Origin of the sequence: Pseudorhizobium marinum, assembly GCF_000705355.1 — a bacterium.
In the GTDB taxonomy this organism is placed as follows: domain Bacteria; phylum Pseudomonadota; class Alphaproteobacteria; order Rhizobiales; family Rhizobiaceae; genus Neorhizobium; species Neorhizobium pelagicum.
Window position 1 is genome coordinate 1 of the sequence record NZ_JMQK01000014.1, and the last position, 57671, is coordinate 57671.

The window sequence follows — 57671 nt, forward strand, 5'->3', positions numbered from 1 at the left end:
GATCATCCGGTATGGCCTTGATGGCGATTTCTGCCGAGGCCAGTTCATGGGTCGAGCCCTTCATCGACGTGTACATGGGCTGCCTTTCTGCGCTTACCTGCCGGCTGTCGACACTCGCGCCGTTGTTCAGGTTCTGGATCCTAGAGGGGAGCTGACCGGTTCCTGGGCCTGATCCAGGAGACGATGATCGACACCCAGATCAGGCACAGGATCATGAAGATGACGAAGGCGATCGGTCGGTTGATGAAGTCCACGAGATTGCCCTGCGACTTGATCAGCGTGGAGATCAGGTTCTTCTCCAGGATCGGCCCGATGACGATGCCAAGGACGCAAGGCGCGATCGGCACGCCGTTTTCCTCCATCAGATAACCGACCACACCAAAGATAAGCATGATCGTCACGCCGTAGACGGCGTTGTTGGAGGCGAAGGCACCGACGATGCAGAAGATCAGGATCAGCGGCATCAGCACCGCTTTCGACACCAGCAGGATATTCTTGGAGAACTTGATCAGGCCCCACCCCAGCGGGATCATGATCAGGTTTGCCAGGATGAAGATCAGGAAGACGGCATAGATCGTCTGCGGGTTGAAGATGAACAGTGTCGGCCCGGGGTTCAGGCCCTTGACATAGAGCACGCCGATGACGATCGCTGTCATCGTGTCGCCGGGAATGCCGAAGACGAGTGCCGGTACCCAGGCACTGGCGAGGGAGGCGTTATTGGCCGCGGATGCTTCCACCACGCCCTCGACGTGGCCGGTCCCGTATTTTTCCGGTGTCTTGGAGAAGCGGCGGCTGATGGCATAACTGACGTAGGCTGCAACATCGGCGCCTGCGCCGGGGAGAATTCCGATCGCGGTTCCTGTGATATTGCCGCGAATGGACTGCCGCCAATAGGTCTTGAGCATGCCGCCCCAGTCCCTGAAGATGTTGCCGACAGTCTTGGGTGCCTGGTCCCAGTTCCTGCCGCCGCTCAAGATCGTCCGGATGACTTCGGAAATGGCGAAGATGCCGATCATGACCGGTATGAAGTCGATACCCGCCAGCATCTCGGTCGAGCCGAAGGTAAGACGGGGAACGCCGGCCGGATTGTTGAGGCCGACGGAGGCGACCGTCAGGCCGATGAACAGACTCAGCAGTCCTTTCACCGGGCTCGATGCGCCCATGAAGACGGCACATGTCAGTCCCAGAAGGGCAATCCAGAAGTACTCCTGGGAGGAAAACTTGATCGCGAATTCGGCAAGAGACGGAGCAGCCAGGATCAGGACAATCGTTCCGAAGAGGCCGCCGAGCGCCGAGAAGAGGACGCAGGCGCCGAGGCCGAGCTCGGCCTGGCCCTTTTGCGTCAGCTTATAGGTATCATCGACGTAGGCCGCCGAGGCGGGTGTTCCGGGAATGCGCAGCAGAGCACCGGGGATATCTCCCGCAAAGATGGCCATCGCCGAACATGCGACGATGGCGCCCACGGCAGCGACCGGCTCCATGAAAAAGGTCAAAGGGACCAGCATGGCGGTGGCCATGGTTGCCGTCAGCCCCGGCACGGCTCCGACGAAGAGGCCGAACATCGACGCGGCGAGGATCGTCAGCAAGACATTCCAGTTCGCCACCAGACCGGCCGCTTGAATCATGACGTCCATGTCAGTCTCCTACCACGGCAGCCGCGGGACGATGCCAAACGGCAAGGGCACGAGAAGCATTGTTCTGAAAATGAAGTCGCACGCGAAGGCGGCGACGGTCGCGATGATGACGGCCCTGGCCGGGTGAACCTTGAGGATCAGGAACATCACGAAGGTGATGATGAACGCTGTCGGAATGAACCCAAGGATACGGTCGAAAAGGATGTAGAAGACGACCAGAGCCAGCATGGCGGCAACGCCGGCCAGCGCACGCGGGCTCTTGACCTCGTCCGCAAGGAACACCCATGGCTCACCGCCATTTCGGATGCCTGAGTAGAGAAGGCGGGCGGAACAGCCGATCAATCCGACTGCCACCATGAGAGGGAAGGTGGCTGCACCGTAGTCCTGACCTGGAATGGCGGGCAGTCCATGAGAATACCAGGCGAGAGATACTCCCAACAGCAGGAAGATCGCCCCGATCGTGGCGTCATTGAATCGCATTGCGCTGGACCTTGGCTGATTGCGGGCATTGGACAGGCCGGTCCTGCGACAGGCCTGTCCGGTTCTGTGACAAGCCGGCTACTGGGCCAGACCGATGGCCTTCATCGTTTCACCAAAGTTCACGTCGTTCGTCGCCATGAAGTTCCCGAACTCTTCGCCGGGCAGAAACGTCGCGCCAAATCCCTGTGCGCCCATGAACGTGTGGTAGTCCTCGCTCTTGAAGACGGTGTCGAGAGCGGCAATCAGGCGGTCACGAATGTCGTCAGGCAAGCCTTGCGGAGCCACCACGCCGCGCCAGGCGCCGAACTCCCAGTCCGAGCCCGTTTCTTCCTTGAGCGTCGGCACGTCCGGGAATAGCTGAGAGCGTTCGCTGCTCATATAGGCGAGCGACTTGACCCTGCCCGCCTCGATCAAGGCACGGGCTTCGACGAGCGAGGACGGAACGATTTCCGTGCCACCGGCGAGAAGCTCCTGAAGACCGCTGGCCGCACCATCGCTCGGCACCCAGGTCACGAGCGATGCGTCGATGCCCTCGGCGTTGAGCAGGCCGGCGATCGCCACATGCCAGCTCGATCCCTGGCCGCTGCCGGTGGCACGAAACGTGGCCGGCGGTGACGTCTTGATGGCCTCCAGCAGCTCGCCGAGATTCTGGTATTCGGAATCGGCCGACACCTGCACACCGGCAGGGTCCTGGTTCATCAGGGCAAGCGGCGTGTAGACCTTGTAGTCCAGGTCCGTCAGCCCCAGCCAGTGCATCAGGTTCACTTCGGTGGTTGCCAGACCAAGGGTGTAGCCGTCGGGTTCGGCGTCCGCGATGGCGGAATGGCCAACGACGCCCGAGCCGCCCGTCCGGTTGACGACATTGACCGGCTGCCCCAGTTCCTTTTCCAGACCGACTGCAATCACGCGTGCCACGGCGTCGGTTCCACCGCCGGCGCCCCAGGCGAGATACAGCGTGATCGGGCGGTCGGGGTAGTCAGCCCATGCGGGGACGGCTGTCGTCGACAGCAGAATGGCGGCAATCAGACCTTTTGCGATTTTCATGTTCTTCCTCCCAGTTACAGATAAATCGATGGTGTCAGTGGTTCCTCATTGTGTTCAGTGGTCGTCTCCTCCTCTCAAACGACTGGCCGACCAGTCTTGAAGCTTGTCCGCTACAGCCCCCCCGCCACGGTGATGACGGTACCGGTCACAAAGCCGGATCCCGGGGACGCGAGCCAGAGGGCGGCCTGCGCAATATCCTCCGGCTCGGCAATACGGCCCATTGGGGTCAAGGCCGCGATTTTCGCCGGGCGCTGCGGGTTTCCCCCCTCGGCGTGGATGCGGGTGTTGGTCGTGCCGACGCGGATGGCATTTACCCGGATGCCGTCTGCCGCCAGTTCCTTGCCGGCGCCGACCGTGATCGATTCGACCGCCCCCTTGGATGCGGCGTAGTGGACATATTCATTCGGGCTGCCGAGCATGGCCGCCAGCGAGGACATGTTGATGATCGTTCCGCCCTTGCCGCCGTTGCGGACCGACATTCGTCTGGCCGCCTCCTGGATGCAGTAGACAACGCCATAGGTGTTGACTGCAAAGGTCCGCTCCAGTTCCTCCGGCAGAAGGTCCTCCATCCTGCAGGCCCTGCCGATGATGCCGGCATTGTTCACCAGACAGGACAGGGGACCAAGCGCTTCGTCACAGGCCAGAAAGACGCGCCTCACGTCACCCCGATCCCCCACGTTGCCGGGAACTGCGATGGCTGTGGCGCCCGCGGCCTCGCAGTCTGAAACGACGCGGGCGGCGGCCCCGTGGTCGCTCAGGTAGTTGATGCAGAGGTCGTAACCCTCGGCCGCGAGAAGCCTTGCGGTGGCCGCCCCGATGCCGTGGCTGGCGCCGGTAACGAGTGCGACAGGTCTGCCGCGATCGACGGTTTTCGGTTGGCTGGCGGCGCTGCCCATCACATCACGCTTTCAAGGATGTCGGCGTAATCCTGATGGGTCAGATCGCGCGGATTGGTCTGGTGGCTGTGATCGGCCAGCGCCCGCTCGCAGGTCCAGGCAAAAACGTCGCGCGTCACACCAAGGTCGGACAATTTGGCCGGGACGCCGAGCCTCAGGTTCAGCACGTCGAGTGCAGCCGCCAGCGACGTGTCTTCGATTCCGGCAACGGACTCCAGTCGCCTGATCTTGTCGGCGGCGGCAGGCACCGACGCATTCACCCGCAGCACCGGCGGCATCAGGATTGCGTTCAGCGTCCCATGGTGAAGCTTCAGGTCCTTCAGGCCGCCGAGGGCATGGCTGAGCGCGTGGACGGCGCCAAGCCCCTTCTGAAACGTCAACCCACCCTGCAGGGCGCCCATCATCACCTCGGAGCGGGCTTCAAGGTCGGATCCGTTCGAGAACGCCTTTGGCAGCGCGTTCCAGAGCCGTGCAAAACCATCCACGGCAATGGCTTCGGCTGGCGGATTGAACCGCGGCGAGAGATAGGTCTCGATGCAGTGCGACAGGGCATCGAGGCCCGTTGCCGCAGTCAGGAAAGGGGGCAGCCCGAGGGTGAGTTGCGGATCGCAGATGGCGCGGCGCGGGATCAGGAACGGACTGATGAAGCCGAGTTTGCGTCCGTCCTGCAAGGTGATCAGGGCTGCCCGCCCAACTTCGGAGCCGGTGCCGGCGGTGGTTGGCACGGCAACCAAGGGGGCGACAGCGCTGGTGATCTTCGCAGTTCCGCCAAGGATTGCCGCATATTGTTCCAGGTCGCCGCTGTGCGTCGCCAGGAGCGCCACGCCCTTGGCCAGATCGATGGGCGAACCGCCGCCGATCGCCACGACGCCATCGCAATCGTGCTGGCGATAGAGATCCAGCGCCTGCCTGACGGCAGCTTCGGTCGGATTGGTCGGAACATCCAGAAATGCCGGGGCTGCACGCAGGAATTGCAGGGCCTGATTGTCCAGCAGACCGACAGCCTTGATGCCATGGTCGCTGATGAGAAGCGGATTGGACACGCCAAGATCGCGCAAGGTCTCTGCCAGCGAGGCGATGGCGCCTGCACCGAAATGGATGGTGGTCAGGTAGTTGATGATGTTCATTTCCGCTCCGGCAGGAAGAGGGTTTGGGGAGAGCAAGCGTGCGGGAGAGCCGGGCCGATCATCGGGTCTGCCCTGCGGGCCGCTGGCACGCGCTTGCGGGATTGATGGAGAAACAACGCGGGGTTATGGCCTTTCGCGCGCAGCCATCCGGGTTCATCGGCACGCCCAACAGGGGCACGTCCTACAGGTACTCTTGAGATTGACCGTCATTGATGCCTCCCAGCATAGTTACATCGCCGGCGGCTCGTCCTCCAACGAAGCCCACCAGCGCGCCCACAATGTGGGCGACGTGTCCACATTTATGGTCGCCGAGGCCGCGCATTTTGTCAACCGCCCTTGAGAGGCAAGCGTCTCGCCGAGAGCCCCGCGGGAGCTTAAATGGCGATTGCGCATCATCGCAATTGAGGCCCATGCTTGAGCAATGGTATGACGGCATCGAGGATGACGGGCTGGCGCAGTTGCACGCCTTCCACGACACATTTGGTGATTTGGGTTCAAGCCGATAGCTTTGATGCCGGATGCCACTGACAACAAAATGAAACCTTCACCGGATGCGGTTGGAGAGGATGAGCGATCGGCGATGAACAAGCACAACCCCGTGGGCAACGGAAACCCCCTTGCACAGTCGGTGCAGGGGACGGCGTCGTTCTCGAAATTCATGATCGTCCTGCAGGCCATTGCCGACAGTCCCGGCAAGCTCGACATCGCGAAGCTGACCGGGGTGACAGGCTTCCCTCGCGCCACGACGCATCGGATTGTGTCGGGATTGATTGCCGAAGGCCTCGTCAATCAGGACGACAACGGCACCTATCTCCTCGGTTTCCGGCTGATCCAGTTTGCCTCGCGAAGCTGGGAAAGTTCCGATCTTCGCACCACTGCCCGTCCTTTCATCGAGGCGCTGCGCAATGCCACGAGCGAAACAGTCCATCTGGCTGTACCCAGCGGCAACGGCATGGCCTATATCGACAAGCTTGAGAGTCCCAATGCCGTGCGCATGACCACCAGGATCGGCGCCCGCGTGGAGTTTCATTCGACGTCTGTTGGCAAGGCCTATCTCGCGGCGCTTCCGGAGGAACGGGCACGGCAGATCATTTCGACTCTGGAGCTGCCGCGCTTCACCCGGTATACCTTCACCGATCCCGCAGCCTTTGCCGAGGAAATCCGCAAGACGCGCGAGCGCGGCTACTCCTACGATCACGAAGAGAATGAGCTCGATATCCGCTGCTTCGGAAGCATGATCTACGACCGATCGGGGGAACCGGTCGCCGGAGTGAGCATCAGCATTCCTCTGTATCGCTACAACGAAGAGGATCACGCCAATTATGCTCGGCTGATCCGGGAAACGGCTGCTGCAATCTCCAATGGACTGGCCATGGTCGTGAAATAACAGGCGGAGGCATCGGCAAGGGGCATCATCAGCAAACCCCTGTCTAGCGGACCTGTCACCGCGCGCTTGGCGCGACACTGGCCATCATCACCTTCCTCATGGCGTGGGACCAGTTCGTTTGAACCTTCCTGGTGGTCACGCCGGAAGATAGGCTGACAGTACCTGTCGACCTCACTCAGGTGAATGATGCCTTTGGCGTCGTCTGTGCCCGGCTGATGTTTGTCGCGCTGCCAGCGGCCATGCCGGTTGCGGTCGCCTGTCTGGTCTTTCAGAAAAAGGTGACGGAGGCCGTGACGATCGCCGCGGGCGTCAAGGGATGGTGACGGCAACAGCCTGTCCAGCCTGCGTGTTCCACCAACTGTCTTGTTGCAGCTGGCAACGTCGGGCGAGAAGCCTGCCAGCGGTCGCGTCGTGAGATCCGTTCGCTCATGCAAAATCGCCATAATCAATGGGCCCACGCTCCCGCGGCCGGCGAAAAATTACGGGACCGCTGCAACGTGGACGCCACGACCAGCGCCTGCCGCCTGCTCCCCGCGTTTGCTAGCCGATCGTCCCGAACGCGGGAGTCAGGCGTCCGCGCGGCCGGCAGTGAAGGCTTAAAACGTGGTCGCCGCCTCTGGCGGTGCGCCAGCAGGCACCCTATCTCGGTTGTGTCGGGAGGATGGTTTCATGGCAGATAGCAACGGTCGGGGTAGCATCCCCGTTCTCGAATATGTTGACGCTGTCCGGTCCGCACTGGATCTTGTCACGGCCGGTCCCGATGTCACCTCGCGCCTGGACCACGACGTGATCCTGCCCATCCTGTCGCTGCTCTACGAGAAGGGCATGGAAGATCCGCAGCAGCTTGCTGATGCAGCCTTTCTGCTTGCGAGCAGCAAGCTGTTTACCGGGATGCTCTGAGGAGAGCGCCGCTGCCGCTGAAATCAGGTCCGGCCCAGTATCCAGGACGCACAGCCTGCCGGCTGACCTATGCGCACCATCGCCCCCAGGCCAAGCTCTGAGCAGCGCCCTTGGCGCTGTCTCGCGCCTGCGACGCAGGCCACCGGTCAGATGTCAGGCTGGTTCGACAGGCGATCGAGGTCTTGCTAAATTGCCCTTGCCGCTGGCTTCAGGATCGGGGCATAGCGCCCGCAAGCCTCCTGCTCACGGCTGAGTGCCGACGCGTGATGGCCAATCCGGTACTTGCCAGCACCCGATCTCCCTGAGCAATAATCGGTACAGCAATCGGAATGGAGTTTTTCAGCTCCACATGGGGCTGTCAAAGACGATATTGCGCAGCGGCGTTCGTTGACAGCGCAGATAGAGCGTCGCATCGACACAGGTCCGCGACCCTGCGGCGCGGCTGGGCTTTCCGCCGTGTGGCAGCACGCTGCAGCAGCAGATCGTCCGCCGCCGCCGCAGGACCGTTGGTCGATCCCGCGCGCTTTCTGGCACGCCCCTTTTTGCCCCGCATTGACGCCCCATTCGGGCCGAAGCGCCGCTTTTTAACAATCCGTTAATGATAGCTGGGGCTAATGTTCAGATCGGGCGGGTTTCGTATTGATTTGCCACGTCTTTTCCCAAGGTAGAAGAGAAGGGCGGTGTCGTGTCGGCTGCGAGAACCTGGATGTTGCGTGTTTGCACAGGAGTGATCATCGGATCGGTCGGGACGGGATGCAGTTCCACCGGGACCGTCACACGGCCTCCATCTCCCTCGTTGGTGGCCGACGAAGGGGCGCTTGCCCTGCCGCCGCCAGGCGGTCCGGCTATCGTCGGCGTGGTCGAGCGTTCGCGCGGCAATGGTCTCGAGCAGACCATTTCTCTCGCCACCAACGCACGCGTCAGTGGCCAGAATCATCTGAAGATCGAGTTCTACGGCGCCGATGTGTCCTCTGGTCCGTCAGCAGCGTTCAGGACAATCAACGAGCGGGAGATCCTGCGGGAAGCGGCGGCGGCGATCCCGGGCGTACGGCTTTCGCGGCGCAGCGCCTTTCTGCAGAACACCTATGGCCCCTTCGCCTATGCCGCGGGACGCAGCGCCTTTGGCGACACCTGCATCTATGCCTGGCAGCAAATTCGTGCCGGAACGACCTCGCAGGGGATCGGGCGCAACTTCGGCATGATCCAGGTCCGGTGGCGGCTTTGTGATGCCTTCGCCGGCGAGCTGCAGCTTTTGAGCGCCGTCTACGGCTACACGATCACCGGCACCTTTGACGGACCGGCATGGAATCCATTCGGCGAACCCAATCGTGCCGACAGCCGCCTGGGCAAGACGGGTTACCCGATCTATCCCGCAGAAGGCGCGGCCCTGGGTGGCCTGTCGATGGGCTACGCCGGCGGGATTGATCTGCGGCGCACCGCGGCCATGACAAGTCATCCGTCGCGCCGCCCAGCCAGGCCGTCGCAGCCGGCGCCAAAGGGCCCAGCGCAAGCGAAGGGGCCAAGCGTGCCGAGTCCCGATCAGGTCGCAAGACAAGCAGCCGCTGATCCTTCGGCGTCCGCACAACCGAACGAGACAGTGAAGCGCCCCGCAGTCACGGTGCCTTCGCCAGAGACGATCTCAACGTCCCGACCATGATGGCGGGCGTCAACAAAAGGCGTATTTCCGGTCGCACCTGCGGCCGGCTCCTTGGCGCCGAAGGATGTCGATGCACAAAGCGCGTAGCGTATTTTTATGGGCAATCGTGGCGATCCTCGAGATCGCCCTGATTACCCTGCCCGTCAGCCTCCAGGCTCAGTTGATTGCGGGTATCAGCGTCGTGACGCTGATGGGCACGATCAAGATCCTCAATGCGCAGGGGACATGGCGCCTCGTTTCGCTGGCGCTTGGAACCGGGATCGTGCTGCGCTACGTCTACTGGCGCACCACCGAAACACTGCCACCGATCGACCAGATCCAGGATTTCGTTCCCGGAATGATCCTCTATCTGGCAGAAATGTACAACGTGCTGATGCTCGCGCTCAGCCTGTTCATCGTGGCAATGCCCCTGCCGCCGCGCCCGTCGCGGACGGATGCGACCGAAGACCTGCCGGATGTCGATGTCTTCATCCCGACCTACAACGAGGATGCAAACCTGCTGGCCAACACGCTGGCCGCTGCCAAGGCCATGGATTATCCGGGCGAGAAGCTGCATATCTGGCTGCTCGACGACGGCGGAACCGTGCAAAAACGCAGCTCGGCAGATGTCGCATCGGCCGAAGCCGCGCGCGAGCGGCATCATCAGCTTGCACAACTTTGCCAGATCCTGGGCGCCAACTATCTCACCCGCGAGCGCAACGAGCACGCCAAGGCCGGCAACCTGAATAACGGCCTAGCGCATTCCAGCGGCGAACTCGTCGCCGTGTTCGACGCTGACCACGCACCCGCTCGCGACTTCCTCCGCGAGACGGTCGGCTATTTCTCCGAGGACCCGAAGCTGTTCCTCGTCCAGACACCGCACTTCTTCATCAATCCGGACCCGCTGGAACGCAATCTGCGCACATTCGATACCATGCCGAGCGAGAACGAGATGTTCTACGGCGTCATCCAGCGAGGCCTCGACAAGTGGAATGCGGCCTTCTTCTGCGGGTCGGCGGCGGTGCTGAGCCGGCGGGCGCTGGAGCAGACGGGTGGCTTTTCCGGCCTCAGCATCACTGAGGATTGCGAGACGGCGCTGGCGCTTCACAGTGCAGGCTGGAACAGCGTCTATGTCGACAAGCCGCTGATTGCCGGGCTGCAGCCCGCCACCTTTGCCAGCTTCATCGGCCAACGCAGCCGTTGGGCGCAGGGCATGATGCAGATTTTGCGCTTCCGCTTCCCGCTCTTCAAGCGCGGCCTGACCCTGCCGCAGCGGCTCTGCTACATGTCCTCGACGCTCTTCTGGCTGTTTCCCTTCACCCGCGCCACCTTTTTGTTTGCGCCATTGTTCTACCTGCTCTTCGACCTGCAGATCTTTGTCGCCTCGGGGGGCGATTTCCTGGCCTATACGCTGTCTTATCTGATCGTGAACCTGATGATGCAGAACTACCTGTACGGCTCCTTCCGCTGGCCGTGGATCTCCGAACTTTACGAATATGTACAGACGGTCCATCTGCTACCGGCAGTCATCTCGGTGATGATTAATCCGCGCAAGCCGACCTTCAAGGTGACGGCAAAGGATGAGTCGATCGCGGTCAGCCGTCTTTCCGAAATCAGTCGCCCCTTCTTCGTCATCTTCGCGATCCTGGTGATCGTGACGGGCTTTGGCATCTATCGGATCTACACGGAGCCCTACAAGGCCGACATCACCCTCGTTGTCACCGGCTGGAACATCCTCAACCTCATCTTGGCCGGCTGCGCCCTCGGGGTGGTGGCAGAGCGCGGCGAACGCGCAGCCTCGCGCCGGGTCAGGCTGCAGCGGCGCTGTGAGGTCGTGGTCGACGATCGGCCGCTTGCGGCCTCCATCGAGGATGTCTCGGTGGGTGGCGCGCAGGTTCACATCTTTTCCAGGCAGGTCCATGGCCTGACCAGAGGCAAGACCGCGCTGTTGCGCTTTCAGCCGCATGGGATGACACGCATGGAGACCCTGCCGATCACCATCCGCAGCGTCGAGCCCTCGGGGGACCTCACGGTGATCGGGGTTCAGTATCAGCCGGCGGGCCCCCTGGACCACCGGTGGATTGCCGACCTGATCTTTGCCAATTCCCGGCAATGGTCGCAGTTTCAGGAATCGCGACGCAAGAACCCCGGCATCGTCAAAGGCAGCCTGATGTTCCTCAGCATGGCGCTTTACCAGACAAGTCGCGGCCTTGCATACTTCGTGCGTCGGCAAGGCGGCAACAGGCCAGTGAAGCAGGGAGGCGACCGATGATGAACCGCCTTGCCACCTGTGCTGCGGCGGTTGTCTGCAGCCTCAGCCTCTGCGGCACCCTGTCTGCGCAGCCGGCACCCTTCGACATGTCTCCGGAGCGTCCGGCAAGCCCGCAGGCGCTGCCCCGGCTGCCCCGGCCAATCCCCGTGCCCCCGGACGTCTCCGCGACACCGGGCGCGCGCCAGGAGGAAGTCCCTGCGCAGGTTCCACCCGCGCCGCAACAGCCGGCAACGGACACGACACAGAGCGAGCCTGGGCGGCGCCCGGAGCCGCAGCCCGCGGCCACCGCGCCGTCTCTCGCAGAACCGGCCGGCGCCCGTCGCTACGTCATTCCGTCCGAAACCCTGGCGCTGAGCGGGGAATACGGGCGCAGGGCCTGGGCCGTCTACCTCACCGCCGAGCAGGCGCAGGCTGCCCTGTCCTTCACGCTTGGCTATCAGAGCGCCATCGTCGTTGCTCCCGAATCGTCGCGCCTTGAGCTCTTCATCAACAACAGGCTCATTGGCCTGGAGAACATCAGCGCACCGAACGGCACGAAATCCATTCGCTGGTCGATCCCGCCCGGGCTGTTGCGCCCCGGAAACAACGATGTGGAACTGGTCGCGAACCAAAGGCACCGCACCGACTGTGACATCCGCTCGACCTACGATCTGTGGACGCAGATCGATAGCACACAGACCTATCTCCAGCTCGCACCGAATCTGGCGCCGGTGAGCTCCGCCTTCGAAGCGGTCAACGCCCTGGGCCCCGACGCGGACGGGCGCACCCATTTCCAGATGGTGGTTCCTTCGATCGGCCCCATGGAGGAACTGGCGCCGCTGCTGCGGCTATCTCAGGGACTTGCGATCATGAGCGGCATGCCCAACCCGCGGTTTTCTTTTCAGCAGGCGATGCCGCAGCAGATCGGGGCGCCGGGGCAGATCACCGTGGCGGTTGGAACGGCAGCCGAACTGGCTGGCGTCCTGCCGGCTTTGCCGCCCGGTGCCGAAACCGGTCCCGTCAGCGGCATGACGCAGGCGCCCGGCAGCGCCGGACCCGTCATGGTGATCAGCGGGCCGACCTGGTCGGCGGTTGCAAGCGCCGTCGAGTCGTTCATTGCCCCTTTGGCGCACGCCCCCACGCTCCGGCGCGAATCGATGTCGACCGATCGGTGGCAACGACCCAATGCACCGTTCGTCTTCGGTGGCGAGCGCCTTGGTTTTGGTCGCCTCGGAATTCCCACTGTCGAGTTTTCCGGGCGGCGTCTGCGCACCGGCTTCGACATTGCCGTTCCCTCCGACTTTTACGCCGGAGCCTACGGCGAGGCGGTGCTTCTGCTCGATGCGGCCTACAGCCCGTCGGTGGCGGCCGGCAGCCACATCGACGTTTATGTCAACGGCAATATTGCCTCGACAGTGCCCATCACCGAGGAGGGCGGCGGCCTGTTGCGACAGGCGCCGATCCGCATGACGATGCGGCACCTACGCGCCGGGATCAATCGGATAGAGGTGGAAGCGGTGCTTCTTTCCAGGGCCGACGAGGCATGCGCGCCGGGAAGCAATGCCTCGACGGAACCCCGCTTCGCGCTCTTTGATAGCTCGGTCTTTGCCATACCAGGGTACGCACGGATCGGCCAGACGCCGAATCTCGCCGCACTGTCGGGGACCGGTTTTCCCTACAGCCGGCAGCACCAGCCGGCGGCCTTTTTCATGGACAGGATCGACGCCGATATGCTTTCGGCTGCCGCGAACTTCCTGGGCAAGGCAGCGCAGGTTTCGGGCGCCCCCATCGCCATCGAACCCGTCTCAGCGGCCAATGCGGTGGGTGGGCGCAACGCGATCTACATCGGCTCGGCCGGGCAACTTCCCGTCAATGTCCTGACTCAGTTGAACCTGGATCCGGATCTTGCCGCCGGATGGAATCCGGCCAACGGCGAAGGCCCGACCACCGGCAGCACAGTCCAGTCGATAGAGGCCTGGCGCGGTCGCCTGCAGGGCGGTTTCCTGAGCCAGACGGTCACGTCATTTCGGCAATGGCTGCAGGAAAGGCTTGATCTTTCGGAAGGCGCCTTGCGGTTTCTCCCCGCAAGCGAGACAGCCTTCCAGCCGGATGCGGACGACGACCTGCTGATTGCACAGGGGCCCGGTCCCAATGGCAACGGTCTCTGGACGGCGCTGATTGCGCCCAGTCCCCAGGAGCTGCGGCTTGCCACAGCTGAGATGGCGCGCCAGGATGTGTGGCAGCAGGTCGAGGGGCGGGTGTTCAGCTACGCGCGCGCCACAGACACGGTAGCGGTTCAGGAGGCGCGGCAACTGTCCTTCCTGCCGCCGGTCGACACCTCGCTGCAGAACTACAGATTGATCGCCAGCAACTGGCTGTCGAGCAACCTTCTGTCCTATGCACTGGCGATCGTCGTTGCATCCTGCCTGCTCGGTGTCACGACAGCGACCGTGCTACGATGGCTGGGGAGGCGCAGATGATTGCAAAACCGTTGATCTCGATGCTGACGCTGTTGGGGCTGCTCGCCGCGACCGGGCCTGCGGCGGCGCAGCAAGGTTCGATCGGGCCATCGCTCTGGCAGGACTATACATCCAGGTTTCTGGATGCGAGCGGCCGGATCGTCGATAACGCCAATGGCGGGATCAGTCACAGCGAGGGCCAGGGCTACGGCCTGCTGCTTGCCTTCTTCGCCAACAGCCCGTCGGATTTCGAGCAGATCTGGTCTTTCACCAAGACGGAGTTGATGATCCGTGACGACGGGCTGACCGCCTGGAAGTGGGACCCCGGCGCCCAACCGCACGTCACCGACGTCAACAACGCCTCCGATGGCGATCTCCTCATCGCCTATGCGCTGGCGATGGCCGGGGCGGCCTGGGAGCGGGAGGATTACCTTGCAAGCGCCGCGGCCCTTGCGCACGCCATCCTCGACAACGTCGTGGTCGAAAGCGGCGGGCGGGTGCTGCTGTTGCCGGCGGCCGAAGGCTTCGACGCAGGCGAGCGTACGGATGGTCCGGTCATCAATCCTTCCTACTGGATCTTTGAATCCTTCCCGATCATGGCGATCCTCGCGCCGTCCGATCGCTGGTCGAGACTTCAGCAAGACGGTCTCGCCCTCATCGCCCAGATGCAGTTCGGACCAAGACAGCTGCCGGCCGAATGGGTCAGCCTTGCCAGGCAGCCAAAGCCGGCGGAAGGGTTTGCGGCCGAGTTCGGCTACAACGCGATCCGCATTCCGCTCTATCTGCTGCGCGCGTCACTGGAGCATATCGAGCTGGCGAAGCGCATGCTGCAGGCAATGACGATCAACGGCACGCCCGCCATCATCGATCTTCCCAGCGGCCAGGCGAAGGAGAGGCTGGAGGATCCGGGTTATCAGTTCGTTAACCATATTCTGGCCTGTGTTGGCGAAGGCAGGGCGGTACCCGTGGCTGCCCGCGAGCTGACGTCGCAGTTGTACTATCCGGCCACACTCCATCTGCTAGGCCTGGCATATATCGTGGAGAAACATCCGTCGTGTCTCTGAAACTGCCCATGCTGATGGTCTCCGCTGCCGTATCTGCAGGTCTGTTCATGACGCAGTCGAACGAGACCGGCATTGTGTCCTCCTGGCTGGCGACAGCTGACACCGGCAGCATCAGCAAGCCGACCGATATCCGACGGGTCGCAGACGAGGGAACCGACGGGGCGGGTCTGGACGGACTGGCACGCGACATCCGGGCCCTGCAGCAGACACCGGCGAAGACAGAGCGCCTGGTCCAGGCCGGCTCCATTGTTCCCTTCCAGCTGTCGCAGATGGAGCAGGACGAGGCAGCCGACGCAGGCGCAGCCGAAACGCAAGCCGAGCCGGCACCGGCTCAGGTGGACGAGACGGCGCTTCGATACTTTGCCGCACAGGGCGACACGGCGCGGCTGGCCGCGGAAATCGCACGCCTGCGGCAGCTCTATCCGAACTGGACACCGCCTGCCGACCCGCTTGCCGTTCCCCAAAACGTCGATCGACAGCTGGAAGGCATGTGGGCGCTTTATGCACAGGGCCGGTACGCGCAGGTAAGGAAGGCGATCGCCGAGCGGCAGGCCGCCGAACCCGCCTGGGAGCCGCCGGCCGATCTTCTGGAGCGACTGGACATCGCCGAAGCGCGCAGCCGCCTTGTCAACGCCTCGCAGCTGAAGCAATATCAGACCGTTATCGACCTCGGCGCCACAAATCCACTGCTTCTCAACTGCAGCGAGGTTGATGTCTTGTGGCGCGTGGCCGAGGCTTTCGCCAGTACCGACCGTGCACAGCGTGCAGTGGATGCCTATCGCTATATCCTGACGACCTGCACCGATCCGGCGGAGCGGCTGGCAACATTGCAGAAGGCTGCCGCGGCATTGCCCTACGATCGCGTCCAGCCGCTTCTCGCGCTTGCAAAACAGACCGAAAGCGGCGCCGGTGAATTCGACAGCATCCGCGACGATCTCGCCCGTCGCTTCGTGGCCCAGGCCAATGAGGACCCGTCGCTGACAGTTGCGCCCGACGACGTCGATCGGCTGAAGGCATCGGCCCGTGGCGACGGTCCGGCCTCCGACGCCCTGCTCCTGGGGTGGTATTATCTCCGGCGTGACGACGCCGATGAGGCAGCGGTCTGGTTTCGGCGCGCGCGCGAGCGCGACGATACCGCCGATGCATCCCAAGGCCTGGCGCTGACGCTGCTGCAGCAGGGCAAGCCAGCCGAGGCGGAAGCGGTGCTCTACCCCTGGCGTGAGGCTTCAGAAGACGCGACGGCAACCTATCTGGCTGCAACGGCAAATTTCCTGGCGATCGATCCGCCCGCGACGATCGACGAGGCAATATTGACGCGGATGGCACAGGCGGTGATTGCCGAGCGCTATGCACCTTCGGCGCAGCAGTTCGGCTGGTATGCCCGCGCCTTCGATCAACCGCAGACGGCGGTGCAATGGTTTGAAACGGCGCTTGAATGGGCGCCGGAGGACGAAGCGTCCGCCTACGGGCTTGCGCTGACGCGGCTCCAGTTGAACGATAGGGCAGGCTTTGCCAAGCTGCAGCAGCAATGGGCAGCGCAGTCGCCGCGCATCGCCGATCTGGCAACCACGCCCGCTGATGGACGCCCGTCGCGACCTCCAACCGCCATTCGGCCCGGTGAGCCGGCGGCTCGTCCACGAGGGGCTGCCGTCGCAATGCAGGCAGCGCCGGCCGCCACCGCAGCACCGGTCGCGGCGGTGGTACACTCTGCGCGGCCTGCCTCCTGCGCCAACCGCCTCGATCCTGCCCGTCTGTCGGCGCCGGCAGCGCTTCAACGCGGTTGGTGTCTCATGGACTTGAACCGCCCGCTCGAAGCCGCCGAAAGTTTTGACGCCGCACTCTCCAGCGGCAACCGCAACATCCGCGAAGACGCCGCCTACGGACAGAGCCTCGCCTATCTCAGGGTCGGACTGACCGATCGTGCGGCCGTCGCGGCAACCCAGGCGCCCATGAGTTCTACTCGGGCGCGTGAACTGCAGGCCTCCATCCTTGCCGACCGCGCCGTCCAGGCGTTTCAGTCCGACCGATATCGCGAGGCGCTGCTCTATCTCGACCAGCGGGCGCAGGTGCAGCAGGAGCCGGTCGACCTTTTGGTGCTGCGCGCCTATAGCTACATGAACCTCAGCAGACCGCACGACGCCTTGCGCCTGTTTGAAGCCGCCGCCACCACGGGCAACCGCGATGCGCGCCGTGGCCTTGCCGATGCCAAGGCAGCCGTCGGTCTGAATTGATGGCGTGAACGGCGGCTGGAAGCGTGCACAGTGCAAGGCCCTGTAGCGCGACCGCGCAGGGCCGAGCCTTTGTGGCGCGGTTCTCGATGCCGCGCGCGATTCCTCATGGCGCAGCCCGGAAGAAAGCTGCAAATCAGGCTCAGGCTGCAACCATGCGTGCGGGGTACAACGGCGACCCGATTTTGGAAGCAGCAGTGGCTCGTTACGTTTCGGGCGACATCACTTCTGAAGAAATGCGATAAGAAGGCTGGTCGGCTTGAAACGTGATTGACAGCTGGAAATTGATGCAGCCAGTAGGCACTCAGGTGGCGTCCTCTGTGGCGTTCGGCCTTACCCAAGATTTAATGCGATGCGCCTTCAAGGCATTCAGAGATTTCAGACTCCATCACCGTAAAGCTTACTCGATTCGATTGACCCGGCGTCCCGATTTTCTAGAGGCTTCACCGAACGAAGACGCGATCTTCATCATGAATGCCTTGCTAAAACGGCCGAGAATATTCTGATCAGGCTCGATGTACCAGGATCGTTCGGCAACATCGTAATTATATTCGTCGATCATCACCCAGCAGCGCTTCAAGTCGCTCAACCCGGCTCGACGAGCTTCTGTTTCAGGAACTTCGATCGCGGCCCGATCTGGCTGCGGAGGCTGCGTCGTCACGGCAAGCAGAGCAAGATGCGTGAGGCCGTCTGTGGCCCCGCGGACCGCGACGACGACGCAGGTCGGGCGCGATTTGCGGCCTTCCGTCTCTCCACGCTCGTTCTGCCAGGCCCAGAGATACGGGTAGGCGATAATTTGACCGGGAAGAAAATCACGGTTCATCGCCATAGCCTTCGCCACGCGACAGTCGATCGATCTCCGCCTCAAACAGGTCTAAATGTTGCAAAGGCATTTCAGACGCACGATGAGCTGCGCGAGTATCACCGCCGGTGCGTAGACGCTCGTAATGATCGTAGCTCATCAGGACAAAGCGCGGCTTCCTGTGCTTGGTTAGGACCACTGGCTCGCGGCTGGCAGCGTCGGTGACGTCGCCCACTTGTTTGTTAAGATCACCTGTCGTGAACTGGCGCATATCCGAGCCTCCATTGCAAATTTCCATATTATCAATATTTTCTGGATTTACAATGCTCGCCCACGCCAGCGCCGAAATGTGTGATGGCCCACGCTTCATTGACGTACCAGGAAGCTCAGCCGGGAAAACAACCGTGGTCAACCCGGTCCAAAACCCCGATATCGCTTTTACATTCAAAATAATTTCGCCAGTAATACTTTCCCGATCCATCCTCGAGGTGAGGTCGTTGGTTCGTAGCCCATCAAGAGCAGTTGGGTACTTTGCCTTCATCCCGTCAGGTCTTAGCCAGCGTGGAGAGGTCACGCAGTCCGTCCACCACTCGGACGATCTCGCCGGTACCAACAGGGCCGTCATCGGCGTCGGGCCTTATCTCATAGAGGATCACATAGGGCCCTTCGACCAACATCCGAGCCGTTCGGAATACTTCCGGGTGACGCTCGCCCAAACGCGGGTGCTCGATCAGCAATTCCGCCCCACGGCGAAAATTGGCGAAGCCCCGCTTCGCGGCTGCTCTTTCCCCATTTCGATGTAGACGCTCTTGACGTCGGCGCGCGCCTTCGGTGTCCAAAAAAGCTTAACGGGCGTGGGGAGCGCAGATGCTATTTCCTGGCATGCTTCATCCGACACCGTATCAAGATCCACTTCGACCGCGGGACAACTAGCGTTGCCTTCTTCCCACATCGCACGTAGCTTGACGACATCTTCGCGCTTTTGCATCCATTTGGCCGACCGGCCACGCATGGCTTCGCGAACAACTTCGCTTGCGCTAGCAAAAGCGCCACTGTTCACAGCGTCACGCAATCCCTCGGCGTGTTCGGTGTCATCGAAACGCTGACCTTTTCAACATTTGGCATAGATGACCTCCAAAGGAGTGGTAGCAATTTTTACCACCAAAGGCTCCGAGTGGTAAGATCGTTGCTGGGTTTCCTCTCCGAGAGTCACTTGACAATGATATCATGTACATTAAGTTGATATCATTGCCGTCGGCTAAATGAGGTCGTGAGGATGCCAGCAGTCACCATTCGGAATCTTTCTGATGAAACCCACCGCGCATTGCGTGTGAGAGCAGCTCATCATGGCCGGAGCACTGAGGCGGAAATTCGTGACATCCTCGAGGCCGCTGTTCGCCCGTCTCAGCGCGTAAAGCTCGGGTCGTTGCTCGTGGAGATCGGTCGAGAAGCCGACCTGTCTGAGAGCGAGGTCGAAGCTTTGCAAGAGCGCCACAGGACGCCGGCTGAACCGATGACCTTCGAATGATCTTAATAGACACCAACGTGATATCAGAGCCGTGGAAGCCGGCTCCTGCTGCAGAGGTTGTGGCCTGGTTAGACGACCAGGCAATCGAAACGCTCTTCATCTCTGCTATATCAGTTGCGGAGCTTCGGTTTGGCATCGAATCAATGCCCATCGGGCGGCGTCGAACCATCCTCCGCAGCCGCCTTGAGGATGAGGTGCTACCGCATTTTCTTGAGCGTATTCTGCCCTTCACCCTAAGCACCTCGGGGCTTTACTCTAAACTGATGGTAGGCGCGCGAGTATCCGGTAAAGCGATCGGTATAGCCGATGGATTAATTGCGGCCACAGCTGCGGAGAGAGGTCTAGTTGTGGCAACGAGAGGCACAAGCCCGTTCAAGGCAGCTGGATTGAAAGTTATCAATCCGTGGAATGGTCCGCACATAGACTAAGACGCCGTCGGTTCAAATCCCGCCAAGAGCAAGAGGCTACGGGGCATGAGCTGTAACGTGTTCAGAAACGCCTCGAGTGCAGCCTGAGCGGACGTCTGACATCTGCTGGCCTTCGGTGACAAGCACGGATGGAGCGGCCTTCGGCTTGGTTCCAGGGGGCTTGGCTATTGTAGGCGCTTGGGGTCGACAGTTCCGGCAGCGAAAACGAAGAGTTTCATCCAATGGTTGCGGAACAATGCTGGCTTCAATGCGAGCCAGGCCAGCCTGATAGATTTGCGGAAGGGTATTATGAATTCAGTCTGAAGTCGGCGGAAACCAGGAGCCTGACTTGAAAAGAGTGCGTGGAACTGCAGTATTGTCCGGAAAGCTCCAAGGCTGGGTCATTCCCGCCAGGCTCCGCCGTCGTCTTTCGCGGCCAGTCTGTGTCGCCTATCGTATCAGCGCATGGGGCCGAGACATCCCGCGTTGACCTTGTACAAGCTGCCGTAGACAGCGGCTTTCATTTCTACCTTGGGCTGGTGGAAGGCATGCCCGCAGCAGCGCCTCTGTTTCGATAAAGGGAATCAACATTGACATTGCAAGTTCCGGATTTTCCGGACGGCGGAGACCTCTACATTGATCATCTGAGGTTCGACGCCGTCCTGGTCACAACAGCATCAGTCTGGAAAATCTTCATCGAAGCGCGCGAAAATTTCGGCGGTGATGTCAACTGCAATGCGTTTGTCGAGTTGTGCTATTCAAAACGTCGAATGGCCATGAAGCACAACAACCCTGAGGCTGCACAGCTATGGAAAGCGGTTCATGGCTTCGGTCTTTCCTACTCCATTTCGTTTGTCAGTGCCGTGGACGTCGACGGAGTATTGTTCCGGGAGAACAATGACATTCCCGCATCGCTATTTCCAGCGGACAACGATCTGGTACGAGTGTCGTTCGTTCCCTGAATCAACATCCAAAGTATGGGCGTTTTGTACCAGAGCCGGAAGCTGCTGGTCACCTTGAATAGGGAGGGATTATCCGAATTGTCCTGCCTCCTGCTGCGGAACCTGGGCGAGATGACGATACGGTCGATCGTGGAAGCCCCCGCAAGCCTGAGCCCCTGAGTGCAATTCTAAAGCGATTTCCGAAGGTAGCTATTGGCGGCCGCCTCCGAGACACCTGCGTCGTGGACGGCGACACGTTCCGAGCGGACGGCACAAAAATCCCGATCGCTGACATTGACCGCCGGATCCGCCCGCCGCGCCGCCCCGCGGGGCCAAATGCCCCGTCGTCCACATCGCAAGTGGAAATCTCCCATTGTCATCACACCTAAATTTGGTTTAGCTGATTTGAGGCTTCAACTATCGGCATCAACCTGGAGGAGGTGGCCGTCGAGGTTGGGTCCGCGCAAGACCAAGGTTGAGTGGCAAAGGGGAGGAACCATGTCCACGAAGATAATCGCTGCTTCGGCAGCCGCAGCCAGCATGTCGCTTTTTTGGGCGTCAAGCGCGCTTGCCGTCACCGAACTGCAGTGGTGGCACGCCATGACTGGCGCCAACAACGAGGTCGTCGATACGCTGGCGAAGGAATTCAACGAGACGCAGAGCGACTACAAGATCGTCCCGGTCTTCAAGGGGACCTACCCGGAAACGCTCAATGCCGGCATTGCCGCCTTCCGCGCCAAGCAGACGCCGGCGATCATCCAGGTCTTCGACGTCGGCACCGGCGTGATGATGAGCGCCGAGGGCGCCGTCATGCCGGTCGCGGAGGTGCTCCAGAAGGGTGGCTATACATTCGACAAGGCCAACTACCTGGCCGGCATCGTCGCATACTACTCCAAGCCCGACGGCACCATGCTGTCATTCCCGTACAACTCTTCCTCGCCGATCCTTTACTACAACAAGGACATCTTCCAGAAGGCAGGCCTCGACGCTGAAAACCCGCCCAAGACATGGCCGGAAGTCTGGGAAGCGGCCCGCAAGATCAAGACCAGCGGCGCTGCCGAATGCGGCTATACCTCGACCTGGCTGACCTGGATCCAGACGGAGAATTTCGCCGCCTGGAACAATCTGTCCTACGCCAACAACGAGAATGGTCTCGCCGACACCGATGTCGAGCTGCAGTTCAATTCCCCGCAGTTCGTCGAGCACTTCCAGTCGATTGCAGACCTCGCCAAGGACGGTGTCTTCCGCTACGGCGGCCGCACCTCTGAAGCCAAGAACCTCTTCCTCTCCGGCGAATGCGCCATCCTGACCGAATCCTCGGGCGGGCTGGGCGACATCGTCAAGAGCGGCATGAACTACGGCATCGGCCAGCTGCCCTATTACGAGGGCGACGGCCGTCCGCAAAACACCATTCCCGGCGGCGCCAGCCTCTGGGTCTTCGGCGGCAAGAGCGACGAAGAATACAAGGGTATCGCCGAGTTCTTCAACTTCCTGTCGCAGACGCAAATCCAGGCCCGCCTGCATCAGGTGTCGGGCTATCTGCCGGTCACCATGGAAGCCTACAACGCGACCAAGGAGTCGGGTTTCTACGAAAAGAACCCGGGGCGCGAGACGCCGATCCAGCAGATGATGGGCAAGGAGCCGACCGAAAACTCCAAGGGCGTACGCCTCGTCAACCTGCCGCAGGTTCGTGACATCCTGAACGAGGAGTTCGAAGCCATGCTGGCCGGCCAGCAGGATGCCAAGGCGGCACTCGACAAGGCCGTCGAACGCGGCAATGCCGCCATCCAGCAGGCACTCGGCAACTAAGAAAATGCACTCGCAATGCCGCCCGGATCACGATCCGGGCGGTCTTCTCATCTGGCGGGGGCATATGCTTTGCAAAACGTCGTCTTTCCCAACAAGATCCTTCCCTATTTCCTGGTCGCCCCACAGATCGTCCTGACGGTGATCTTCTTTTTCTGGCCGGCAAGCCAGGCGCTCTACCAGTCGGCCATGCGCGAGGATCCCTTCGGGCTGCGCAGCGCCTTTGTCGGCCTTTCCAACTTCCAGGCGATCTTCACCGATCCGAACTACCTGCACGCGCTGCAGGTGACGCTCGTCTTCAGCGTGGCAACGGCCGCGGTGGCCATGGGGACCGCCCTGTTCCTGGCAACGGCTGCCGATCGCGTTGTCCGCGGGCGCGGCTTCTACCGCACCTTCCTGATCATTCCCTATGCGGTGGCGCCGGCCGTGGCCGGCATGCTGTGGCTGTTCATGTTCAACCCGGCGATGGGAACATTCGCCTATCTGCTGCGCCGCAACGGCATCCTGTGGGATCCGCTGCTCGACGGCAACCAGGCGATGACGCTGGTGGTGGCGGCCGCCGCCTGGAAGCAGATCAGCTACAATTTCCTGTTCTTCGTCGCCGGCCTGCAGGCAATCCCCAAGTCGCTTCTGGAGGCTGCAGCCATTGACGGGGCGAGGGGTGCGCGTCGGTTCTGGACGATCGTCTTCCCGCTGCTGGCGCCGACGACCTTCTTCCTGCTCGTCGTCAACACGGTCTATGCCTTCTTCGACACCTTCGGCATCATCCATGCCGTCACCGGCGGCGGTCCGGCCAAGGCGACCGAAACGCTGGTCTACAAGGTCTACAACGACGGCTTCGTGAACCTCAATCTCGGGTCCTCCGCGGCGCAGTCGGTGGTGCTGATGATCATCGTCATTGCGCTGACCGCCTTCCAGTTCCGCTTCGTGGAGAAGAAGGTGCACTATGGTTGAGGTCCGGTCATGATTGAAAATCGCCCGATAGCGACACTGCTCGGCCACCTCGTGCTGGTGCTCGGCATCATCGTCGTGGCCTTCCCGATCTACTATACCTTCATCGCCTCGACGATGTCGTCGATCGACATTATCCGGCCTCCCATGTCGCTGCTGCCCGGAGACCAGTTCCTCGAGAACTATTCCGGCGCACTTTCCGGCGGCGTCGAGCAGGTCGTCGGCGTCAGCCTGGAGCGGCTTCTCTTCAACACCTTCGTGGTCGCCATGGCGATTGCAATCGGCAAGATCATCATCTCCTTCCTGTCGGCCTTCGCCATCGTGTTCTTCCGCTTCCCATTCAGGATGGGCTTCTTCTGGATGATCTTCATCACGCTGATGCTGCCGGTGGAGGTCCGCATCCTGCCGACCTACAAGGTGATCGTCGATCTCGGCCTGCTCGACAGCTATGCCGGCCTGACCCTGCCGCTGATGGCCTCGGCGACGGCAACCTTCCTGTTTCGCCAGTTCTTCCTGACCATCCCGGGAGAAATGGTGGAAGCCGCCCGTCTCGACAATGCCGGCCCCTTCCGCTTCATGAAGGATATCCTCCTGCCGCTTTCGAAGACCAATATCGCCGCGCTCTTCGTGATCCTCTTCATCTACGGCTGGACCCAGTACCTCTGGCCGCTGCTCGTCACCAATGACGCGAAGATGAACACGATCATCATCGGACTGCGGCGCATGGTCGATTTCACCGACGCGTCCACGCCGTGGAACTACGTCATGGTTACCGCGATCCTCGCCATCATCCCGCCCGTTCTGGTCGTCGTGCTGATGCAGCGCTGGTTCGTCAAAGGTCTTGTGGAGACTGAAAAATAATGGCCGAAATCGAACTCAAGAATGTCCGCAAGGTCTACGGCGGCAATATCGAAGCGATCAAGGGCGTGTCGCTCACCATCGCCGACGGCGAGATGATCGTCCTCGTCGGCCCCTCCGGGTGCGGGAAATCGACCCTGCTGCGCATGATCGCCGGCCTCGAAGGGATCTCCTCCGGAGACATCGCGATCGGTGGCCGCGTCATCAACACTCTGGAGCCTGCCGAGCGCGACATCGCCATGGTCTTCCAGAACTATGCGCTCTATCCGCATATGACCGTCCGCCAGAACCTGTCCTACGGCCTGAAGAACCGCAACACGCCGAAAGACGAGATCGACCGGCGCGTCCTGGAAGCTGCGACGGCCCTGGAGATCGAGCCGTTCCTCGACCGCAAGCCGCGCCAACTGTCCGGCGGCCAGCGGCAACGCGTGGCCATGGGCCGGGCGATCGTGCGCAAGCCGGCGGCCTTCCTCTTCGACGAGCCGTTGTCGAACCTTGACGCCAAGCTCAGGGTACAGATGCGTGTCGAGATCCGCAGACTGCAACGGTCGCTCGCCACCACCAGCGTCTACGTCACCCATGACCAGATGGAGGCCATGACGCTGGCTGACCGGCTGGTGGTGCTCAACGGCGGCCGCATAGAGCAGGTCGGCACGCCCATCGAGCTTTACGAGCGGCCCGCCTCAACCTTTGTCGCGACCTTCATCGGCTCGCCGTCGATGAACCTCCTCAAGCGCAAGGCGGTTGAAGGCAGCGGCTGGGTGCTTGCCACGAGCTCCGGCGTGGCAGCCGGTGTCGACACCGTGGGCATCCGGCCGGAAGATATCGTGATTGCCGAGGACAATTCGCCTGCGGATTTTTCCGGGCAGGTGCAGGTGGATGCGGTGGAACTGGTCGGAGCCGAAAGCTACGTCCACGCCTCGCTCGCCGATGGCAGTCCCATCGTCTTGCGGGTGTCCGGCCGCACGCGGCTTGGCATCGGCGAGACCATCCGCATCGCCGCTGCCCAGGCCAACATCCATATGTTCGACGAGACCGGCAAGCGACTGCCCTGACCGGCCGGTCGGTCGCAGCCGGTGCGACAGCGGCAAAGGCCCCCGGCGGCTCCCCGCGCGGGCCTTTGCCATGCCAGCTGCGGGGGACGCCCGGCGTTGCGCAGATCAACGATGGTCCACCAGACCCACCCCCACGCCCTCGCTTCGCCAGATCGCTTATGAACGCATCGAAGACCTGCTCAACTGGGGCAGGCCGAGGCCCTGCCAGATTATCTCACAGCGGGAACTGGTGGAAATCACCGGAGTGACGCTAGGCGGTTCGCGAGGCGATCCCGCGCTTTGAGGCAGAAGGCCTCTGCAGACCATACCGCAGCGGGGGCTGATGGGGCCAAGCCTCGATGTCACCTTTATTCGCGAAGCCTATCAGATGCGCCGGCTGGTCGAGATCAACGCGGTGCCGGACCTGCTTGGGAGGCTTGGTGAAGGCGACGTGTCCGAATGGATCGACTGGCACATCGGTGCCGGTGCGATGCTGCCGCACGAGGACGGGTCTGACCTGTCGGAGTTCTTGCGCGATGTCCAGCCTTTCGACTGAAAGATGCACGCCCGGATGGTCAACGCTTTGGACAACAGTCTCATCTCGAACGTGTACCGCGTCACCGCCATCAAGATCCGAATGTCGGCGCAGTCGCGGGTGCGCGTGACGAGGCAAAATGCCACCCGGGTTATCAAGGAGCATCTGGATTTTCTACAGCCGCTGCTCGAGCAGCAACCCGAGGCCGCCACCAGGGCTTTGGCCTTTCACATCGAACAGTCCCTCACTCTGGCGCTGGGCGGAACCCTTGGGCGCTGAGCGCAAGCCTTTCTTCTGGAGGACACGAAGCGTCCCGGTCCACCCGCAGGTCCGCTCCGGGCCGCTACAGTCGGGATCAACTCCCGGACCGATCGCCTTGCCCGGCGATGGGTGGCGAGGCAGAAACCGCGTGCGTTCGGCATCGCCCGCCGCACTGCGGCATCGATCTCGCCATGCGCGGCAGGGCGCCTTCATGCAATTGCGCACCCTGAGCTGGTGCCGGCGGCAGGGACGCAGGCATCCGTGGAGTGCGCCGCAATGCTCCTCCCGAAAGCCATCAAGGCTGACAGCGTCGATCGCCTAGCCCAAGGTCTCGTTCTCATAGCGGCGGTGCCGGATGCCGTCTCTCGTATCGCAGTTGTTGCTGGTGCAGCAGGATGATGCGGTCTCTGCTGCGCGTCAGGCCTGACGGGACCGGACATGACAAGGACGTGGCCCTAACGGTGAAGCCGGGCAGGCCACTTCCACACGGGGGCTTAGGTCGCAGAGACCCCTGGTGAATCTGGGTGGCGCCCGCTTCCACCAGGCTTTGCCCGGCATGCCCCGGAGCGGACACGCGCCTCGCCAAGGCGTCGCTGGTGGCGACGAAAGTACACAGGCGCCGCTTCCATTCTGCAGGAGATAGATCATATTTGGTTAGCCGACACCCGAATTACCCCGGCAACCGACTGGAATCTGCAATGCAATCGACCATTGTCATCATCAATCTCATCGGCGCGGTCGCCCTGTTGCTCTTCGGCCTCGCCCAGGTGAAGGATGGCGTCACCCGTGCCTTCGGCACCAGGCTGCGGACCGGGCTTGCCTCCGGCACACAAAGCGGCCTGCGTTCCTTTGCTGCCGGCTTCCTTGCCACCATCGCCCTGCAGAGCTCCACGGCGACCGCCTTGACCGTTGCATCCTTTGTCGAACGCGACCTGATCCGCGCCCGCATGGCGCAGATCGTGCTGCTCGGCGCCAATGTCGGGACGGCCGTCACTGCCTTTGTCGTCGCGACCGGAATCGAATGGCTGTCGCCGCTCTTGATCATCGCCGGTGTCGCGCTTCAGAAGGGGGGCTCGACGGCACGCAGGGGCGGCGGCACGGCGCTGATCGGCATCGGATTGATGCTCCTGTCGCTCTACCTCCTCTCGGCTGCCACCGAGCCGATGCGCGCGTCGCCCGCGCTCGCCGCCTTCATCAAGCTGCTTGACGGCGCCTGGCCTGTGGCATTTGCGCTGACAGCGGGCCTTGCCATCATCTCCTCGTCGAGCCTTGCGGTTGTCGTGCTGGTTCTCTCGCTTGCCGGGACCGGCATCCTGTCGACCGCGCTGATCATCGTGCTGATCCTGGGCGCCAATCTCGGCGGGGCCGTTGCGCCCGTGCTGGCAACGCTGTCTGCCCCTGCTTCGGCGCGGCGGATCACCACCGGCAACCTCGTCGTTCGCGCCGTCGGCTGCCTGATCGCGCTGCCGCTGGTCGACTACGGGGCGCAGGGGCTGTCATTGCTACCACTGGCTCCGGAAGGCTTGCCGGTCGATGCCCATCTCGCCTTCAACATCGCCCTTGCGCTTGTGGCCTGGCCCTTCTCCGGCCTTTTGTCGGATGCCATGAAACGCGCCATCCCGACACAGGAAGATCCCGACACCGGTCCGAAATATCTGGATCCGGAGGCGCTTTCGACCCCGGTGGTGGCGCTGGCCAATGCCACGCGAGAGGTTCTCGCCGTCGGCGACCTGGTCGAACGAATGCTGGTGCGGGTCGAAAGCGCATTCCGGAACAATGACCTGGCGCCGTTGTCCGAGATTGAGGCGCTGGAAAAGCGGGTCGACCGCCTGCAGCAGGACGTCAAGGTCTATCTGTCAAAGCTTGGCTGGCAACCGGGAGCCGGCGACGACACCCGCCGCTCGAGTGCCATTATCGACTACGCCATCAATCTGGAACATGTGGGCGACATCATCGAGAAGGGCCTTGGCGAGCAGGTTCGCAAGAAAGTGTCAAGCAATCTGAAATTCTCCGAGGCCGGCTATCAGGAGCTCAAGAACCTCTTTGACCTGACCATCGAGAACCTGCGCACGGCGCAGACCATCATCGTGACCGGTGACCTCAACCTGGCGCTGCGCCTGATGGAGATAAAGGTCGATGTGCGAAAGGCGGAGAAGCTCTCCGCCGAGCGGCATCTGGAGCGTCTTCGCGACGGCCGCATCGAGAGCCTGCAGACGAGTTCGCTGCACCTTGACATCCTGCGCGACCTGAAGCGCATCAATGCGCATCTTGTCTCGGTCGCACACCCGATCCTCGATGACAGTGGACTGCTGCGCGAGAGCCGTCTGCGTCACGGGGCGCCGAAGGTTTGACTTGGGAATGCGACGCTCGCCAGGACTGCTTGTCCTCGCCCTTCGGCGGGACCAAGAGAGGCAATTTCGCCCACCGGTGCCATCAGCGTCCGGCGTGCCTCCTGCAATCATCCGATGCCTGGATGATCCGTGACCTAGCATGTTCAGCGCGAGCGCGAGCATTCATGCACGGCTCCCGCCCTTGACGATGGACACGACGATCAATCGACCCGACCGATACGAAGACGACGTGTGGGCGTTGTCTCGGTTGCGGCGTCCTTGGGCGCAGGACGAGGGCGCTCCGCTTCGATCACGCGCCATTCGCGCTCAAGCCTCTCGAAGACGTTCTGGGGTATTGTCTCAGCCATGTCCCTGCTCTCCTCTGTCGAGCAAGCCAAAGCACGTCGGCCTGTAGCGCACAACGCTACCTTATAGGTAAGCCTACGCAGTAAGGTTAATGCGCCTTGCGCCCTGATCTTTGATCGCGGCTCAATGACGGGGAAACGGACAGGCGGCGACAGCGGCTGTATTTCGCCAAGATCACCCCGGGTGGCTTTAAAAAACCGCCCGACCAGCCAGGCTGGTCGGGCAAGGTGAGCATTCCTGAACTTCACGTCTCTCACAAAGCGAAACCGGCGGACTATCCGCAAAAATGGTTAGGATAGAATTAGCGCCGCGGCTCAAAGGCGGTGAGTGTCATGACACCCAGGAGAGCGGGCCGGCAGGGTCGGCGACCGGAAATGGCCCGGCGGCAGGCCAGCCGGTGGAGCCTATTGCCCTACACGCCCTGGCTGTTGGCTTTGCTGCCCTCGCGGTCGGCATCGTCCAACGCCGCACCCGCAGCCCGTCAATCGGGTGCCACATCGGCGCGCCTTGTCCTGTTGAGCAACTTGAACCTTGCCGTAGCCTGCCTTGAACGCTACTGAAATGATCAGAGGCAGCAGTCAAGGAGGATGACATGGCCACTGGTATCGTAAAGTTCTTCGCTGAGGACAAGGGCTTTGGCTTCATCACGCCGGACACCGGCGGTCCTGACGTCTTCGTTCATGTCTCGGCGATCGGATCCGCCGGATCGCTTCGGGAGGGCCAGAAGGTCAGCTATGACGTCGGACAGGACCGCAAGACCGGCAAGTCGAAGGCGGAAAACGTCACGCTGATCTAGGGCATCGCGCCTGTTCCTGCCGGTCGACCTGAAGGGGACGAGACGGCGCGTCCACCGCACCCTTTGGCTGCGCGCGAGCGGGCCCCTGTTGCATTCAGGTGCCTTGCGCCGACCCTGCTGTGGCCCGGATAAACGGTTTACCAATTTGTTCTAGCATCGCGGTTTCTTCGGGTGTGTCCCGGCGGGCAATTGAGGCGGCGCAGGTTTTTTTCATGAGAACGCTTTCTGACAACAGCAGCATCTTCGAGCTGGCGCCGGTTGCCATGTGGCTTGAAGACTTCAGTGACGTTCAGGCCCTATTCAAGCAATGGCGCAGTGAAGGCGTAACAGACCTGCGATCCTACCTGAAAGAGGATCTTGCCCGGGTGGCGATGTGCTCCCAGCGCATCCGCGTGCTGGCGGTAAACCAGAAGACACTCGAGCTGTTTGCGGCGGACGATCTGGAGCATCTGATCCTGAACCTCGGCCGCATCTTCCGCGACGACATGCTGGACACCCACATCACCGAGCTGACGCACCTATGGGAGGGCCGGGGAGCGTTTTGCAGCAGTGCGGCCAATTACGCCCTCGATGGTCGGCGACTGGATATCCAGCTGCGGGGAGCCGTCCTTCCAGGCTACGAAAACTCCTGGGAACGGGTGCTGGTGACGACGGAGGACGTCACGGCGCGTGAGGATGCCAGGCGGCAGGAGCAGGCCAATCATCGCCATGCCAGGGCGATGTTCGAACACTCTCCGGTGTCTCTCTGGATGGAGGACTTCAGTGCCATTAAGACGTTGCTTGATGACGTGCGCCATCGCGGGATCATCGACTTTCGCGTTTTCCTGGATGTGCATCCCGAGTTCGTTCAGCAATGCATGAGCGAGATCCGCGTCATCGATGTGAACCGGGCGACGCTGGAGCTGTTTGCCGCTCCCGATCGCCCGACGCTGTTGCGCCAGCTTGGCGACATCTTCCGCGATGGGATGGCGCATCCGTTTCGCGAACAGCTGATCGATCTATGGCATGGCAACCTGTTTCATCAGCGTGAAGTCCTCAACTATGCCCTCGACGGCTCCGAACGCCACGTGCTTCTGCAGTTCTCGGTGTTTCCCGGCCATGAGCACGACTGGTCGCTGGTTCAGGTCGCCCTGACCGACATCACGGCGCGCAAGAAGGCCGAGGCATACCTGGAGTACCTGGGCAAGCACGATGTGCTGACACGTCTGCACAACCGGGCCTTCTACATGGAAGAGCTCAACCGGCTGGAGAGGAAGTCCTTGCGGCCGGTCTCGGCGATCGTCGTCGACCTCAACGGCTTGAAGGAAGCCAACGACGAACTTGGCCATGACGCGGGCGACGCACTTCTAAGACGCCTTGGGGAGGTCCTCAACGGTGTGGTATCAGCCCCAAATCATGCCGCCCGTATCGGTGGAGACGAGTTCGCACTGCTCATGCCTGGCGCAGACCGCCTCGCCGCTGCCGCAATGGTCGAAGCCATCCAGGAACTCCTCAAGATCAACAATCAGTTCTATTCCAACGCGCCCATCAGCATCTCCGTTGGTGTCGCCACCAGCGAGGATGGGGAAACGATCGAAGCGCTGATGAAACGGGCGGATCAGTCGATGTACGCTCAGAAAAGGGCCTTCTATGCAGCATCGGGGCTGACGCAACGGGGCGCTGGAGGACGTCGAGAGACGTGATCGTACAGGGCGGATGGTCTTGCGCCTCTCCAGGCCCGCAATGCCCCAGATCGCCACGTCCTGCTGCGATCTGCAGCCGTTCGATCTGCGATAAACGTCAGCCGTTGAAGGACGGACAGCCGAAGACGCGGATGAAGCGCACCTGTGGCAGGTCCGGATCCACGTCGAGCACGACGGGCAACCCGGCGCATGAGCCCTGCGGGGCGCGCGTTCGTCTTGATGCTGAGGACCGCCGTTTTCCTGCCCCCCGGCAAAGTTGGTGATCGGCAGAACCGGCCCTGCATCCTTTTGAGGCTTTTGGCGTTCTCGTTGGGCACGCGCACAGGGCGGCAGGAAACAGCGCGCAGGAGCGATTGATGACAGGGAAAGATGCCAGCAGCGTCAACGGCAAGCCCCAACGGCCACGACGCGCAACGCCGGCAAGGGATCACGAGAGGGTTAGCGCCGGTGGTGACGCCGGTCGCGGGGATCTGGTGGCGGCGCGGCGGGAGCTCGCCGATTTACAGAAGCAGGTCGCCGAGATGAACGCACAGGTCGCCGTCATCCGGCAGCAGGTCATCGATCGGTCGGCTGCAGCGTCTAGCGCCGCAAGCCTGTCGCGGATCGCCACGTCGATTGCCATCACCGTTCTGGTAGGCAAGGTCGTGCGGCGGCTGCGGCTCGGGCTGCTTGGCGCTGCTGCGGCGCCCCTGCTGGCAGCGCAGATCAACCATCGACTGTGGCCGATGCGATGACAGGACCTGGAGGGCGGTCGCCGGAGCCGCTGCGAGCGCCGCGCACTCCTGGCCGCGGCCGGGGTTGAGGCGCTTCTGAGCCATCAGCGACTGCGGCTGCAGGGCGCTGGACGGGTTCAAACCAGCCATCCTCGCACTTAAGAAGAACCCCGGTACCGGAGCAGTGGCGCAATCCATGCTCAAGGCGATGAAGGCGGAACGCTCACGGCAACCCATGCTGTCGCCGGCGAGCAGATCGGGCCTGGGATCCGACAGGATGAAAAAAGACCAGGCGACTGGCGTCTATCAAGAAGGACGGGTGGACGAGCTTCCTCAAAGGGACTTCGCCCATATCCGTGAAGAGGCCTTGTCCGGCGGCAAGAGTCGCTATGCCCTCTTCCAGATCGCCGAAATAGCGGCGCACCTGGGCAGTGCCCCATTCCTTGCGTGTGTATCGGATTATGCCGCGTAAATGAGCTTCGGCCTCGCTTGTGAGAACGCAGGCCGTCAAGCGTGATCCTCGCCGAGTTGTTCATCGAGAATTTCGCCGATGTCTTGGTCGACACCTTCTCCGATAGCCCATCATTGATGCGATTTCTAAGGAGCTCCCTAAGCTCCCGCATTGCCTGATCGGCCTCAGCGTCGCCGGGAAACAAGCGTTCGAGAGCGTATTGCTTGATGGTCTTGCCCTGCAATGCCGCCAGCGCCTCAAGGCTTTGGTGCTGTTGGTCCGGCATATCGATTGTTAGGCGGCTGATGGAAACCTCCAAAGTTACAAACCACATCATCACAGATGTGGGTAGCAGACCAACCCTACACTTTTCCCGCTTTACTCCGTTCTTGTCGCGGCGCTTGATCCCGTTCCTGGGCCTGCCTCCAAGGCAACCCGCTTCGATATTCAGTTCAGGCGGTTCTTCGAACCCCCTGAACTGCTTTAGCAGTGAAATTTGCCCTTGAAGCAAGCGGCGACGATGCGGCGCTCATCGCCGGTCTGGCGAACACGGAGGAGCCACTGGTCGCAGGAACGAGGAACGCCCGGCTCGGAAACACCAATTACTGAACCGCGCGTTCCTGATGCGTCTAGAAGATGACGCTAGCTGTGAATGAAGAAGAGGGCGGAAGGTTCCGGAAGGAGCGGTTGCGGTTCGCTTGCTCGGCGACGCTGCGGCTCCCCTGCTGGCCGCGCGTGTCAGCAAAACGTTAAGCCCGTTCGGCAATTTTTACTCCTGCATTAGTTTTGTCTGATAGGACATGCCCGTCGAATCCGAGCTGTAGGCCTGCACATGGCAACGGCCTTGGGCGACGACGACGATGACAACCACAGCAGTGAAAGCGGTGGAGCGTGCATGATGCACACAGTGACAGACGCCATCTATAGCGATGTGCCGCGCAACCCGCGTGGGCAGCCAAACGCCATGCTTCGGGCTCTCTACCGAGCGCATCTGGCCGATCCGCGAAGGCAAACGACGCGTCAGGGGCTATGGATTGCGGTCCTGGTCTATCTGCTGTTTTCGATCAGCGATCTCCTGCTGATCCCCGATGTCGCCTCCATCACGGTCACAATCCGGTTCATCATTTCCGCCATCATGTTGGCGGCCATGGAATGGCAGGTACGCCGCGGCGGCAGTGCCGACGCGATTGACGCCACGGCAGCACTGGCCCTTGTCCTTGCCTATGGTGGCTGGGTTTCAAGCGCCCTTTTGACCGCTCAGACCGAGATCATGTCATACTACATGGTGTTCGGCGCCATCTTCATGATGAGCATCGGCCTGTTCTTCAATTTTTCGTTCCGCCTGTCCTTGATGGCATCGGCGGTCATCGTCTTCCTGTTTTTTTCCGCCTTGCTGTCGTTTCCGCAGGAAGGGCAGGTCTACAAGCTCACGTTCGGGATCTTCTGCCTCTCCTGCTTCATCTTCACCTCCTACGTGAACTGGAAGCTGAACCACGAGCGCTACCACGTCTTTCTCAACGCCCTGGCGGCGAAGGCCCGACAGGAGGAAGCGGCCGAGCGAGGGGAAGAATTGCTGAGACTGTCCAATACCGATCCCCTGACCGGTCTTGCCAACCGCCGTGCCATCGACGCGACATTGCGTGACTACTGGCGCAAGTGGCAGAGTGCTGCGACCCCCTTCGCGGTCTTCCTGATCGATGTCGACTTCTTCAAGAGATACAATGACCACCATGGCCATCTCGATGGTGATCGTTGTCTGGTGCGCGTGGCCGGTGCACTACGGGACCTTTCCACGCGCCATGGCGCCGCCCTTGGCCGCTACGGCGGCGAGGAGTTTATCGTCGTTGTCGGCCTGAACCGGGATGAGGACGTCGCAGCGTTTGCCGAAGTCATTCGCGGCGCTGTTGAAGGTCTTGCGCTGCGCCACGAACAGCGGCGGGACGGCACGGCGACGGTCACAGTCAGTGTCGGCGCAGCCCTGACCAAGGACGACAGCGCCCCGAGAGTGGAGAAGGTCATCCACCAGGCTGACCGGGCGCTCTACAGCGCAAAGGCGGCCGGACGAAATTGCGTCAAGCTCTTTGACCCCGATGATCCAAACAACAGCGATGACAGCGAGAACATCGCGGCCTTGTTGAAGATCGCGATCGCACAGGATCTGGTGTCGATGGTCTATCAGCCGGTACTGGACCTATCCGGCGGCCAGCCCGCTGCCGTGGAAGCGCTCATGCGCCTTCGCATGTTGGATGGGGCGCCGATCTCGCCGTCTACCTTCATCCCGGTTGCCGAGCGCACCGGTGCGATCATCGAACTCGGGCAGTGGGCAATCCGCAGGGCCTGCGAGGAAATCCTGGTCCGGGACCAGGCTTTGGTCGTCAGCGTCAATGTCTCGCCGCTGCAGTTGCAGATGCCGGGATTTGCGGCCTGGGTGGCGCTGACGCTGAGCGAGTTTGGCATTGGCGGCGACCGCCTGGCGTTCGAGATCACCGAAGGCCAGGACATGGAGATCCAGTCAAGCCTGTTGCGCTGCATCAGCGACCTCAAGAGCCTTGGCATCAAGATCTGGCTCGACGACTTCGGGACGGGCTTTGCCGGCCTGTCCTGGCTGCGGCTGATCGACTTCGACTGCGTCAAGATCGACAAGTCGTTCCTCCACGGGTCGGGGACATCGAAGGGAGCGGTGATGCTGGCCGACATCGTCAGGCTTGCACGCAATATCGGGGCAAGGATTCTCGTCGAAGGGATCGAGACTGAAGAGCATCTGACCCTGATGCACCGATTGCAGGTCGATCTGGGTCAGGGGTACTATCTGGGCCGGCCCGCCCCCGTCGGCACGATGCGCGCGAGAATGTCCGGATACCCCGCGGCGGCCGGCTGATCCTCTTGCCATCCACTACACGTCGTTGCCCCATTTCCTCGTTCGTGGCCCCGATGGGGTTTGCTTTTTCACGCTGAGAGGAAAACTGCCGGCTGCATCCGTTCCGTATCATAACCAAATCGCTGACTGGTATTGCCGGAAACGGCAGTGCCTGGACGGCTCCCCCGATCGCTATGCCTTTGAAGGCATCGCTTCGCGCTCTTCCGGCGCGTGGGTCACATAGGCAATGACCGCATCGGCAATCATCTGCTTGTGCCGCGCATACAGATCCGGTTCTGAAAGATCGCGGTGGAAGATGGTGCCGAAGGTGTGCCGGTTGGAGACCCGAAAGAAACAGAAGGCGCTAACGAGCATGTGCAGGTCGACGGCGTCGACCTCGCGGCGAAACACCCCTTCGCGGCGACCCCGCTCCAGGATGTCGCTGATCGTCCTGACGATCGACAGATTAAGGTCGCCGATCTCCGTCGATCGCTTCATGTGATTGGCGTGGTGAATGTTTTCGATGCTCACCAGCCGCACAAATTCGGGGTTGTTCTCATCGTGGTCGAAGGTGCTGGAGATCAAAGTCCGCAACGCCGCGACAGGGGGCATGTCGGCCAATTCCAGATCTGCCTCGAGCGACCGGATTTTCCGGTAGGCCTTTTCCAGCACCGCCAGGTAGAGGCCTTCCTTGCTGCCGAAATAGTAGTAGATCATCCGCTTGGAGGTACGGGTCTTTTCCGCGATGGCGTCGACGCGCCCACCCGACAGCCCGTATTGCGAAAACTCCTGCGTCGCGACGGCAAGGATGTCGTCCTTGGTCTTTTCCGGGTCGTTCTTGCGGCTTTCACGCTCCACAGGTGTTCTCACAGTCACTTGTCCGCCGTCGGTCTGCAGAGCCGATGCCGGCTCGCGCTTCAATGGTTACGTCATAAGAGGCTTGCGAAGCGGTTTCAATGGTCGGCAGAATTGACACGAACTAGTTCGTACATTAAAGCTGCCGACGCGGTGTCGAATGCCGCCGGTTGTTCGGGAGGAGCGCCGCCTGCCAAGGATCCCCAGCGCTCCTGGCCTCGGCGAATACGAAATGAAGTCACAGAATATATCCTTTTGCGCCGGACTCATCGGCAAGGGAATTCAGGCATCACTGACGCCGGCGATGCATATCGCGGAAGGACGTGCGCAAGGACTCGACTACGGTTACGACCTTCTGGACCTCGACCAGATGAAGGTCGGTGTGGATCAGCTTCCCGATGTGATCGCCGATGCCGAAGCGAGAGGCTTCGGTGGATTGAACGTAACCCATCCGTGCAAGCAGGCGGTCCTTGGTCTCCTCGACACCCTGACGGAGGAAGCAATGGTTCTGGGTGCCGTCAACACCATCGTTCTTCGCGACGGCAGGCGGCACGGGCACAATACCGACTGGTGGGGGTTCGCCGAAAGCTTTCGGCTGGGATTGCCGCACGCTGATCTCGGTTCTGTCGTTCAGCTCGGCGCAGGCGGGGCAGGTGCGGCGACAGCCTTTGCCATTCTCCGCGCCGGCGCCGCCAGGCTGACGATCTTCGATCAGGACCATGCCCGCGCCTCCGGGCTGGCAGAGACGATGCAAAGACATTTTGCGCACGCCGTCGTCGAGGCCGGAGACGATTTGCCGATGGCCATGGCGAGAGCCTCGGGTCTGATCCATGCGACCCCGACGGGCATGGTCAAATATCCCGGACTGCCCCTGCCGGCCAGTCTGCTCCATTCGGCTCTGTGGGTCGCCGAGATCGTCTACTTCCCGCTGCTCACGAAACTGCTGTCAGAGGCCGGGCATCGCGGGTGCAGGGTGCTCGATGGCGGTGGCATGGCAGTCTACCAGGCCGTGAAGGCCTTCGAACTCTTCACCGGCATCAAGCCGGATTCCGACCGGATGCGACGGCATTTTTCCGAACTGAGCCAGGTTCCACCGCAGACTGCGCTTGCCGCGGGAGCCGCCTCATGAAGACCTCGATCGCCACCGTTTCGATCAGCGGCGAGCTTCCGGAAAAACTGGAAGCAATCGCCAAGGCGGGTTTCGACGGCGTCGAGATCTTCGAGAACGATTTTCTCGCCTTCGACGGCAGTCCGCGCGATGTCGGCCGCATGGTTCGCGATCACGGGCTGGAGATCACGCTGTTCCAGCCGTTCCGGGATTTCGAAGGCATGCCGGAGCCGCACCGCTCGCGGACCTTCGATCGTGCCGAACGCAAGTTCGACATCATGCAGGAACTCGGGACGGACCTGGTTCTCGTCTGCTCCAACGTCTCGCCCGTCTCACTTGGCGGCATCGATCGTGCTGCTGCAGACTTTCACGAACTGGGGGAGAGGGCGGCAAGGCGTGGCCTGAAGGTCGGATACGAGGCGCTGGCCTGGGGCAAGCACATCTTCGATCATCGCGATGCCTGGGAGATCGTCCGCCGCGCCGACCATGCCAATATCGGCCTCATCCTCGACAGCTTCCATACGCTTGCCCGCAAGATCGACATTGGGTCCATCCGCTCGGTGCCGAAGGACAAGATCTTCATCGTACAACTGGCCGATGCGCCCTTGATCGACATGGATCTGCTCTACTGGAGCCGGCACTTCCGCAACATGCCGGGCGAGGGGGATCTGCCGGTCGCCGACTTCGTCGCGGCCGTCGCGGCGACGGGCTATGATGGCTATTTCTCGCTGGAGATCTTCAACGATCAGTTCCGTGGCGGCTCGCCGAAAGCCATCGCCGCCGACGGATATCGTTCGCTGGTCTATCTGGGCGACCAGGTGCGACGAAAGCCGCAGTCTGCAAGCCTGACGGTACCGTCCATGCCTGACCGCGCGACGGTTGCCGGCGTCTCCTTCATCGAATTCTCGGTCGGCAAGGCCGATGCCGAGCCGCTGATCGTGATGCTGCAGTCGCTCGGCTTTCGAAGGACGGCCAAGCACAAGACGAAGAATGTCAGCGTCTACCAGCAGGGCAATGTCCGCATTCTTGTCAACCGGCAAGAGATTGGCTTTGCCAGCACTGCCTACGCCGTTCACGGTGCCTCGGCCTATGCCATGGCCATTCAGGTGGAAGACGCAACGGCTGCCATGGCACGCGCGGTGGCGCTCGGAGCCGAGCCCTTCAGTCAGCCCGTCGGCCCGGGTGAGCTTGACGTTCCCGCCATCCGCGGCGTCGGCGGCGCGCTGATCTATCTGGTTGACGCCAAGTCCAGCCTGGGGCGCATCTGGGAGATAGACTTCCAGCCCGCCGAAGACGACGCTGCGCCGCAATCGGCCGCACTTCTGGCCGTCGATCATGTGGCACAGACGGTGGCCTACGAGGAGATGTTAACCTGGCTCCTGTTCTACACGTCGATCTTCAAGACCGAAAAGTCGCCGATGGTCGACATCATCGACCCCTCGGGTGTGGTGCGCAGCCAAGTCATCCAAAATGGTGAGGGAACCCTTCGCATCACGATGAACGGCGCGGAAAACCGGCGCACGCTTGCCGGCCATTTCATCGCCGAAACCTTCGGGTCCGGGATCCAGCATATCGCCTTCCGCACCGACGACATCTTCGCAACGGCCAAGGCACTGCATGCCAACGGGTTCAAGGCCCTGCCGATCTCATCGAACTATTATGGCGACGTCGAAGCCCGTTTCGGTCTCGATCCGGAACTGACCGATCGGCTGAGGGCCGGCAACATCCTCTATGACCGCGACGAGCACGGCGAATATTTCCAGCTCTACAGCGGCACCTACGGCGAAGGCTTCTTCTTCGAGATCGTCCAGCGCAGCGGCTATCGCGGCTATGGCGCTGCGAACGCGATTTTCCGGATTGCGGCGCTGAAAAAACAGATCAGGCCGGAGGGAATGCCAATAGCCTGAGCGCAGGTGCGATGGAGGAAATGCCGAACCAGACAATCAATTGACTAAACGAACCATTCCGTACATTCTAAACGCTTTACGGAGTGACGATAATCTGGAGGACATTATCCGATCAGCGGATGATGCAGATACAACAGGAGGAGACACCATGAACTTCAATCTCACACGCCGCTATATTCTCGGTGCGACTATGCTGGCTGCAGCCGCATTCACCGTTCCGGCGCTCGCCCAGGACAAGCCGACGCTCAAGTTCTCGGCCGTGTTCTCGGAGCAGGACATCCGCGCCGAAATGACCAAGATGCTGGCCGAGGACATCAAAGATGATTTTACCCTCGAGCCCTACTATGGCGGCAATCTCTTCAAGCAGGGTACGGAACTCGTCGCCATCCAGCGCGGCAACCTGCAGATGGGCAATATTGCCCCCCAGGACATTTCCAAGCAGATCCCCGAATGGTCGGTGCTGACCTCGGCGTACCTGTTCCGGGACGCGGCCCATCTGAGCGCCTTCTTCAACAGCGACGTCGGCGCCGAGTTCAAGAAGATGGCCGAAGACCAGCTCGGCGTCCATATTCTCGGCCCGACCTATTTCGGCGCCCGCCAGGTGGGACTGAAGCCGGAAAAGAAGATCATGACGCCTGAGGACATGGCCGGCATCAAGCTGCGCATGCCAGGCGGCGATGCCTGGCAGTTCCTCGGCGAGGCTCTTGGCGCCAACCCCGTGCCGGTCGCCTATGCGGAAGTCTATACCGCGCTTCAGACGGGCGCGATCGACGGCCAGGACAATCCGTTGCCAAACGTCAAGAACATGAAGTTCTACGAAGTCATGTCACAGATCGCCCTGACGTCGCACCTGATCGGCTATGACCTGCTGGTCATCTCCAACGACGCCTGGACCGCGATGACGCCGGAACAGCAGCAGGCCTTCCAGGCGGCAGCCGACAAGGCCATGAAGTTCAGCGAAGACAAGCATGTCGCGCAGGAAAAGGCCCTGCTCGAGGAGTTCCGCGCCGCCGGCCTCGACATCTATGAGCCGGATCTGGAAGCCTTCCGCAAGTTCGCCCAGGAGAAGTACCTGAACTCCGATCTGGCGAAGTCCTGGCCTGCGGGCATCCTGGAGAAAGTGGCGGCTCTCTAAGGCCGCAGCCACTATCGCTCGTGGACTGTAAAGAGCAGCGAGGCGGGATCTGAAGATCCGCCTTGCTGCCTCCTGGAGAAATGGACATGCCCCCAAGACTGATGGCCATCGGCGGATGGCTGCGACGACGCGCGGAAAACCTGCTGTGCCTGATGCTTCTGACGATGTTCGTCGTCTTCATCATGCAGATCGTCTTTCGCTATGCGCTGAACATGTCGATCGGCTGGACCCATGAGGTCAGCGTGGCGCTGTGGATCTGGATCGTTCTCTTCGGCTCGGCCTTCGTCGTTCGCGAAGTCGACGAGATCCGCTTCGATCTGATCTGGGGTGGCGCCAGCGACAACAGCCGCCGCATCATGCAGATCATCTGCGCGGCGGCGCTGATCTTCCTGTTCGGCATATCGCTGCCGGCGGTGATCGACTACGTCACCTTCATGAAGGTGGAAAGCACGGCTTACCTGAAGATCCGCTTCGATTACCTCTATTCCATCTACGTCATCTTCGCAGTCGCCATGATCGTCCGCTACCTGTGGCTCGCCTTCCAGGCCCTCCGGGGAAATGCACCGGACGTCTTCGATCCAACCAAGGCAGGCTCGGGCGTATGACCTTCGCAAGTCCCTTCTCCATCACCCTTGTCGCTATCACGGCTCTTGCGTTCATGGGCCTGCCGATCGGTCTGTCGATGATCAGCGGCTCGATCCTCTACCTGCTGCTCGTTGGCGCCGATATGGGCATCGTCGCCGAGCAGTTCCTGAACGGCATGTATTCCAACTACGTCATCCTGGCGGTGCCGCTCTTCATTCTGGCGGCCGAATTCATGAACGTCGGCTCGATGACCGAGCGCCTCTTGAACTTCTGCAACGTCCTCGTCGGCCGGTTCCGCGGTGGCCTCGCCCAGGTCAATATCGTGCAGAGCATCATCTTCGCCGGCATGTCCGGCTCGGCGATCGCCGATGCGGCCGGAAGCGGCAAGATGATGCAAAGCATGATGACGCGCGAAGGCCGCTACACGCCAAGTTTTGCGGCGGCGCTGACCGCAGTGACCGCCGTGGTCGGCCCGATCATCCCGCCGTCGATCCCGATGATCCTCTATTCGCTCGTGTCGGATGCGTCGATCGGCTACCTCTTCCTCGCCGGCATGGTGCCGGGGCTCCTGATGGCCGGCCTGCAGATGGTGCAGGTGGTGATCACCGCCCGGCGCCGCAATTTCCCGGTCGAGGAGCCGGTGCCGATGCGCGAGATCCCGCGCATCACGCTGCGCGCCTTCCCGGCACTGATGATGCCGGTCGTGCTGCTCGGCTGCATCTATTCCGGCATCACGACGCCGACGGAAGCCGCCGCTATCGCCGCAGCCTATGCGCTGATCATCTCGGTGTTTCTCTACCGCAGCATCAGCATCAGGGACTTCTACGGGTCGCTGGCCGCCAGCGCCAAGTCGACGGCTTCCATCGGCATGTTGATCGCCGGCGCCCTGGTCTTCAACTACGTGATCACGATCGAGAACATTCCCGACAGCATCCGCGTCATGCTGACCGCCTGGGACCTGAGCCCGACCGGCTTCCTGATCCTTGTCAACGTGATCCTGCTGGTCCTCGGCTGCATTCTGGAAGGCACGGCCATCCTGCTGATCATCGTGCCGGTCTTCATCCCAACGGCGCAGGCGCTTGGAATCGACCTCGTCCACTTCGGCGTCGTCGTGGTGGTCAACATCATGCTGGGGTTGGTGACGCCGCCCTACGGACTGCTGCTGTTCATCGTGGCGAAGATCTCCGGGGCGCCGATCAAGGACATCATCGTCGATGCGGCACCCTTCCTGTTCTGGATGGTGCTGTGCCTTGCCTTCATCACCTTCGTCCCCGACAGCGTGCTCTGGCTGCCGCGGCTGCTCGGATACCAGGGCTGATGGGAGAGATCATGAAGCCTATCTACATTCTCAACGGACCCAACCTCAACAGATTGGGCAAGCGCGAGCCGGATATCTACGGAACAACGACACTCGCGGAGGTCGAGGCCTTGTGCCGCGACGCCGCGGGCGAGCGTCCGGTCGAATTCCACCAGACCAACAGCGAGGAAAAGCTGATCGACTGGGTCCACGAGGCGATCGACGAGGCTGCCGGAATCATCATCAATCCGGCAGCCTTCACCTTCACCTCGCTGGCGCTTCTCGACGCTCTCAAGATGTTCAAGGGCCCGATCATCGAATTCCACATCAGCAACGTCCATCGGCGCGAGCCCATCTATCATCGCTCCTACGTCTCGATGACGGCAACCACGGTCATCGCCGGCCTGGGGGCGCAAGGGTATGCCACGGCCGTTCAGGCCCTGGAGACGTTGATCCGAAGACAGATGCGGTAAGTACAGGCAAAGGCCGGCGCGCCGATTGCAGTGCCGCTTGCGGCCCTGTACGAGCCCCCGCGTCATACGACACAGGCAGGCCGGTAGGGCTCGGGAGCAAGGTGTACAGTCACCAGCGGTCTACCTTCTGTCCACCGAACAGCTGTTCGATCGGCAACTGGAAAATGAAATAGGGATTGAGCAGCGGCAGCGCGGTTGCCTCCTCAAGGCGGATCAACTGCTCAGGGGTGAGTTCCACATCCAGCGCCGCGATGTTCTGGCTTAATTGCTCGACCCGGCTGGCGCCGATCAGCACGGAGCTTACGCCAGGTCGCTCCACCACCCATTTCAGGGCGACGTCTGCCGGGGTGCGGCCGACATCCGATGCGATTGCCTTGACAACATCGACCACATCGAAGTTGCGCTCGGTAAACAGCATGCCGCCGAACGGATTGTCGCCGTTCAACCGCCCATCGCTGCCGCTCTCGCTGACCGGCGAGCCGCGGTCCGGCATGGCACTGGTGCGCGCTGCATCGGCAAGCTTGTCACGGCCATACTTGCCGGTGAGCATGCCGGCGGCAAGCGGGCTCCACGGGACGAGGCCAAGGCCCAGCGCCTGGCCGGCAGGAAGAACATCGAGTTCGACGCCGCGATCGATCAGCGAGTAGGCGTACTGCAACCCGATCGGTCGGGGCAGGCCATGGATCTGCGCCAGGGTCGAAATCTTGGCGACATACCAGGCGGGCGTATTGGAGAAGCCATAGTGCAGGATCTTGCCGGAGCGGACCGCGTCGACGAGCGTCTGCAACACCTCCTCCGCGGGCGTCGTGCGGTCCCAGATGTGGACCCAGTACATGTCAATGTAGTCCGACTGCAGACGTTTCAACGACGCCTCGATCGCCAGGCGAATGTTCTTGGCGCCATTGCCGCCCCACAGCGGCGTGCCCTGCGCGCGCGAAAAGCCGGATTTTGTCGCGACGACGAGGCGGTCACGGCGACCGCTCTGCATCAGGAAGCGGCCGAGCATGGTCTCGCTCTCGCCGCCGGAATAGATGTCGGCCGTGTCGATGAAGTTGCCGCCGGCGTCGACATAGTGGTCGTAGAGGGCCCGGGACGTCTGCTCACTGGCCCCCCAACGGCCGGCGCCGAACGTCATGGAGCCGAGCGCCAGCGGGCTGACGATCAGGCCGGACCTGCCCAATGTGCGGTAGTCGGTGAGGTTCATTCGCGTTCTCCTTGTTGCGCCCGCCAGTGTACGCCCGCCAGGCGCTGCGGATTAGCAGTTGCGGCGCGCATGAACTTGTGAGCATGGTGCATGAATGGAGCGCGGCGAACTCAACGATCTCTTGGCTTTTGCGACCGTGGCTCGTGAACGCAGCTTTACCCGGGCGGCTGCCATCCTTGGCATGTCCCCTTCGGCCGTCAGTCATGCCATGCGCGGCCTGGAGGAACGGCTTGGGGTGCGGCTGCTGGCGCGCACGACGCGAAGCGTCGCGCCAACTGAAGCGGGCGAACGGCTGTTGCAGTCTCTGGGCCCTGCGCTTTTGGACATTGAACACGGACTGGAAGCCTTGTCGGAATGGCGCGACAATCCCTCCGGTTCCGTGCGGATCACCACCTTCGCATACGCGGCCAGGATGGTCCTGCTCCCGAAGCTGCCGGGTTTCCTCCTGGCCCACCCGGACATTCGCGTGGAGGTCAACATCGCCGACGGATTGACGGACATCGTTTCTGCCGGCTTCGATGCCGGCATTCGATTGGGCGACGCCGTGGCCAAGGACATGGTCGCCGTCAGGCTCGGGCCGGACTTGCGCACCGTCGTCGTCGGGACGCCGGAATACTTCGAGCGCTGCCCGCCGCCTGTCACGCCCTATGATCTCGAGCGACATGCCTGCATCGGCTATCGGCTGACGACCTCGGGCGGGCTCCTGCCCTGGGAGTTCGAGAAATCGGGCAAGGAAATCAAGATCTACACCACCGGGCCGCTTGTCGCCAACGACAGCGACCTGCCAGCAGCCGCAATCCGTGCCGGAGTTGGCCTCGGATACATCATGGAGCACGATGTGGCCGGAGAGATCGCGTCGGGCGCCCTCGTCCAGGTCTTGGCAGACTGGTGTCCGACCTTTGCCGGCTTCCACCTGTTCCATCCGAGCCGGCGTCAGTCGCCGCCGGCACTTCGAGCGCTGATTGCGGCGCTGAAGTCGCCCTGACGACGATCGAACGGCAGTGCTCAGGTCATCTCTCTGCCGAATTCGCGTTGCGAATGCGGGTCCAGCGGTGATCGTGACTGCCGAGATATCCATCCTTTCGGAAGGTTCCAGCACCGAGGCGTGAGATTGTGCTCAGGGCAGGGCAGCAGACAGCACGGGGGCAAGTGCCTCAGCCGCAGTCACCTCCACCAGGGTCGCGCCCGCGTCATTGGAAATCACGACGCTCTTCACCGTAAACCGGTGGCCTGCGGTAAGGCAGTCGGCGGCCATTGCGCGCAGTCCTATGGTCGCTTCCTCAATCGCCTGGTGCAGGTTTTCGAGTTCCACGCCCTCGAGATCGACAACCAGATCGTGCTGCTCTCTCACGTGCATCCTAAATGTTGGCACAAGACACACCTTTTCATTTCCTGTGCTGCGACGAACCTTTCACCGGAGCAATAGTTCCGGCAAACCGCCATGTCATTTGAGGGCGACATCTCTGTTCTTGAGGCGTACTGTCTCTCATCGTCGACATGTGCCACGGGCGTCGACGGCAGGGAGATGACCTCTCGCCCCATGCCATGGAGGCGAACGATGCATCCGCACTCAGCCCGTGATTTCCCGCACATCCTCTGCCCTGACGATCTGGCGACAATGGCTCAGGCCTACCTTCAGGCCATGGTGGAAATGGACGGGAAGGATGTCGATCCCGAAGCGGTCGCCAGAATGATCCTCAGGTTTTATCGCTGGGGTCTCGTCGACCGCCACAAGCTGGCCGCCCTGTCTGCCCTCGCCGTAGCCCCGCAAGCATCGGACAAAGCGGCCAACTAGCAAACCGCAAGGCCAGCCACAGCCGCTCCTCCTCCTTTCGACCCCGCCCCCATGACTGAGATCTGCCCCGGATCCGCAAGGGGGTCGAAGCCGCAATGGGAGGTTGCCAGGCAGGTCGGACACGCAAGCGCACTCAAAGCCGACTGGACGGCGCTGCTCCTCGCCTGTGACCGTCCGGTGCCCTGTGCGCGTGCCATCTTGCGCATCGTTCGGATTTACAGGCGGCAGCCGTAGAACCACAAACGAATGGAGCGTCCCTCCAGGTGCGCGGCATGATATTGCTCTTCACGATTCGGCAACATCATCGGCTACGTCATGCAGATTTCCCCTCCGACACGCGAGCTACACGCCTTCACGGACGGCTCTTTCGATGCAACGTCCGGATCGGGAGGATGGGGCTTCGTCGGCTTCGAAGGCGGCCTGCCTGTCCATCGCGAACACGCCAGCAGCAACGGCCGGTCGAACAACTCCCTCGAGCTGAAAGCCGTGGTTCAGGCTCTCGCCTGGCTTGCAGCATCTTGGCCTGGACGAGCATCCATCCTCTGGACGGATTCCCGTCATGTCGTCGAGGGTTGTCATGCGTGGAGAATGATATGGCGCAACAACGGCTGGAAGCGGATCGATCCGAACCCGCGCGCGAGGCGCCGCCAGATCCCCGACGCCACGCTCTGGCAAACGCTTGACCTCCTGCTCGACCAGAACCCGAACGTGACGGTCGCATGGTGCAAGGGGCATTCCGGCGTCGGCGGCAACGAAGACGCCGACAGCTTGGCGAGGAGCCACGTCACAGGCGTGGGATCTCGGTTGCCCCGATGACGATTTCCTCCTGCTGCAGCAGAGCCTCCAACTTGGCGTCCACGCGGCGGTCAACGAAGATGAGATGCTTGGCTGACGGGTGGGCATCGCGAGGTGCTCTGCAAACGATGCAATGTGCCGTCACCGGACGAGGGGCCTAAGCGGCGACGGCTGCTCCTCAACAGCCATTGCCTGCATCCGGAGACGTTCCCGAAGGATTCCGTCTGCGGTGCCCGCGGCAGCTTCACCTGACGTTTCAGCAAAGCGGGAGGGCGCGGCCCCAACGAGCTGACTGGCAGAATGAACCGGCCCAGGGGGCTCCAAGCGGAGGGTCCAAGCCCAGTCCACCATGTCAGCAGCTCGTCAATGTGTGCCGGTCAGGCCGTATCGACCTTGGCTGCGCCGGTCTTCCACAGAGAGAAGCCAACGCCGGCAGCAAGGATCAGGAAGGTTACGGCCAGCGACCATTCTGGCGGGAACTTCTCCCAACCTAGGGCATCGGCAACGAAGATCTTCGAACCGATGAACACCAGCAAGACCGAAAGCGCGTATTTCAGGTATGCGAAGCGGTGCAGGATCGCGTCCAGCGCGAAGTAAAGAGCGCGAAGTCCAAGGATGGCAAAGATATTCGACGTATACACGAGATATGGATCGGTCGTGATGGTGAACACGGCCGGTACAGAGTCGACGGCAAAGACCAGATCCGCGATTTCGATCATGATCAAGGCCAGCAACAGCGGAGTGGCGAAACGTCTCACCTTTCCCGTGACCGGATCTCGCTTTTTCACGAAGAAGTCGTGGCCATGCAGTTCATCCGTTACGTTCATTCGGCGCTTGATGAGGCGGAGCAGGCCGTTATCCTCGATCTTGTGCTCCTTGTCCGCCATGAACAGCATCTTGATGCCCGTCACGATCAGGAAGCCGGCGAAGATGTAGAGGACCCAATGATACTGTTCAACGATCGTCGCACCCAAAGCGATCATCATGCCGCGTAGCAGGATGACGCCGAGGATTCCCCAGAACAGGACGCGGTGTTGATACTGACGCGGCACCGCAAAGAAGGCAAAGATGAGAGCGATGACGAAGATGTTGTCCATCGCCAGCGTCTTCTCCACGACGAAGGCGGTCAGATACTGGGCGGTTGCTGTCGTTCCCATCTGCCAATAGATGAAGGCGGCGAAAGAGAGACCTAGCGCAATGTACATTGCCGAGAGCTTCAAGCTCTCTGCAACGCCGATTTCGTGATCGTCCTTGTGGAGCACGCCGAGATCGAAGGCGAGCAGTGCCGCGACGACAAGCATGAAGGCAAGCCACATCCATAGCGGCTGGCCCAGGAAGAGAAAGAGAAGAATTTCCAAGTGTTGACCTCTGTTGCATCACCAACTCGATGCAAAGCGCGCGCACATGGTCTCGCAAGAGGTCCGGTCCGGGCTTGACATCGAGCTTGCTCGATGCGGTCCGACATCACGAGGAAAATCCAACGTCAGAGGGGCCCGGTCCGCAGTTCGACATATGCAGATTTCGAAACTGCTTTCAAGGGCGCGCTGATGACATTCTTGGCATCCGTCCAGGTAGGCAGCCACCTCTGGCCGTTCCAAGGCGCGGTGCCACGGAGACAGAAAGCATATTCTGCCGTCGGCCAGAGGCCCGTGCCGCACCTGGAGTTTTCACAACGACGGCAAAATACGTCTTGCGCCACTGAACCCGACGTCCGAGAAGCGATCCGACCATTTCTGACCTACCGGGCAGCGGGCTGAGGTCGTTGGTCCGATCTCCTGGTGGCTTGAACGCTGACCATCCTCGTGACCTTCGAGTACCTCCTGTTTCTGCTGCGAGCCAGCAACGACGGCGAGGGCGCCAGTCTCTGCTTGCGCGTCCTTGCGTGTTGCTGCTCGTGGGGGTCCTCGTGCTGCTTCTCACTTTCGGGAGCTCAGAGTCACCTGCCACCGTCTACGGAGGCTCCGTCACCGGAGCCATGGCGGTGACGACGCTGATGACATCCAGGACCAAGCTCCGTCTGGGTTGGAGAGCATCAATCGCAAGCGCAGTCTTGTGACGCGCCGTGGCGGCCTCAGCGACAGTCTGCACGCCTGCTCGCTCCACACCCACGCCCCGGGGCCGCTGCCTGCTGCACATCGGCGCGCCGCACGTTGCAGGACATCTGGTCAATGTCGGGACCTGACCGCGACCCTCGGCAGAAAGGCGAAGACTGCTGCCGCGACGACGGACAGGAACCGGTTACCCGGACATATCGGTTTGCGCCATCCGAGGAGTGCCGGTTCTGAACCTTGGAATAGACACGGCACCTGCGATGACTATTCTGTCGGATTTGACGTCGCGCATCATCGCCTGGGGAGGATTGGTCTATGGACCGGATGAAGGACAAGGTCGTGTTGGTTTTCGGTGCCGGGTCCGTGGGGCCGGGGTGGGGGAATGGAAACGCGGCAGCGGTTGCCTATGCTCGGGAAGGTGCGAGCGTCATCTGCGTCGACATCAGCCGTGATGCGGCAGAGGCCACATTGGAGATGGTCGTTGCCGAGGGCGGCACGGGACTTGCTGTTGCCGCGGACGTGACCAAGGGAGACGAGGTCCGTTCGGCTGTCGAGCGAACTGTGGAGGCGTACCGTCGCATCGACGTCCTCCACAACAATGTCGGCATCAACCTTCCAGGAGGCGGCGCCGATGCAACAGAGGAAAGCTGGAGGCGGGTGCTTGATGTCAACCTCACCAGTGCCTTCCTGACGTGCCGGACAGTGCTTCCCGTGATGGAACGACAGGGCAAGGGGGCCATCATCAACATCTCTTCGCTCGCCGCGATCCGCTGGACGGGCTATCCCTATATCTCCTATTATGCCTCGAAGGCCGGGCTCAATCATTTTACCCGTGCGATCGCCATCGAGTTTGCTGCCAAGGGTATTCGCGCCAACACCATCATGCCGGGCCTGATGGACACGCCGCACATTCAAAAACAGATCAGCGGTTACTATGGCTCTCCCGAAGAAATGAAGGCAAGGCGGGACGCACTGTCGCCGATGAAGCGGCAGGGCGATGGTTGGGACGTCGCCTGGGCTTCGGTGTTTCTGGCCTCGGACGAAGCGAAGTTCATCACCGGCATCGAGCTGCCGATCGATGGCGGCATGCACGTCACTGTGAGCGGAAGCCTGGGGTCCTGATCCGACCACTCTTCGACGAACATCCGAGCGCTGTCATTCCACAAGGTGGAACAGTCTGTCCTGAAGCACCAGCGACAGGTCAATAATTGCTTGCCACCGGCACTTATCCCGTCTTAACTGCTCAACGCAGGAACGAAGGGTGACGGTCCACCATGTGGATCGAAGGCGGCAGGAGGAGCCGTCGGGAGAGGTCAGGGTCTCGTGCCCTGGGTGTTGAGGAGCGCCCGATCTCGCCGATGTCCGCTTGCTTTCCAAGCCGCAGTGCCATTGAGGAGGTGGATGCGTGGGGGGCATTGAGAAGGCAGCAGGCAGCGACGCCGACGAGTTTCTGCTCGGTGGGCTGGAGACGCTCGACCCGCCGCGAACCTCGTCCCCCTGGATGCGGCCGGTCGAGGCAGCGGCGGCTTTGCTGCTCGTGGTCATCATCGCCCTGTTGTTTATCGGCGTCGTGTCGCGCTACCTGTTTTCCCTCCCGATCATCTGGATCGATGAAGTCGCCTCCCTCTCTTTTCTCTGGCTGGCGATGCTGGGAGCGGCTCTTGCCATAGATCGCAGCGAGCACCTCCGCCTCACCCTGTTTGTCAATTTCCTCCCTGAACGATCCCGCCAACGCGTCGACACGCTTGCGTTGCTGCTCGTGACGCTGTTTCTCGGCGCTATGCTGCGCCCCGCCGTGGAATATGCCATGGAGGAGGTCTTCATCACCTCAGCGGCGCTGAACATCCCGATGAGCTGGCGCGCCTCGGCGCTTCCCGTGGGGATCGCCTTGATGCTGACCTTGTCTCTTTTCCACGCGCTTCGTGGCACAGGTCTTGTCACAGTCGCGGCCTGCATCGCCGTCATCGCTGTGGCGACAGCAATGCTTTGGTTGCTGATGCCTGGCTTCAAGGCGATCGGCAACTGGAACATCCCGTTCTTCCTTGTCGGGCTGGTCGCGCTCTTCCTCGTCCTCGGTGTGCCCATCGCGTTCTGCTTCGGTCTGGGAACGCTGGCTTTCCTGACGTTCAGCACATCCGTTCCGATCTTTGTGATGATCGGCCGGATCGACGAAGGCATGTCCAGCATTGTCCTGTTGTCCGTACCGATCTTCGTCTTGCTCGGCTGCATCCTCGACGCGACTGGCATGGGAAAGGCAATTGTGGAATTCCTGGCGTCGCTGCTCGGACACGTGCGCGCCGGCATGTCCTATGTGCTGCTGGGCTCGCTGTTTCTGGTCTCTGGCATCTCCGGTTCGAAAGTCTCGGACATGGCAACGGTCGCACCGGCCCTGTTTCCGGAGATGAAACGTCGAGGGCACAAGCCTCCCGAAATGATCGCCCTGCTCGCAACCGGTGCAGCCATGGCCGAGACGGTGCCCCCATCGATTGTTCTCATCGTTCTGGGATCGGCTGCAGGCGTCTCGATTGCCGGCCTGTTCACCTCTGGCTTTGCAATCGCGATGGTGCTGCTGCTGGTCCTCGCCGTCCTGGCACGCTGGAAAGCTCGTCACGAAGCCTCCGAGGGTGTTCGGCGTGCCCCGTTCGAGACCATCAAGAAAACCTTCCTGATCGCCGCGCCGGCGCTTGTGCTGCCGTTCATCATCCGCGCCGCGGTCGGCGAGGGCATCGCAACGGCCACGGAAGTCTCGACGATCGCCGTCCTCTACGCGCTTGTCATTGGCATGGTGCTGTACGGCGGGATCGGCGCCGGTCGTCTCTACGCCATGCTCGTCGAAACTGCGGCCCTGTCGGGCGCGATCCTGATGATCCTTGGCGCTGCCTCTGCCATGGCATGGGCGCTGACGCAGACGGGCTTTGCTGCCCATCTCGTGGCCGGAGTCCAGGGGCTGCCGGGGGGGTGGATGACGTTCATGGGCGTCACCATCCTGATTTTCCTTGTCTTGGGGTGTGTGCTCGAAGGTCTGCCGGCCATCGTCCTGATGGCGCCGATCATGTTTCCTGTCGCCCGCTCGCTCGGGATCCATGACGTCCACTACGCGATGGTCGTTGTCACCGCGATGAACATCGGCTTGATGACGCCGCCGATCGGCATCGGCTTCTATATTGCCTGCAAGATCGGAAACGTGCCGCCTGACCAGGCGATGCGCGCGATCTGGCCCTACATTGGTGCACTGCTGGTCGGCCTCGTCCTGATTGCTGCTGTACCGATCTTCTCGACCGCTTTCCTTTGAGAGCGACGAGGCTGCATGAGGATTGAAACAAGGGAGGAAGGTTTCATGAACGTAAAGCGCAGGACACTGATGCTGGGAGCCGCAGCGACCGGTATCGCAACGACCTTTTCTATTCGCACACGACCGGCCAACGCCGCCGAGTTTACCTATAAGTTTGCCAACAACCAGACGCTGACGCACCCGATGAACGTGCGCGCGCAGGAGGCCGTCGAGAAGATCCAGGAGGAATCCGGCGGCCGAATGGCGATCAATATCTTCCCATCCAGCCAGCTTGGTGCCGACACCGACATGTTGAGCCAGATCAGATCCGGCGGGGTCGAGATGTTCAGCCTGTCGCCGATCATCCTGTCGACCCTGGTGCCGAATTCCTCCCTCAATGGCGTCGGCTTCGCCTTCAACAGCTATGACGAAGTCTGGCCAGCGATGGACGGAGAGCTCGGTGCCTATGTGCGCGGCCAGATCGAGGAGAAGGGATTGCTGACCCTTGAGAAGATCTGGGACAACGGATTTCGTCAGATCACCTCGTCCAAGGGACCGATCGCGACGCCTGCCGACCTTGAAGGCTTCAAGATCCGGGTGCCCGTCAGTCCGCTGTGGACATCGATGTTCACCGCCTTCGGATCGGCCCCGGCAAGCATCAATTTCGCAGAAACCTACACCGCATTGCAGACTGGTGTCGTGGACGGCCAGGAAAACCCACTGGCGATTATTTCCACCGCCAAGCTGTTTGAGGTCCAGCAGTACGTGTCGATGACCAACCACATGTGGGACGGCTTCTGGATTCTCCTCAACCGGCGCGCCTGGCAATCGCTGCCGGAGGATCTCCAGGACATCGTATCGAAGCATTTCAATGCGGCAGCCGAGCTGCAGCGCAAGGACGTGATGGACCTGAACGCCACCGTGCAAAGCGAACTGGAGAGCAAGGGAATGACGTTCAACAACCCCGACTCCAAGGCGTTCCAGGACAAGCTCAGAAGTGCCGGCTTTTATGCCGACTGGAAGAGCAAGTATGGTGAGGAGGCCTGGGCCATCCTGGAGAAGGCTGTCGGCAAGCAACTGAGCTGAACAGCCTGCGGAAGCGACAGATGGGCGGATTTCTACCAAGTATAGAGGTTCAGGGCGTCGCTTCCGCGTCCGGCGCGCGCGCCGTTGAACGTGCACTGGGCGTGATGGCGGTGGTCGCAAAAGGCGGCGGCACCGGCATCTCCCTGGCCGATGTCGTTCGCGACACTGGCCTCAACAAGCCCACAGCCCGGCGATTGCTGATCGCCTTGATCCGCTCGCGGCTTGTCGAGCAGGATGATGCAACCCGCAGGTACCATCTTGGCCCTGAACTCTACGTGCTGGGAATGCTGGCCGCGCCCCGGCACGGGCTTCTGGACATGGCGACGGAAAGCCTGCAGCGGCTTTCCAGAATCTCGGGCGACACCAGTTTCGTGTCGATGCGCCGAGGCGACTACGCGGTATGCCTGCACCGGCAGGAGGGAAACCACCCGGTAAGGACACACGCGTTGCTGGCCGGTGACCAAAACCCGCTCGGCGTCGGCGCCGGATCGCTGGCCATGCTTGCCGCACTCGCCGATGACGAGGCAGGCGCCGTCTTGCAGCGTGTTGAAGACACGATCTGTGCCCAGTACCGTGGCTACACCTCCGAGATCCTCCGGCTGGATATTCAGCAGGCCAGGGAACGCGGCTACGCTCTCAATCCGGGCCGGGTCATTGCAAGCTCCTGGGGGATCGGGATGCCGATCCTGCTGCCCAATGGCCGGCTTGCCGGTGCTCTCTCGATTGCGGCGATCGACAGCCGCATGACGCAGCCGCGGCAGCAAGAGCTCGCCGCTCTTCTAAGCGAGGAAGTAACCCGCATCCAGGCGAAACTTCAGCGTCTTTTCAAAGACCATGCATCCGATGCCGGGACCGTCCAGCATAAAGTGTCATTGAAGGCCGACGTGCCAGCATAGCCAAAGGAGATCAGCAGTGACCACAGCGCAAATTGTCGGTTGGGCTCATTCCAAATTCGGGAAATCGGACGCGCCCACGACGCGCGAATTGATGGCGCAAGTCATCCATCCGGCGCTTGACCATGCGGGCATAGAACCGCAGGACGTGGACGGCATCTTTGTCGGCGTGTTCAACAACGGCTTCACCAAGCAGGACTTCCAGGGCGCACTGGTTGCGATGGCCGCGGAAGGGTTCGATCACACCCCGGCCGTCAGGATGGAGAACGCCTGCGCCACAGGCTCCGCAGCGATCTATTCGGCACTCGACTTCATCGCATCCGGACGCGGCCGGATCGCGCTGGTGGTCGGCGCCGAGAAGATGACGAACTTGCCCAGCAAGGAGACAGGAGACGTTCTCCTGTCGGCGTGCTTCCGCGAGGAAGAGGCCGATGTCGAGGGCGGTTTTGCAGGTCTCTTCGGACGCATCGCCAGCCATTACTTCCAGCGCTACGGCGACCGGTCCGAAGAACTGGCCATGATTGCCGCCAAGAACCACGCCAATGGAATGGCCAACCCCTACGCCCACATGCAGCGCGACTTCTCCTTCGAATTCTGCAATACCGTCTCTGAGAAAAACCCCTATGTTGCAGCCCCTTTGCGCCGGACAGACTGCTCCTTGGTCTCCGATGGTGCCGCAGCCCTGGTGCTTGCCCACCCAGATGTGGCCGCTGGGATGGCGCGGGCGGTTGCCTTCCGGGCCCACTCGCATGTCAACGACATCCTCGCCCTGTCGCGCCGGGATCCCGTCGCCTTCGATGGAGCGCGGATGGCCTGGACGAAATCGCTGGATGCAGCCGGCTTCAAGCTTGATGATCTCGACTTCGTCGAAACCCATGATTGCTTCACGATCGCGGAACTGATCGAGTACGAGGCCATGGGGTTGGCGGAGCCGGGCGAGGGCCACCGGGTGATCCGCGAAGGGACGACGACGATGGGCGGCAAGCTGCCGGTCAATCCTTCCGGCGGGCTGAAATCCAAGGGGCACCCGGTTGGCGCGACAGGTGTCTCCATGCACGTCATGGCGGCGATGCAGCTTTGCGGGGAGGCTGGCGAGATGCAGGTGCAGCAAGCGTCAAAAGCCGGGGTCTTCAACATGGGCGGGGCGGCTGTCGCCAACTATGTCTCCATTCTGGAGCGGGTGAAATGAGCGCACCCCTCTCAGGTGACACGAAACCTCCCGCTGCACCCGTCGGTGGACTTTCCCCCCGTTCTACCCGGGTGATGAACCTGGCGCGGTTTCTCACCCAGGCGATGCGGCGCAATCCACTGGGCGTTGCACTCGTTTGGGGCGATTTCAACTGGACATGGACGCACCTGGAAGCGCGCGTCGACGCCATGGCCGTCGCGCTGCAGCAGCGCTATGGCGTGCAGAAAGGCGACCGCATTCTGGTTCAGTCGCAAAACTGCAACCAGATGTTTGAAACCATGTTTGCCTGTTTCCGCATCGGCGCTGTCTGGGTCCCCACCAACTTTCGCCAAACCCCGGAAGAAGTCGCCTATCTTGCCAAGGCAAGCGGTGCGACAGGGATGATCGCCAATGCTTCCTTTCCAGACCATGCAGCCGCAGTCACCCGGACAAACCCGCAAATTGCCTTCGTCATCGCGATCGGCGCGGCAGATTTCGGGGCATCCTACGAACAGCTCGTGGAAGACCACGCCGGATCACAACCGCTTGAAGCCGCCGTCGACCGCGATGATCCGTGCTGGTTCTTTTTCACATCGGGCACCACGGGCCGGCCAAAAGCCGCGGTCCTGACGCACGGGCAGATGGCCTATGTGGTCAACAACCATCTGTGCGACCTGATGCCCGGTCTCAGCTCCGATGACGCCTCTCTCGTGGTGGCGCCCCTGTCTCATGGGGCGGGCGTACATCAACTGACGCAGGTGGCCAGAGGCGTGACCACCGTGCTGCTGCCGAGCGAGAAATTCGATATCGAGGCTGCCTGGGCGCTTGTGGAAAAGTGGCGGGTTTCCACGATGTTCACGGTGCCGACAATCCTGAAGATGCTGGTTGAGCACCCGTCGGTGGATGCCCATGATCACGCCTCGCTGCGCTATGTGATATACGCGGGCGCCCCGATGTACCGCGAGGACCAGAAACGGGCGCTACAGGTCCTGGGGCCTGTGCTGGTGCAGTATTTTGGGCTCGGTGAAGTGACGGGTGCCATCACCGTCCTGCCGCCTGCACTGCATACGCGCGAAGATGGCGATCATGCCAGAATCGGGACCTGCGGATTCGAGCGCACCGGCATGCAGGTGTCGATCCAGAACGATGCGGGCGAGGAGGTCGGTGCAAACCAGACAGGCGAAATCTGCTGCACCGGACCGGCAGTCTTTGCAGGCTATTACCAGAACGACGAAGCCAACCAAAAGGCCTTCCGCAATGGCTGGTTCCGGACCGGCGACCTTGGTCATGTCGATGCGCAAGGCTTCCTCTACATCACTGGGCGCGCGTCGGACATGTATATTTCGGGGGGGTCCAATGTCTACCCGCGCGAGATCGAGGAAAAGATCCTCAGCCATCCGGGGATTACGGAGGTGGCGGTGCTGGGGATGCCAGATCCGCTTTGGGGCGAGGTGGGGGTCGCTGTTTGCGTCGCAAAGCTTGCGGTGACGGAAGCCGAGCTGCTCGCCTTTCTCGACGGCAAGATGGCGCGCTACAAGCTGCCCAGGCGCATCGTGTTCTGGGATGCTTTGCCGAAGTCCGCCTACGGAAAGATCACCAAGAAGATGATCCGCGAGGAACTGCAGCGACGCGGGGATCTGGCGCGACAGCAGGGTAACGAAGAAACCGCGCCATTCGGCACGCTGGCGCATCCGGGGCCAAGGCATCCGGTTCGGCGCGAGGTGGTCCAGACGCCACTGACGCCCGTCGGCGGGCAGTTGCAGCCGGGCGAAACAGTCATGGCGGGAGTGGCCAGGATCTTCGCCGAGGCGGGCTGCCGCGCCGGTGTCGTGACCCTTGATGGCGGCACCTGCGCACCATTCCGTTACGTCCTGCCGGCATTATCGCACGACCCCGAACACGCCGCATGGTACAGTGCCACGCTGGCGCCGGAAGCCGGTGCCCGATTCGTCGCCGCAACGGCAACGTTCGGTGAAAGGGATGGTGCTGCTTTCCTCCATTGCCACGGGCTTTGGGACGTCGGCGAGGGCCGGCCACGGATGGGGCATGTTCTTCCGTTCGACAGCATCGTCGTCGAGCCGGTGACGGTTCGTGGCCACGGAAGCCTATCTGCGATCTGGCAGTCGGTCCTGGACATCGAGACAAACTTCACCTTGTTCTCGGCGCAAGGGGATGGCTGTCGAGGAGACGGCGTTTACCTGCGTGTGCGACCGGATGAGGATGTCTGCACGGCTGTCGAACAGACCTGCGTCGAATTCGGCATCGAAAAGGCCCGCATCCATGGCCTTGGAAGCATCTACATGCCTGTTTTTGAGGATGGCCGGCAGGTTCGGTGCATCGCGACCGAGGTTGTTATCCAAGATGGTGTCGTCGTGGCGGGACCACACGGTGTCCGTGCGCTTGTTGACGCCGCAGTGGTCGATGTGGACGGAGAGGTTTACACGGGGCGTCTCAAGAAAGGTCAAAATCCCGTCGGCGTGACGTTCGAACTCCTGGTGCGAAACCTCGCAGGCAGCCCGCTGCCCTGACGTCGAGGCAACAGATGGACGCGCACGACTGCTGCAACGCGGGAGGCCGAAGGCCGCCGACACAGCGTCACCGCCGTCTACGGAGCGGGCGGGTGG

The 57671-nt window shown here is 61.7% G+C and carries 52 protein-coding genes and 2 pseudogenes; 38 read left to right on the plus strand and 16 right to left on the minus strand.

The features are described 5' to 3' along the window. Positions 1-140: 140 nt before the first annotated feature. The 5 genes from EO99_RS0116435 to EO99_RS0116455 all read right to left on the minus strand — a co-directional run bounded on the left by EO99_RS0116435 (position 141) and on the right by EO99_RS0116455 (position 5181). Positions 141-1634: a tripartite tricarboxylate transporter permease gene (locus tag EO99_RS0116435; RefSeq protein WP_029619712.1), complete on the minus strand. Its 1494-nt coding sequence runs from the start codon at positions 1632-1634 to the stop codon at positions 141-143. Between the two features lie 9 nt (positions 1635-1643). Next, positions 1644-2114 carry a tripartite tricarboxylate transporter TctB family protein gene (locus EO99_RS0116440; protein ID WP_029619713.1) on the minus strand — a complete coding sequence of 157 codons (471 nt, stop codon included), beginning with the start codon at positions 2112-2114 and terminating at the stop codon, positions 1644-1646. A gap of 78 nt (positions 2115-2192) precedes the next feature. Continuing rightward, complete coding sequence (locus EO99_RS0116445) at positions 2193-3158, minus strand: tripartite tricarboxylate transporter substrate binding protein (RefSeq protein WP_029619714.1); 966 nt, start codon at positions 3156-3158, stop codon at positions 2193-2195. A gap of 110 nt (positions 3159-3268) precedes the next feature. Beyond that, the gene (locus EO99_RS0116450) at positions 3269-4054 is read right to left on the minus strand and encodes an SDR family oxidoreductase (RefSeq protein WP_029619715.1); all 786 of its coding nucleotides are present in this window, start codon (positions 4052-4054) and stop codon (positions 3269-3271) included. Continuing rightward, a complete protein-coding gene (locus EO99_RS0116455; protein ID WP_029619716.1) occupies positions 4054-5181 on the minus strand; it encodes an iron-containing alcohol dehydrogenase in 1128 nt (375 codons plus the stop codon). Before EO99_RS0116455 ends, EO99_RS0116450 begins: the two co-directional genes overlap by 1 nt. A gap of 580 nt (positions 5182-5761) precedes the next feature. Between EO99_RS0116455 and EO99_RS0116470 the strand changes: the two genes are divergently transcribed. From EO99_RS0116470 to EO99_RS27855, 9 genes are all read left to right on the plus strand, one after another. Next, positions 5762-6568 (plus strand): IclR family transcriptional regulator, encoded by an 807-nt coding sequence (locus EO99_RS0116470; protein WP_029619717.1) that lies wholly within the window; start codon positions 5762-5764, stop codon positions 6566-6568. A 131-nt stretch (positions 6569-6699) separates the two neighbouring features. Then, complete coding sequence (locus EO99_RS27185; RefSeq protein ID WP_210165086.1) at positions 6700-6891, plus strand: hypothetical protein; 192 nt, start codon at positions 6700-6702, stop codon at positions 6889-6891. A gap of 346 nt (positions 6892-7237) precedes the next feature. After that, positions 7238-7468 carry a hypothetical protein gene (locus tag EO99_RS0116480; protein WP_029619718.1) on the plus strand — a complete coding sequence of 77 codons (231 nt, stop codon included), beginning with the start codon at positions 7238-7240 and terminating at the stop codon, positions 7466-7468. A gap of 706 nt (positions 7469-8174) precedes the next feature. Next, entirely contained in the window at positions 8175-9125 is a 951-nt protein-coding gene (gene bcsN, locus EO99_RS0116485; protein WP_037112244.1) for a cellulose biosynthesis protein BcsN, read from the plus strand. A 70-nt stretch (positions 9126-9195) separates the two neighbouring features. Next, complete coding sequence (bcsA, locus tag EO99_RS0116490; RefSeq protein WP_029619720.1) at positions 9196-11376, plus strand: UDP-forming cellulose synthase catalytic subunit; 2181 nt, start codon at positions 9196-9198, stop codon at positions 11374-11376. Further along, positions 11373-13835 (plus strand): cellulose biosynthesis cyclic di-GMP-binding regulatory protein BcsB, encoded by a 2463-nt coding sequence (locus EO99_RS0116495; protein WP_051679912.1) that lies wholly within the window; start codon positions 11373-11375, stop codon positions 13833-13835. The genes bcsA and EO99_RS0116495 overlap by 4 nt, the downstream gene beginning before the upstream one ends. Further along, a complete protein-coding gene (locus EO99_RS0116500; protein ID WP_156034849.1) occupies positions 13832-14878 on the plus strand; it encodes a glycosyl hydrolase family 8 in 1047 nt (348 codons plus the stop codon). The genes EO99_RS0116495 and EO99_RS0116500 overlap by 4 nt, the downstream gene beginning before the upstream one ends. 8 nt (positions 14879-14886) lie before the next feature. Next, entirely contained in the window at positions 14887-17109 is a 2223-nt protein-coding gene (locus EO99_RS0116505; RefSeq protein ID WP_051679913.1) for a cellulose synthase, read from the plus strand. A gap of 86 nt (positions 17110-17195) precedes the next feature. Next, positions 17196-17351, plus strand: coding sequence for an antitoxin VbhA family protein (locus EO99_RS27855; protein ID WP_162179318.1), 156 nt, complete (start codon positions 17196-17198; stop codon positions 17349-17351). A gap of 155 nt (positions 17352-17506) precedes the next feature. On the opposite strand, the gene EO99_RS0116510 is transcribed toward EO99_RS27855, so the two are convergent. From EO99_RS0116510 to EO99_RS28580, 4 genes are all read right to left on the minus strand, one after another. Continuing rightward, the gene (locus EO99_RS0116510) at positions 17507-17929 is read right to left on the minus strand and encodes a hypothetical protein (RefSeq protein ID WP_029619724.1); all 423 of its coding nucleotides are present in this window, start codon (positions 17927-17929) and stop codon (positions 17507-17509) included. Continuing rightward, positions 17919-18179 (minus strand): type II toxin-antitoxin system prevent-host-death family antitoxin, encoded by a 261-nt coding sequence (locus EO99_RS0116515; protein WP_029619725.1) that lies wholly within the window; start codon positions 18177-18179, stop codon positions 17919-17921. Before EO99_RS0116515 ends, EO99_RS0116510 begins: the two co-directional genes overlap by 11 nt. A 274-nt stretch (positions 18180-18453) precedes the next feature. Further along, the gene (locus tag EO99_RS28235) at positions 18454-18747 is read right to left on the minus strand and encodes a type II toxin-antitoxin system RelE/ParE family toxin (protein WP_328286604.1); all 294 of its coding nucleotides are present in this window, start codon (positions 18745-18747) and stop codon (positions 18454-18456) included. After that, positions 18639-18968, minus strand: coding sequence for a ribbon-helix-helix domain-containing protein (locus tag EO99_RS28580; protein ID WP_408002875.1), 330 nt, complete (start codon positions 18966-18968; stop codon positions 18639-18641). The genes EO99_RS28235 and EO99_RS28580 overlap by 109 nt, the downstream gene beginning before the upstream one ends. Positions 18969-19184: 216 nt before the next feature. On the opposite strand from EO99_RS28580, the gene EO99_RS0116530 reads away from it, so the two are divergent. The 10 genes from EO99_RS0116530 to EO99_RS0116575 all read left to right on the plus strand — a co-directional run bounded on the left by EO99_RS0116530 (position 19185) and on the right by EO99_RS0116575 (position 28580). After that, positions 19185-19436 (plus strand): FitA-like ribbon-helix-helix domain-containing protein, encoded by a 252-nt coding sequence (locus EO99_RS0116530; protein WP_029619726.1) that lies wholly within the window; start codon positions 19185-19187, stop codon positions 19434-19436. Next, positions 19433-19864: a type II toxin-antitoxin system VapC family toxin gene (locus tag EO99_RS0116535; protein WP_029619727.1), complete on the plus strand. Its 432-nt coding sequence runs from the start codon at positions 19433-19435 to the stop codon at positions 19862-19864. Before EO99_RS0116530 ends, EO99_RS0116535 begins: the two co-directional genes overlap by 4 nt. Positions 19865-20433: 569 nt before the next feature. Continuing rightward, positions 20434-20805, plus strand: coding sequence for a hypothetical protein (locus EO99_RS0116540; protein WP_029619728.1), 372 nt, complete (start codon positions 20434-20436; stop codon positions 20803-20805). A gap of 477 nt (positions 20806-21282) precedes the next feature. Continuing rightward, the gene (gene ugpB / locus EO99_RS0116550; protein WP_029619729.1) at positions 21283-22593 is read left to right on the plus strand and encodes a sn-glycerol-3-phosphate ABC transporter substrate-binding protein UgpB; all 1311 of its coding nucleotides are present in this window, start codon (positions 21283-21285) and stop codon (positions 22591-22593) included. A 69-nt stretch (positions 22594-22662) separates the two neighbouring features. Then, complete coding sequence (ugpA, locus tag EO99_RS0116555; RefSeq protein WP_029619730.1) at positions 22663-23544, plus strand: sn-glycerol-3-phosphate ABC transporter permease UgpA; 882 nt, start codon at positions 22663-22665, stop codon at positions 23542-23544. Between the two features lie 9 nt (positions 23545-23553). Then, positions 23554-24402 carry a sn-glycerol-3-phosphate ABC transporter permease UgpE gene (gene ugpE, locus EO99_RS0116560; RefSeq protein ID WP_029619731.1) on the plus strand — a complete coding sequence of 283 codons (849 nt, stop codon included), beginning with the start codon at positions 23554-23556 and terminating at the stop codon, positions 24400-24402. Further along, positions 24402-25454, plus strand: coding sequence for a sn-glycerol-3-phosphate import ATP-binding protein UgpC (locus tag EO99_RS0116565; RefSeq protein ID WP_029619732.1), 1053 nt, complete (start codon positions 24402-24404; stop codon positions 25452-25454). The genes ugpE and EO99_RS0116565 overlap by 1 nt, the downstream gene beginning before the upstream one ends. A gap of 322 nt (positions 25455-25776) precedes the next feature. Next, a complete protein-coding gene (locus EO99_RS28240) occupies positions 25777-25989 on the plus strand; it encodes a hypothetical protein (protein ID WP_235776850.1) in 213 nt (70 codons plus the stop codon). 15 nt (positions 25990-26004) lie between these two features. Further along, entirely contained in the window at positions 26005-26247 is a 243-nt protein-coding gene (locus tag EO99_RS28245; protein WP_235776851.1) for an FCD domain-containing protein, read from the plus strand. A 680-nt stretch (positions 26248-26927) separates the two neighbouring features. Continuing rightward, on the plus strand, positions 26928-28580 hold the full coding sequence (locus tag EO99_RS0116575; protein WP_029619733.1) for a Na/Pi cotransporter family protein: 1653 nt from the start codon (positions 26928-26930) through the stop codon (positions 28578-28580). 200 nt (positions 28581-28780) lie between these two features. On the opposite strand, the gene EO99_RS27515 is transcribed toward EO99_RS0116575, so the two are convergent. After that, complete coding sequence (locus EO99_RS27515) at positions 28781-28927, minus strand: hypothetical protein (protein ID WP_156034853.1); 147 nt, start codon at positions 28925-28927, stop codon at positions 28781-28783. 590 nt (positions 28928-29517) lie between these two features. Here EO99_RS27515 and EO99_RS0116585 point away from each other — a divergent pair. The 3 genes from EO99_RS0116585 (at position 29518) to EO99_RS27520 (ending at position 32137) form a co-directional block, all read left to right on the plus strand. After that, positions 29518-29721, plus strand: a complete 204-nt coding sequence (locus tag EO99_RS0116585; RefSeq protein ID WP_029619734.1) for a cold-shock protein — start codon at positions 29518-29520, stop codon at positions 29719-29721. Positions 29722-29933: 212 nt separating this feature from the next. Next, positions 29934-31403, plus strand: coding sequence for a sensor domain-containing diguanylate cyclase (locus EO99_RS0116590; protein ID WP_029619735.1), 1470 nt, complete (start codon positions 29934-29936; stop codon positions 31401-31403). A gap of 356 nt (positions 31404-31759) precedes the next feature. Next, positions 31760-32137, plus strand: a complete 378-nt coding sequence (locus EO99_RS27520) for a hypothetical protein (RefSeq protein ID WP_156034854.1) — start codon at positions 31760-31762, stop codon at positions 32135-32137. Positions 32138-32339: 202 nt separating this feature from the next. On the opposite strand, the gene EO99_RS28585 is transcribed toward EO99_RS27520, so the two are convergent. Together EO99_RS28585 and EO99_RS28775 are read right to left on the minus strand one after the other, a co-directional pair. Then, entirely contained in the window at positions 32340-32627 is a 288-nt protein-coding gene (locus tag EO99_RS28585) for a type II toxin-antitoxin system RelE/ParE family toxin (RefSeq protein ID WP_156034856.1), read from the minus strand. A gap of 100 nt (positions 32628-32727) precedes the next feature. Continuing rightward, positions 32728-32904: pseudogene (locus tag EO99_RS28775) on the minus strand (hypothetical protein); the annotation flags it as partial. Between the two features lie 558 nt (positions 32905-33462). Here EO99_RS28775 and EO99_RS0116615 point away from each other — a divergent pair. Then, on the plus strand, positions 33463-35445 hold the full coding sequence (locus EO99_RS0116615; RefSeq protein ID WP_037112270.1) for a putative bifunctional diguanylate cyclase/phosphodiesterase: 1983 nt from the start codon (positions 33463-33465) through the stop codon (positions 35443-35445). A 171-nt stretch (positions 35446-35616) separates the two neighbouring features. Here the strand turns inward: EO99_RS0116615 and EO99_RS0116620 are convergent, their stop codons facing one another. After that, positions 35617-36294, minus strand: a complete 678-nt coding sequence (locus tag EO99_RS0116620) for a TetR family transcriptional regulator (RefSeq protein ID WP_235776852.1) — start codon at positions 36292-36294, stop codon at positions 35617-35619. A 217-nt stretch (positions 36295-36511) separates the two neighbouring features. On the opposite strand from EO99_RS0116620, the gene EO99_RS0116625 reads away from it, so the two are divergent. From EO99_RS0116625 to EO99_RS0116650, 6 genes are all read left to right on the plus strand, one after another. Then, on the plus strand, positions 36512-37408 hold the full coding sequence (locus EO99_RS0116625; protein WP_029619740.1) for a shikimate dehydrogenase: 897 nt from the start codon (positions 36512-36514) through the stop codon (positions 37406-37408). Then, a complete protein-coding gene (locus tag EO99_RS0116630; protein WP_029619741.1) occupies positions 37405-39294 on the plus strand; it encodes a bifunctional sugar phosphate isomerase/epimerase/4-hydroxyphenylpyruvate dioxygenase family protein in 1890 nt (629 codons plus the stop codon). The genes EO99_RS0116625 and EO99_RS0116630 overlap by 4 nt, the downstream gene beginning before the upstream one ends. A 148-nt stretch (positions 39295-39442) precedes the next feature. Next, positions 39443-40429, plus strand: a complete 987-nt coding sequence (gene dctP / locus EO99_RS0116635; RefSeq protein ID WP_029619742.1) for a TRAP transporter substrate-binding protein DctP — start codon at positions 39443-39445, stop codon at positions 40427-40429. 86 nt (positions 40430-40515) lie between these two features. After that, a complete protein-coding gene (locus EO99_RS0116640; protein WP_029619743.1) occupies positions 40516-41034 on the plus strand; it encodes a TRAP transporter small permease in 519 nt (172 codons plus the stop codon). Continuing rightward, positions 41031-42332 carry a TRAP transporter large permease gene (locus EO99_RS0116645; RefSeq protein WP_029619744.1) on the plus strand — a complete coding sequence of 434 codons (1302 nt, stop codon included), beginning with the start codon at positions 41031-41033 and terminating at the stop codon, positions 42330-42332. Before EO99_RS0116640 ends, EO99_RS0116645 begins: the two co-directional genes overlap by 4 nt. An 11-nt stretch (positions 42333-42343) precedes the next feature. Continuing rightward, positions 42344-42784 (plus strand): type II 3-dehydroquinate dehydratase, encoded by a 441-nt coding sequence (locus EO99_RS0116650; protein WP_037112271.1) that lies wholly within the window; start codon positions 42344-42346, stop codon positions 42782-42784. Between the two features lie 109 nt (positions 42785-42893). On the opposite strand, the gene EO99_RS0116655 is transcribed toward EO99_RS0116650, so the two are convergent. Continuing rightward, positions 42894-43988 carry an aldo/keto reductase gene (locus EO99_RS0116655; protein WP_029619746.1) on the minus strand — a complete coding sequence of 365 codons (1095 nt, stop codon included), beginning with the start codon at positions 43986-43988 and terminating at the stop codon, positions 42894-42896. Positions 43989-44082: 94 nt separating this feature from the next. Between EO99_RS0116655 and EO99_RS0116660 the strand changes: the two genes are divergently transcribed. Next, positions 44083-44973 (plus strand): LysR family transcriptional regulator, encoded by an 891-nt coding sequence (locus tag EO99_RS0116660; RefSeq protein ID WP_029619747.1) that lies wholly within the window; start codon positions 44083-44085, stop codon positions 44971-44973. Between the two features lie 132 nt (positions 44974-45105). Here the strand turns inward: EO99_RS0116660 and EO99_RS0116665 are convergent, their stop codons facing one another. Beyond that, positions 45106-45339 carry a DUF6894 family protein gene (locus EO99_RS0116665; protein WP_156034860.1) on the minus strand — a complete coding sequence of 78 codons (234 nt, stop codon included), beginning with the start codon at positions 45337-45339 and terminating at the stop codon, positions 45106-45108. A gap of 207 nt (positions 45340-45546) precedes the next feature. Here EO99_RS0116665 and EO99_RS0116670 point away from each other — a divergent pair, with 207 nt between their 5' ends. Together EO99_RS0116670 and EO99_RS0116675 are read left to right on the plus strand one after the other, a co-directional pair. Continuing rightward, entirely contained in the window at positions 45547-45783 is a 237-nt protein-coding gene (locus EO99_RS0116670; RefSeq protein WP_156034862.1) for a hypothetical protein, read from the plus strand. 315 nt (positions 45784-46098) lie between these two features. Further along, positions 46099-46599 carry a ribonuclease H family protein gene (locus EO99_RS0116675; RefSeq protein WP_029619750.1) on the plus strand — a complete coding sequence of 167 codons (501 nt, stop codon included), beginning with the start codon at positions 46099-46101 and terminating at the stop codon, positions 46597-46599. A 356-nt stretch (positions 46600-46955) separates the two neighbouring features. On the opposite strand, the gene EO99_RS0116680 is transcribed toward EO99_RS0116675, so the two are convergent. Beyond that, complete coding sequence (locus EO99_RS0116680; protein WP_210165087.1) at positions 46956-47894, minus strand: TerC family protein; 939 nt, start codon at positions 47892-47894, stop codon at positions 46956-46958. Positions 47895-48944: 1050 nt separating this feature from the next. On the opposite strand from EO99_RS0116680, the gene EO99_RS0116690 reads away from it, so the two are divergent. The 6 genes and pseudogenes from EO99_RS0116690 to EO99_RS28260 form a co-directional block, all read left to right on the plus strand. Next, positions 48945-49751 carry an SDR family NAD(P)-dependent oxidoreductase gene (locus tag EO99_RS0116690; RefSeq protein ID WP_029619753.1) on the plus strand — a complete coding sequence of 269 codons (807 nt, stop codon included), beginning with the start codon at positions 48945-48947 and terminating at the stop codon, positions 49749-49751. Positions 49752-50043: 292 nt separating this feature from the next. Beyond that, positions 50044-51921 carry a TRAP transporter large permease subunit gene (locus EO99_RS0116695; protein ID WP_029619754.1) on the plus strand — a complete coding sequence of 626 codons (1878 nt, stop codon included), beginning with the start codon at positions 50044-50046 and terminating at the stop codon, positions 51919-51921. 45 nt (positions 51922-51966) lie between these two features. Continuing rightward, a complete protein-coding gene (locus EO99_RS0116700) occupies positions 51967-52986 on the plus strand; it encodes a TRAP transporter substrate-binding protein (RefSeq protein WP_029619755.1) in 1020 nt (339 codons plus the stop codon). A gap of 20 nt (positions 52987-53006) precedes the next feature. Further along, a complete protein-coding gene (locus tag EO99_RS0116705; RefSeq protein WP_051679915.1) occupies positions 53007-53882 on the plus strand; it encodes an IclR family transcriptional regulator in 876 nt (291 codons plus the stop codon). Positions 53883-53898: 16 nt separating this feature from the next. Beyond that, positions 53899-55068 carry an acetyl-CoA acetyltransferase gene (locus tag EO99_RS0116710; RefSeq protein ID WP_029619757.1) on the plus strand — a complete coding sequence of 390 codons (1170 nt, stop codon included), beginning with the start codon at positions 53899-53901 and terminating at the stop codon, positions 55066-55068. After that, positions 55065-56687 (plus strand): annotated as a pseudogene (locus tag EO99_RS28260) (acyl-CoA synthetase); the annotation flags it as partial. The gene EO99_RS0116710 and the pseudogene EO99_RS28260, both read left to right, overlap by 4 nt. Between the last annotated feature and the right edge of the window lie 984 nt (positions 56688-57671).

Excerpts from the sequence above, each read along its gene's own strand:
- EO99_RS0116435 (WP_029619712.1), bottom strand. The coding sequence starts at position 1,634 with ATGGACGTCATGATTCAAGCGGCCGGTCTGGTGGCGAACTGGAATGTC.
- EO99_RS0116440 (WP_029619713.1), bottom strand. The coding sequence starts at position 2,114 with ATGCGATTCAATGACGCCACGATCGGGGCGATCTTCCTGCTGTTGGGA.
- EO99_RS0116445 (WP_029619714.1), bottom strand. The coding sequence starts at position 3,158 with ATGAAAATCGCAAAAGGTCTGATTGCCGCCATTCTGCTGTCGACGACA.
- EO99_RS0116450 (WP_029619715.1), bottom strand. The coding sequence starts at position 4,054 with ATGGGCAGCGCCGCCAGCCAACCGAAAACCGTCGATCGCGGCAGACCT.
- EO99_RS0116455 (WP_029619716.1), bottom strand. The coding sequence starts at position 5,181 with ATGAACATCATCAACTACCTGACCACCATCCATTTCGGTGCAGGCGCC.
- EO99_RS0116470 (WP_029619717.1), top strand. The coding sequence starts at position 5,762 with ATGAACAAGCACAACCCCGTGGGCAACGGAAACCCCCTTGCACAGTCG.
- EO99_RS0116480 (WP_029619718.1), top strand. The coding sequence starts at position 7,238 with ATGGCAGATAGCAACGGTCGGGGTAGCATCCCCGTTCTCGAATATGTT.
- bcsN (WP_037112244.1), top strand. The coding sequence starts at position 8,175 with ATGTTGCGTGTTTGCACAGGAGTGATCATCGGATCGGTCGGGACGGGA.
- bcsA (WP_029619720.1), top strand. The coding sequence starts at position 9,196 with ATGCACAAAGCGCGTAGCGTATTTTTATGGGCAATCGTGGCGATCCTC.
- EO99_RS0116495 (WP_051679912.1), top strand. The coding sequence starts at position 11,373 with ATGATGAACCGCCTTGCCACCTGTGCTGCGGCGGTTGTCTGCAGCCTC.
- EO99_RS0116500 (WP_156034849.1), top strand. The coding sequence starts at position 13,832 with ATGATTGCAAAACCGTTGATCTCGATGCTGACGCTGTTGGGGCTGCTC.
- EO99_RS0116505 (WP_051679913.1), top strand. The coding sequence starts at position 14,887 with ATGCTGATGGTCTCCGCTGCCGTATCTGCAGGTCTGTTCATGACGCAG.
- EO99_RS27855 (WP_162179318.1), top strand. The coding sequence starts at position 17,196 with ATGCCGCGCGCGATTCCTCATGGCGCAGCCCGGAAGAAAGCTGCAAAT.
- EO99_RS0116510 (WP_029619724.1), bottom strand. The coding sequence starts at position 17,929 with ATGAACCGTGATTTTCTTCCCGGTCAAATTATCGCCTACCCGTATCTC.
- EO99_RS0116515 (WP_029619725.1), bottom strand. The coding sequence starts at position 18,179 with ATGCGCCAGTTCACGACAGGTGATCTTAACAAACAAGTGGGCGACGTC.
- EO99_RS0116530 (WP_029619726.1), top strand. The coding sequence starts at position 19,185 with ATGCCAGCAGTCACCATTCGGAATCTTTCTGATGAAACCCACCGCGCA.
- EO99_RS0116535 (WP_029619727.1), top strand. The coding sequence starts at position 19,433 with ATGATCTTAATAGACACCAACGTGATATCAGAGCCGTGGAAGCCGGCT.
- ugpB (WP_029619729.1), top strand. The coding sequence starts at position 21,283 with ATGTCCACGAAGATAATCGCTGCTTCGGCAGCCGCAGCCAGCATGTCG.
- ugpE (WP_029619731.1), top strand. The coding sequence starts at position 23,554 with ATGATTGAAAATCGCCCGATAGCGACACTGCTCGGCCACCTCGTGCTG.
- EO99_RS0116565 (WP_029619732.1), top strand. The coding sequence starts at position 24,402 with ATGGCCGAAATCGAACTCAAGAATGTCCGCAAGGTCTACGGCGGCAAT.
- EO99_RS28240 (WP_235776850.1), top strand. The coding sequence starts at position 25,777 with ATGGGGCCAAGCCTCGATGTCACCTTTATTCGCGAAGCCTATCAGATG.
- EO99_RS28245 (WP_235776851.1), top strand. The coding sequence starts at position 26,005 with ATGGTCAACGCTTTGGACAACAGTCTCATCTCGAACGTGTACCGCGTC.
- EO99_RS0116575 (WP_029619733.1), top strand. The coding sequence starts at position 26,928 with ATGCAATCGACCATTGTCATCATCAATCTCATCGGCGCGGTCGCCCTG.
- EO99_RS27515 (WP_156034853.1), bottom strand. The coding sequence starts at position 28,927 with ATGGCTGAGACAATACCCCAGAACGTCTTCGAGAGGCTTGAGCGCGAA.
- EO99_RS0116585 (WP_029619734.1), top strand. The coding sequence starts at position 29,518 with ATGGCCACTGGTATCGTAAAGTTCTTCGCTGAGGACAAGGGCTTTGGC.
- EO99_RS0116590 (WP_029619735.1), top strand. The coding sequence starts at position 29,934 with ATGAGAACGCTTTCTGACAACAGCAGCATCTTCGAGCTGGCGCCGGTT.
- EO99_RS27520 (WP_156034854.1), top strand. The coding sequence starts at position 31,760 with ATGACAGGGAAAGATGCCAGCAGCGTCAACGGCAAGCCCCAACGGCCA.
- EO99_RS0116615 (WP_037112270.1), top strand. The coding sequence starts at position 33,463 with ATGATGCACACAGTGACAGACGCCATCTATAGCGATGTGCCGCGCAAC.
- EO99_RS0116625 (WP_029619740.1), top strand. The coding sequence starts at position 36,512 with ATGAAGTCACAGAATATATCCTTTTGCGCCGGACTCATCGGCAAGGGA.
- EO99_RS0116630 (WP_029619741.1), top strand. The coding sequence starts at position 37,405 with ATGAAGACCTCGATCGCCACCGTTTCGATCAGCGGCGAGCTTCCGGAA.
- dctP (WP_029619742.1), top strand. The coding sequence starts at position 39,443 with ATGAACTTCAATCTCACACGCCGCTATATTCTCGGTGCGACTATGCTG.
- EO99_RS0116640 (WP_029619743.1), top strand. The coding sequence starts at position 40,516 with ATGCCCCCAAGACTGATGGCCATCGGCGGATGGCTGCGACGACGCGCG.
- EO99_RS0116645 (WP_029619744.1), top strand. The coding sequence starts at position 41,031 with ATGACCTTCGCAAGTCCCTTCTCCATCACCCTTGTCGCTATCACGGCT.
- EO99_RS0116650 (WP_037112271.1), top strand. The coding sequence starts at position 42,344 with ATGAAGCCTATCTACATTCTCAACGGACCCAACCTCAACAGATTGGGC.
- EO99_RS0116655 (WP_029619746.1), bottom strand. The coding sequence starts at position 43,988 with ATGAACCTCACCGACTACCGCACATTGGGCAGGTCCGGCCTGATCGTC.
- EO99_RS0116660 (WP_029619747.1), top strand. The coding sequence starts at position 44,083 with ATGGAGCGCGGCGAACTCAACGATCTCTTGGCTTTTGCGACCGTGGCT.
- EO99_RS0116670 (WP_156034862.1), top strand. The coding sequence starts at position 45,547 with ATGCATCCGCACTCAGCCCGTGATTTCCCGCACATCCTCTGCCCTGAC.
- EO99_RS0116675 (WP_029619750.1), top strand. The coding sequence starts at position 46,099 with ATGCAGATTTCCCCTCCGACACGCGAGCTACACGCCTTCACGGACGGC.
- EO99_RS0116680 (WP_210165087.1), bottom strand. The coding sequence starts at position 47,894 with ATGTGGCTTGCCTTCATGCTTGTCGTCGCGGCACTGCTCGCCTTCGAT.
- EO99_RS0116690 (WP_029619753.1), top strand. The coding sequence starts at position 48,945 with ATGGACCGGATGAAGGACAAGGTCGTGTTGGTTTTCGGTGCCGGGTCC.
- EO99_RS0116700 (WP_029619755.1), top strand. The coding sequence starts at position 51,967 with ATGAACGTAAAGCGCAGGACACTGATGCTGGGAGCCGCAGCGACCGGT.
- EO99_RS0116705 (WP_051679915.1), top strand. The coding sequence starts at position 53,007 with ATGGGCGGATTTCTACCAAGTATAGAGGTTCAGGGCGTCGCTTCCGCG.